At 54.9% G+C, this 57,118-nt stretch carries 52 protein-coding genes and 1 pseudogene (2 of these 53 cut by a window edge); 22 read left to right on the top strand and 31 right to left on the bottom strand.

What is annotated here, in order from left to right; translation table 11 throughout:
* The 3 genes and pseudogenes from L2Y28_RS11290 to L2Y28_RS11280 form a co-directional block, all read right to left on the bottom strand.
* Positions 1 to 1,541: pseudogene (locus L2Y28_RS11290) on the bottom strand (nitrate reductase subunit alpha); it reaches 2,199 nt to the left of the window's first position.
* Positions 1,542 to 1,608: 67 nt separating this feature from the next.
* Entirely contained in the window at positions 1,609 to 2,994 is a 1,386-nt protein-coding gene (locus L2Y28_RS11285; RefSeq protein ID WP_022648210.1) for a NarK family nitrate/nitrite MFS transporter, read from the bottom strand.
* Positions 2,995 to 3,204: 210 nt separating this feature from the next.
* Positions 3,205 to 3,780 carry a TetR family transcriptional regulator gene (locus tag L2Y28_RS11280; protein ID WP_022648209.1) on the bottom strand — a complete coding sequence of 192 codons (576 nt, stop codon included), beginning with the start codon at positions 3,778 to 3,780 and terminating at the stop codon, positions 3,205 to 3,207.
* 116 nt (positions 3,781 to 3,896) lie between these two features.
* Between L2Y28_RS11280 and L2Y28_RS11275 the strand changes: the two genes are divergently transcribed.
* Entirely contained in the window at positions 3,897 to 5,387 is a 1,491-nt protein-coding gene (locus L2Y28_RS11275) for an MFS transporter (protein ID WP_022648208.1), read from the top strand.
* A gap of 45 nt (positions 5,388 to 5,432) precedes the next feature.
* On the opposite strand, the gene ompC is transcribed toward L2Y28_RS11275, so the two are convergent.
* A complete protein-coding gene (gene ompC, locus L2Y28_RS11270) occupies positions 5,433 to 6,506 on the bottom strand; it encodes a porin OmpC (RefSeq protein ID WP_022648207.1) in 1,074 nt (357 codons plus the stop codon).
* Positions 6,507 to 7,133: 627 nt separating this feature from the next.
* Complete coding sequence (gene yddG / locus L2Y28_RS11265) at positions 7,134 to 8,009, bottom strand: aromatic amino acid DMT transporter YddG (protein ID WP_022648206.1); 876 nt, start codon at positions 8,007 to 8,009, stop codon at positions 7,134 to 7,136.
* Positions 8,010 to 8,229: 220 nt separating this feature from the next.
* Here yddG and fdnG point away from each other — a divergent pair, with 220 nt between their 5' ends.
* From fdnG to fdnI, 3 genes are read left to right on the top strand one after another with little or no spacing between them, the layout of a single operon-like run.
* Positions 8,230 to 11,277, top strand: a complete 3,048-nt coding sequence (fdnG, locus tag L2Y28_RS11260) for a formate dehydrogenase-N subunit alpha (protein ID WP_088263182.1) — start codon at positions 8,230 to 8,232, stop codon at positions 11,275 to 11,277.
* An 11-nt stretch (positions 11,278 to 11,288) separates the two neighbouring features.
* Positions 11,289 to 12,173 (top strand): formate dehydrogenase subunit beta, encoded by an 885-nt coding sequence (gene fdxH / locus L2Y28_RS11255; protein WP_003857048.1) that lies wholly within the window; start codon positions 11,289 to 11,291, stop codon positions 12,171 to 12,173.
* Entirely contained in the window at positions 12,166 to 12,822 is a 657-nt protein-coding gene (fdnI, locus tag L2Y28_RS11250) for a formate dehydrogenase-N subunit gamma (RefSeq protein ID WP_003857050.1), read from the top strand. Before fdxH ends, fdnI begins: the two co-directional genes overlap by 8 nt.
* A 51-nt stretch (positions 12,823 to 12,873) precedes the next feature.
* Here fdnI and L2Y28_RS11245 read toward each other — a convergent pair whose 3' ends face one another.
* The 3 genes from L2Y28_RS11245 to ppk2 form a co-directional block, all read right to left on the bottom strand.
* Positions 12,874 to 13,131 carry a CcdB family protein gene (locus L2Y28_RS11245; protein WP_230259600.1) on the bottom strand — a complete coding sequence of 86 codons (258 nt, stop codon included), beginning with the start codon at positions 13,129 to 13,131 and terminating at the stop codon, positions 12,874 to 12,876.
* A 65-nt stretch (positions 13,132 to 13,196) separates the two neighbouring features.
* Entirely contained in the window at positions 13,197 to 13,490 is a 294-nt protein-coding gene (locus tag L2Y28_RS11240) for a hypothetical protein (protein WP_126514228.1), read from the bottom strand.
* On the bottom strand, positions 13,487 to 14,305 hold the full coding sequence (ppk2, locus tag L2Y28_RS11235) for a polyphosphate kinase 2 (protein WP_022648203.1): 819 nt from the start codon (positions 14,303 to 14,305) through the stop codon (positions 13,487 to 13,489). The genes L2Y28_RS11240 and ppk2 overlap by 4 nt, the downstream gene beginning before the upstream one ends.
* A 161-nt stretch (positions 14,306 to 14,466) precedes the next feature.
* Between ppk2 and araJ the strand changes: the two genes are divergently transcribed.
* The gene (araJ, locus tag L2Y28_RS11230) at positions 14,467 to 15,642 is read left to right on the top strand and encodes an MFS transporter AraJ (protein WP_022648202.1); all 1,176 of its coding nucleotides are present in this window, start codon (positions 14,467 to 14,469) and stop codon (positions 15,640 to 15,642) included.
* Positions 15,643 to 15,681: 39 nt separating this feature from the next.
* Here araJ and L2Y28_RS11225 read toward each other — a convergent pair whose 3' ends face one another.
* Complete coding sequence (locus L2Y28_RS11225) at positions 15,682 to 16,884, bottom strand: NAD(P)/FAD-dependent oxidoreductase (RefSeq protein ID WP_022648201.1); 1,203 nt, start codon at positions 16,882 to 16,884, stop codon at positions 15,682 to 15,684.
* Between the two features lie 130 nt (positions 16,885 to 17,014).
* Between L2Y28_RS11225 and L2Y28_RS11220 the strand changes: the two genes are divergently transcribed.
* On the top strand, positions 17,015 to 17,524 hold the full coding sequence (locus L2Y28_RS11220) for an Rrf2 family transcriptional regulator (protein WP_022648200.1): 510 nt from the start codon (positions 17,015 to 17,017) through the stop codon (positions 17,522 to 17,524).
* Positions 17,525 to 17,563: 39 nt separating this feature from the next.
* Here L2Y28_RS11220 and adhP read toward each other — a convergent pair whose 3' ends face one another.
* The 9 genes from adhP to L2Y28_RS11175 all read right to left on the bottom strand — a co-directional run bounded on the left by adhP (position 17,564) and on the right by L2Y28_RS11175 (position 26,228).
* On the bottom strand, positions 17,564 to 18,574 hold the full coding sequence (gene adhP / locus L2Y28_RS11215; RefSeq protein WP_022648199.1) for an alcohol dehydrogenase AdhP: 1,011 nt from the start codon (positions 18,572 to 18,574) through the stop codon (positions 17,564 to 17,566).
* A gap of 205 nt (positions 18,575 to 18,779) precedes the next feature.
* Entirely contained in the window at positions 18,780 to 20,489 is a 1,710-nt protein-coding gene (locus L2Y28_RS11210) for an ABC-F family ATP-binding cassette domain-containing protein (RefSeq protein ID WP_022648198.1), read from the bottom strand.
* A 586-nt stretch (positions 20,490 to 21,075) separates the two neighbouring features.
* The gene (locus L2Y28_RS11205; protein ID WP_022648196.1) at positions 21,076 to 21,558 is read right to left on the bottom strand and encodes a DUF2778 domain-containing protein; all 483 of its coding nucleotides are present in this window, start codon (positions 21,556 to 21,558) and stop codon (positions 21,076 to 21,078) included.
* A 50-nt stretch (positions 21,559 to 21,608) separates the two neighbouring features.
* A complete protein-coding gene (locus L2Y28_RS11200) occupies positions 21,609 to 22,040 on the bottom strand; it encodes a type VI secretion system tube protein TssD (RefSeq protein WP_022648195.1) in 432 nt (143 codons plus the stop codon).
* Between the two features lie 300 nt (positions 22,041 to 22,340).
* Positions 22,341 to 24,038, bottom strand: a complete 1,698-nt coding sequence (locus L2Y28_RS11195) for an NAD-dependent malic enzyme (RefSeq protein WP_236919593.1) — start codon at positions 24,036 to 24,038, stop codon at positions 22,341 to 22,343.
* A gap of 176 nt (positions 24,039 to 24,214) precedes the next feature.
* Positions 24,215 to 24,352: a stationary-phase-induced ribosome-associated protein gene (sra, locus tag L2Y28_RS11190; RefSeq protein ID WP_022648193.1), complete on the bottom strand. Its 138-nt coding sequence runs from the start codon at positions 24,350 to 24,352 to the stop codon at positions 24,215 to 24,217.
* 95 nt (positions 24,353 to 24,447) lie between these two features.
* A complete protein-coding gene (bdm, locus tag L2Y28_RS11185; RefSeq protein ID WP_022648192.1) occupies positions 24,448 to 24,663 on the bottom strand; it encodes a biofilm-dependent modulation protein in 216 nt (71 codons plus the stop codon).
* 140 nt (positions 24,664 to 24,803) lie between these two features.
* A complete protein-coding gene (locus L2Y28_RS11180) occupies positions 24,804 to 25,325 on the bottom strand; it encodes a VOC family protein (RefSeq protein WP_022648191.1) in 522 nt (173 codons plus the stop codon).
* Positions 25,326 to 25,376: 51 nt separating this feature from the next.
* Positions 25,377 to 26,228, bottom strand: coding sequence for a Vmh family MBL fold metallo-hydrolase (locus L2Y28_RS11175; RefSeq protein WP_022648190.1), 852 nt, complete (start codon positions 26,226 to 26,228; stop codon positions 25,377 to 25,379).
* A 111-nt stretch (positions 26,229 to 26,339) separates the two neighbouring features.
* Here L2Y28_RS11175 and L2Y28_RS11170 point away from each other — a divergent pair, with 111 nt between their 5' ends.
* A complete protein-coding gene (locus tag L2Y28_RS11170) occupies positions 26,340 to 27,227 on the top strand; it encodes a LysR family transcriptional regulator (protein ID WP_022648189.1) in 888 nt (295 codons plus the stop codon).
* A 69-nt stretch (positions 27,228 to 27,296) separates the two neighbouring features.
* Positions 27,297 to 27,725, top strand: a complete 429-nt coding sequence (locus L2Y28_RS11165; RefSeq protein WP_022648188.1) for an OsmC family protein — start codon at positions 27,297 to 27,299, stop codon at positions 27,723 to 27,725.
* Positions 27,726 to 27,755: 30 nt separating this feature from the next.
* Here L2Y28_RS11165 and L2Y28_RS11160 read toward each other — a convergent pair whose 3' ends face one another.
* Genes L2Y28_RS11160 through L2Y28_RS11130 form a run of 7 tightly spaced genes read right to left on the bottom strand, consistent with a single transcriptional unit; the run spans position 27,756 to position 34,584 of the window.
* A complete protein-coding gene (locus tag L2Y28_RS11160; RefSeq protein ID WP_022648187.1) occupies positions 27,756 to 28,682 on the bottom strand; it encodes an ABC transporter ATP-binding protein in 927 nt (308 codons plus the stop codon).
* A complete protein-coding gene (locus L2Y28_RS11155) occupies positions 28,675 to 29,661 on the bottom strand; it encodes an ABC transporter ATP-binding protein (RefSeq protein ID WP_236919592.1) in 987 nt (328 codons plus the stop codon). The genes L2Y28_RS11160 and L2Y28_RS11155 overlap by 8 nt, the downstream gene beginning before the upstream one ends.
* A complete protein-coding gene (gene ddpC / locus L2Y28_RS11150) occupies positions 29,658 to 30,554 on the bottom strand; it encodes a D,D-dipeptide ABC transporter permease (RefSeq protein ID WP_022648185.1) in 897 nt (298 codons plus the stop codon). Before ddpC ends, L2Y28_RS11155 begins: the two co-directional genes overlap by 4 nt.
* Positions 30,551 to 31,573 carry an ABC transporter permease gene (locus L2Y28_RS11145; protein WP_022648184.1) on the bottom strand — a complete coding sequence of 341 codons (1,023 nt, stop codon included), beginning with the start codon at positions 31,571 to 31,573 and terminating at the stop codon, positions 30,551 to 30,553. The genes ddpC and L2Y28_RS11145 overlap by 4 nt, the downstream gene beginning before the upstream one ends.
* A gap of 23 nt (positions 31,574 to 31,596) precedes the next feature.
* Complete coding sequence (locus tag L2Y28_RS11140) at positions 31,597 to 33,129, bottom strand: ABC transporter substrate-binding protein (protein ID WP_022648183.1); 1,533 nt, start codon at positions 33,127 to 33,129, stop codon at positions 31,597 to 31,599.
* Between the two features lie 15 nt (positions 33,130 to 33,144).
* Entirely contained in the window at positions 33,145 to 33,717 is a 573-nt protein-coding gene (gene ddpX, locus L2Y28_RS11135) for a D-alanyl-D-alanine dipeptidase (protein WP_022648182.1), read from the bottom strand.
* 12 nt (positions 33,718 to 33,729) lie between these two features.
* Positions 33,730 to 34,584, bottom strand: a complete 855-nt coding sequence (locus L2Y28_RS11130) for a MurR/RpiR family transcriptional regulator (RefSeq protein WP_022648181.1) — start codon at positions 34,582 to 34,584, stop codon at positions 33,730 to 33,732.
* A gap of 267 nt (positions 34,585 to 34,851) precedes the next feature.
* Here L2Y28_RS11130 and L2Y28_RS11125 point away from each other — a divergent pair, with 267 nt between their 5' ends.
* The 13 genes from L2Y28_RS11125 to dsbG all read left to right on the top strand — a co-directional run bounded on the left by L2Y28_RS11125 (position 34,852) and on the right by dsbG (position 50,479).
* Positions 34,852 to 36,348 carry a carboxylesterase gene (locus tag L2Y28_RS11125; protein WP_022648180.1) on the top strand — a complete coding sequence of 499 codons (1,497 nt, stop codon included), beginning with the start codon at positions 34,852 to 34,854 and terminating at the stop codon, positions 36,346 to 36,348.
* 66 nt (positions 36,349 to 36,414) lie between these two features.
* Positions 36,415 to 37,626, top strand: coding sequence for a diguanylate phosphodiesterase (locus L2Y28_RS11120; RefSeq protein WP_022648179.1), 1,212 nt, complete (start codon positions 36,415 to 36,417; stop codon positions 37,624 to 37,626).
* Positions 37,627 to 37,714: 88 nt separating this feature from the next.
* Positions 37,715 to 38,611 (top strand): aminoimidazole riboside kinase, encoded by an 897-nt coding sequence (locus L2Y28_RS11115; RefSeq protein ID WP_022648178.1) that lies wholly within the window; start codon positions 37,715 to 37,717, stop codon positions 38,609 to 38,611.
* Between the two features lie 171 nt (positions 38,612 to 38,782).
* Entirely contained in the window at positions 38,783 to 40,300 is a 1,518-nt protein-coding gene (locus tag L2Y28_RS11110) for a carbohydrate porin (protein ID WP_022648177.1), read from the top strand.
* Between the two features lie 66 nt (positions 40,301 to 40,366).
* Positions 40,367 to 41,737: a sucrose-specific PTS transporter subunit IIBC gene (locus L2Y28_RS11105; protein ID WP_022648176.1), complete on the top strand. Its 1,371-nt coding sequence runs from the start codon at positions 40,367 to 40,369 to the stop codon at positions 41,735 to 41,737.
* Positions 41,737 to 43,143, top strand: coding sequence for a sucrose-6-phosphate hydrolase (locus L2Y28_RS11100; RefSeq protein ID WP_022648175.1), 1,407 nt, complete (start codon positions 41,737 to 41,739; stop codon positions 43,141 to 43,143). Before L2Y28_RS11105 ends, L2Y28_RS11100 begins: the two co-directional genes overlap by 1 nt.
* Positions 43,144 to 43,171: 28 nt before the next feature.
* Entirely contained in the window at positions 43,172 to 44,188 is a 1,017-nt protein-coding gene (locus L2Y28_RS11095; protein WP_017693400.1) for a LacI family DNA-binding transcriptional regulator, read from the top strand.
* Between the two features lie 95 nt (positions 44,189 to 44,283).
* Entirely contained in the window at positions 44,284 to 45,834 is a 1,551-nt protein-coding gene (locus L2Y28_RS11090; protein ID WP_022648174.1) for a methyl-accepting chemotaxis protein, read from the top strand.
* Positions 45,835 to 46,424: 590 nt separating this feature from the next.
* On the top strand, positions 46,425 to 47,555 hold the full coding sequence (locus L2Y28_RS11085) for a DNA cytosine methyltransferase (protein ID WP_022648173.1): 1,131 nt from the start codon (positions 46,425 to 46,427) through the stop codon (positions 47,553 to 47,555).
* Complete coding sequence (locus tag L2Y28_RS11080) at positions 47,512 to 48,489, top strand: HNH endonuclease (protein WP_023330142.1); 978 nt, start codon at positions 47,512 to 47,514, stop codon at positions 48,487 to 48,489. The genes L2Y28_RS11085 and L2Y28_RS11080 overlap by 44 nt, the downstream gene beginning before the upstream one ends.
* A 195-nt stretch (positions 48,490 to 48,684) precedes the next feature.
* Positions 48,685 to 49,098: a hypothetical protein gene (locus L2Y28_RS11075; RefSeq protein ID WP_022648171.1), complete on the top strand. Its 414-nt coding sequence runs from the start codon at positions 48,685 to 48,687 to the stop codon at positions 49,096 to 49,098.
* Between the two features lie 5 nt (positions 49,099 to 49,103).
* Positions 49,104 to 49,661, top strand: a complete 558-nt coding sequence (locus tag L2Y28_RS11070; RefSeq protein WP_022648170.1) for an RNA polymerase sigma factor — start codon at positions 49,104 to 49,106, stop codon at positions 49,659 to 49,661.
* Positions 49,662 to 49,702: 41 nt separating this feature from the next.
* Positions 49,703 to 50,479, top strand: a complete 777-nt coding sequence (gene dsbG / locus L2Y28_RS11065) for a thiol:disulfide interchange protein DsbG (protein WP_022648169.1) — start codon at positions 49,703 to 49,705, stop codon at positions 50,477 to 50,479.
* A 38-nt stretch (positions 50,480 to 50,517) separates the two neighbouring features.
* Here the strand turns inward: dsbG and L2Y28_RS11060 are convergent, their stop codons facing one another.
* The 3 genes from L2Y28_RS11060 to L2Y28_RS11050 form a co-directional block, all read right to left on the bottom strand.
* Positions 50,518 to 51,807 (bottom strand): glycoside hydrolase family 10 protein, encoded by a 1,290-nt coding sequence (locus tag L2Y28_RS11060; RefSeq protein ID WP_022648168.1) that lies wholly within the window; start codon positions 51,805 to 51,807, stop codon positions 50,518 to 50,520.
* A 7-nt stretch (positions 51,808 to 51,814) separates the two neighbouring features.
* The gene (locus L2Y28_RS11055; RefSeq protein WP_022648167.1) at positions 51,815 to 52,102 is read right to left on the bottom strand and encodes a VF530 family DNA-binding protein; all 288 of its coding nucleotides are present in this window, start codon (positions 52,100 to 52,102) and stop codon (positions 51,815 to 51,817) included.
* Between the two features lie 129 nt (positions 52,103 to 52,231).
* Positions 52,232 to 53,713: a UbiD family decarboxylase gene (locus tag L2Y28_RS11050; protein WP_022648166.1), complete on the bottom strand. Its 1,482-nt coding sequence runs from the start codon at positions 53,711 to 53,713 to the stop codon at positions 52,232 to 52,234.
* A gap of 111 nt (positions 53,714 to 53,824) precedes the next feature.
* Here L2Y28_RS11050 and L2Y28_RS11045 point away from each other — a divergent pair, with 111 nt between their 5' ends.
* Positions 53,825 to 54,709, top strand: coding sequence for a LysR substrate-binding domain-containing protein (locus L2Y28_RS11045; RefSeq protein WP_022648165.1), 885 nt, complete (start codon positions 53,825 to 53,827; stop codon positions 54,707 to 54,709).
* On the opposite strand, the gene L2Y28_RS11040 is transcribed toward L2Y28_RS11045, so the two are convergent.
* The 3 genes from L2Y28_RS11040 to L2Y28_RS11030 form a co-directional block, all read right to left on the bottom strand.
* A complete protein-coding gene (locus tag L2Y28_RS11040; protein WP_022648164.1) occupies positions 54,700 to 55,608 on the bottom strand; it encodes a LysR family transcriptional regulator in 909 nt (302 codons plus the stop codon). The genes L2Y28_RS11045 and L2Y28_RS11040 overlap by 10 nt on opposite strands.
* 1 nt (position 55,609) lies before the next feature.
* Positions 55,610 to 56,587: an MBL fold metallo-hydrolase gene (locus L2Y28_RS11035; protein ID WP_022648163.1), complete on the bottom strand. Its 978-nt coding sequence runs from the start codon at positions 56,585 to 56,587 to the stop codon at positions 55,610 to 55,612.
* 107 nt (positions 56,588 to 56,694) lie between these two features.
* Positions 56,695 to 57,118, bottom strand: the final stretch of a protein-coding gene (locus L2Y28_RS11030; protein WP_022648162.1) for an SDR family oxidoreductase. Its footprint extends 461 nt past the window's final position; only the last 424 of its 885 coding nucleotides appear in the window; the start codon falls outside the window, past its right edge; the stop codon is at positions 56,695 to 56,697.

Genomic DNA, 57,118 nt, shown 5'->3' with positions numbered 1-57,118 from the left:
GGGGACGCCGGTAATTTGTTCGCCCCAGGCTGGGGTGTAGGCTTTGATCTCGGCGTAGTTTGCCGCCGCGTTACTGTCTTCCAGACCGCGATCGAGGCCGTAGTTTGCGAGCACCAGATCGTACACGCTGACCACGCGTCTCTGGCTGCCGTCGCCAGCGTCAGGGTTTTACTCGGTACGCGGCGAGTCAGCACCGGCTCCTGCTTCACGCTGCGGAAATGCGGGTTCTCGTTGCCCCCGAAGTAAGGGAAGGCCACGTCTGCCACACTGTCGTGGGTGATGAGCAGGGAAAGCGTCAGCTCGGTCTCCTGTCCCGCGGCCAGCGACTCCAGGTTCCATTTGCCTTTTTCGCCCCAGCGGAAACCGATAGAGCCGTTCGGCGCCACCAGATTTCCGGCGACGTCAAAGGCGATGGTTTTCCACTCCGGATTATTGGTTTCACCCAGCCCGTCGGCCAGATCCGACGCGCGCAGCATGCGGCCCGGCACCACGCGACCGTCAGCCTGTTCATCCAGCAGGACCAGCATCGGCATGTCGGTGTAGCGGCGGCAATAGTTGAGGAAGTAATCGCTCGGGTTATCAAGGTGGAACTCTTTGAGGATCACATGCCCCATCGCCATGGCGAGGGCGCTGTCGGTACCCTGTTTGGGGGCCAGCCACTGGTCGCTGAGCTTCGCCACCTCCGAGAAGTCCGGCGTAATGGCGACGGTCTTGGTGCCTTTGTAACGCACTTCGGTAAAGAAGTGGGCGTCCGGGGTACGCGTCTGCGGCACGTTCGAGCCCCAGGCAATGATATAGCTGGAGTTGTACCAGTCCGCCGATTCCGGCACGTCGGTCTGCTCGCCCCAGGTCATCGGCGATGCCGGAGGCAAATCGCAGTACCAGTCATAGAAGCTCAGGCAGGTGCCGCCGAGCAGGGAGAGATAGCGCGTACCGGCGGCATAAGAGACCATCGACATGGCCGGGATAGGGGAAAAACCGGCTACCCGATCCGGGCCGTAGTTTTTGATGGTCCAGACGTTGGCGGCAGCAATCAGCTGGTTAAGCTCTTTCCAGTTTGAGCGGATAAACCCGCCTTTACCGCGCGCCTTTCTGTAGCTTTGCGCTTTCTGTGGATCGTTCTGAATGGCATCCCAGGCCAGCACCGGATCGGTATGCTGCGCCAGCGCCTCGCGCCAGAGCTCGATCAGCCTGCGGCGTACCAGCGGGTACTTGAGACGGTTGGCGCTGTAGAGATACCAGGAGTAGCTTGCGCCACGCGGGCAGCCGCGCGGTTCGTGGTTAGGCAGGTCAGGGCGGGTACGCGGGTAGTCGGTCTGCTGGGTTTCCCATGTCACCAGGCCATTTTTGACATAAATCTTCCAGCTACAGGAGCCGGTGCAGTTAACGCCGTGGGTGGATCGCACAATCTTGTCGAACTGCCAGCGCTGACGGTAGCTGTCCTCCCAGTCGCGGTTGGTGTGGTACACCTGGCCGTGCCCATCGGCGAAACTGTCGCCTTTTGTTTTGAAGTAACGGAAGCGGTCCAACAGTTTGCTCATGACATTTCTCCTGCTTCGATAACATGGCCGGAGGGTGAGGCATCACGCTCCGGCGAAGAGGTAGTTATTATTTTTGTGAGGATTTGCGGCCGTACACCAGCCAGGTAACGAGCACGCAGACGATGTAAAACACGAGGAAGACTTTCATGGCGCCCACCGGGGAACCGGTCATCGCCAGGGAGGTGCCAAAGGCTTTGGGAATAAAGAACCCGCCCACCGCACCGATGGCAGAGATAAAGCCCAGCGCCGCAGCCGTTTCGGTCACCGCTTCATGCTGTGCCTGTTCATCGCTCCCGCCCTGTTTTTTCACGCGGTCGAGGGTGATTTGGCGAAAGATAATCGCGATCATCTGGAAGGTCGAGCCGCTACCCAGGCCTGCGGTCAGAAACAGGCCCATAAAGACCAGATAGAAGGCGATAAAGCTGCCTGAACCAGACCCGGGGAGCGTCAAGAAAATCAGGGCGCTAAAGATGGCCATAAAGACGAAGTTGATCAGCGTCACCCTTACGCCGCCCAGCCTGTCTGAAATCATCCCGCCAGCCGAACGCGCCAGGGCGCCGATCAGTGGGCCAAAGAAGGCGAGGTGGAGGATATTAACGTCCGGAAACTGGGTTTTCGACAGCATGGCAAAGCCTGCCGAGAAACCGATAAACGAGCCGAAGGTTGCCAGATAAAGCAGGCTCAGCAGCCAGAGATGAAAGCGCTTAAGCACCGGAAGCTGGCTGGCAATGGACGCTTTCGAGCTGGCGATGTCATTCATGCCAAAAAACGCCGCAATGGTGGCCAGAATCAGCAGCGGCGCCCAGATCCACGCCGCGTTCGCCAGCCACATCGTCGAGCCATCCTCCTGCGGTACGCCGTGCACGCCGAGGAAGGTAAACATCGGCAGGAAAATCACCAGCGGCGCAACCAGCTGCATCACACTCACGCCCAGGTTACCCAGCCCGCCGTTAATGCCCAGTGCGCTACCCTGTCTGGCTTTCGGGAAGAAGAAGCTGATGTTTCCCATGCTGGAAGCGAAGTTGGCACCGGCAAAACCGCACAGCAGTGCGATGATGATGAAGATCCAATAGGGCGTGGCGGTATTCTGGATGGCGATCCCAAGCCAGACACTGGGTACGACCAGGATAACGGTGCTTAACACGGTCCAGTAACGTCCGCCAAATATCGGTACCATAAAAGAGTAGGGGACACGCAATATCGCGCCGGAGAGAGAAGGTAATGCCGTTAGCATAAAAAGCTGATCGGTGCTGAAATTAAATCCGACCTTATTAAGATTTACCGCAATAGCGCTAAACAACATCCAGACACAAAATGCGAGCAGCAAACACGCCACGGAAATCCACAGGTTTCTTCGTGCGATATGTTTCCCTTTATTCTCCCAAAATTGCGCGTTTTCCGGTTTCCAGTTACTCAACAGATGCTGATTACTCTTCTCGCTTTGATGTGACATATCACCCTCTTGCTTACCGAAGTGGAGAGAAAAAAGAAGGAAAAACAGAAAGATACCTGTCAGTGGCGTATGAAATTTATAGGATGTTATGGGATACATCTGAAAGGATAGATAAAAAAGCGAATCCCTGAGTTTGGAATGGGAATCAGGGTTCGCTTTATGTGTTACTAATTGTAACTATTTGCGGAAATTAATACTCCGATGGGAGTATTAAAACAATTCGAGGGAGATAAGTTTATCCAGATGCTTATTAAATGCCGCGTCGTCCATTTCAGGCATATTTAAGACGTATATGCCATCCAGGCCACATACCAGACCAATTAAACGCCAGGCGATATTTTCCGGCTGATCAGCAAGCGTAAAGGCGTTGGCCTCCGCACCGGCGCGGATAATTGCGACCGTTTCCTGGTGCCACATCTCCATGGTCAAAACGTAGGCGCTTTTGATGTCGCTATCCCGGCTGGCGAGAATTTGCGCCTCCCGCCACAGCCGAATGTAGGGCTCAAACCCGCCGTCATCGCTGCCGAGCATGGCATGCAGGCGCTCGCGCCAGCCTGCGTTTTCGCCAACGATTTCAGCATCCAGCAAATCGCGGATCAGCCTGACAAACGCCAGCGATTTAAGCTCGCCCGCCGACGCAAAGTGGTGATGCACCTGCCCGGTGGCGACGCCCGCTTCGGTAGCGATTCGGCGCACGGTCATCGCAGCGAATCCTTCGGTCAGCGCCACGCGCATTGCGGCCTGTAGGATCTCTTCCCGCCGCTCGTCCTTGCTCAGATAACGCATAATTTCTCACTCTCAATGGCAACGAAACGAGTGTAACAAAGAGCTGGACAAGTGTTCAACTTTACGTAGGATCGCAATCTGGACATGTGTCCAGTTTTTAACTGAAAAGGAAATTTATGTTTCGTCAGTGGTTAGCGTTAGTGATTATCGTGCTGGTGTATATCCCGGTGGCGATTGACGCGACGGTGCTGCACGTGGCGGCGCCAACATTGAGCATGACGCTGGGTGCCAGCGGCAACGAATTGCTGTGGATTATTGATATTTACTCGCTGGTGATGGCGGGGATGGTGCTGCCGATGGGGGCGCTGGGCGATCGCATAGGTTTTAAGCGCCTGCTGATGATCGGCAGCGTGCTGTTTGGCCTGTCATCGTTAGCGGCGGCTTTTGCGCCGTCCGCGGGCTGGCTGATTGCCGCCCGCGCGTCGCTGGCGATTGGCGCGGCGATGATCATTCCGGCTACGCTTGCAGGGATCCGCACGCTGTTTATTGACGTGCGGCACCGTAACATCGCCCTTGGCGTCTGGGCTGCCGTTGGGTCGGGCGGCGCGGCGTTTGGCCCGCTGATTGGCGGCATGCTGCTGGAGCACTTTTACTGGGGTTCGGTCTTCCTGATTAACGTGCCGATCGTGCTGATCGTGGTTTCGCTTGCTGCGCGCTTTGTGCCTGCTCAGCAGGGTCGGCCCGAGCAGCCGCTCAATATCAGCCATGCCATTATGCTGATTGTCGCCATTTTACTGCTGGTCTACAGCGCCAAAACCGCCCTGAAAGGGGTGCTGCCGCCGTGGATGGTGGCCTCTACGCTGCTTACCGGGGCGATGATGCTGTTTATCTTCGTCCGTATCCAGCTGCGCGCGCGCGTGCCAATGATCGACATGCGTCTGTTTTGCCATCGCATTATTTTAAGCGGCGTGGTCATGGCAATGACCGCCATGATTGCGCTGGTGGGCTTTGAACTGCTGATGGCGCAGGAGTTGCAGTTCGTGCATGGTTTTACGCCGTTTGAAGCAGGGATATTTATGCTGCCGGTGATGGTGGCGAGCGGATTTAGCGGGCCGATCGCGGGTGTGCTGGTCGGGCGTCTGGGGCTGCGCATTGTCGCGGCCGGAGGCATGGGGCTAAGCGCGATCAGTTTTATCGGCCTGTCGACGCTCGATTTCAGCACCCAACAGTGGCAGGCGTGGAGCCTGATGGTGCTGCTGGGCTTCAGTGCCGCCAGCGCACTGCTGGCATCGACGTCAGCGATCATGGCTGCCGCGCCGAAAGAGAAAGCGGCCGCGGCAGGCGCGATCGAAACCATGTCCTACGAGCTGGGCGCTGGTCTCGGGATCGCCATTTTCGGTCTGTTGTTAACCCGCAGCTTTTCGGCGTCAATTGTACTGCCGCAGGGGCTGAGCGCGTCGCTGACCGATAAAGCCTCGTCGTCCATCGGTGAAGCGATGAAGGTCGCGCAGGAGCTGACGCCGTCACTGGCCGAGCCGGTGATGACGGCGGCGAAAACCGCGTTCATCACCTCGCACAGCGTGGCCCTGGGCAGTGCGGGAGCCATGCTGATGATTCTGGCGATCGGGATCTGGTTTAGTCTGGCGAAGGTCGGAGGGCAGCAGTAAAAAAAAAGGCCAGCCGCGAGGGCTGGCCTTTTGAACTAACACATCTTAGAACTGGTAGGTCAGACCTACAGCCACGATGTTGTCGGTAGCCACTTTGGCATCTTTGGTGAACTGGCTGTCATCCACGAGGTTGATTTTGTAATCAACGTAGGTGGACATGTTTTTGTTGAAGTAGTAGCTCGCGCCAACGTCAACGTATTCAACCAGGTCCTGGTCGCCATAAGAACCGATGTCTTTACCTTTGGATTTCAGGTAAGCGATGGATGGACGCAGACCGAAGTCAAACTGGTACTGAGCCACAACTTCGAAGTTCTGTGCTTTGTTGGCAACGTGACCGCTACCGAACGCCGTCATGTTGCGGGTTTCAGAGTAGGTGGTTGCCAGGTAGATGTTGTTCGCATCGTACTTCAGGCCAGCAGCCCAGACTTCTGCGTTTTCGCCACCGGCGTTCAGGTTGCTTGCAGCACGAACCTGACGGTCAGTACGGTCAGATTTCGCGTAGGTCGCACCCACACCGAAGCCGTCGAATTCATAGGTAGAAGACAGACCCCAGCCGTCACCGTTGGATTCGGTGATCTCTGAACGGTCGTTTTTACCCTGGTACTGGGCAGCCACGTTCAGGCCGTCAACCAGACCAAAGAAGTCGGTGTTACGGTAGGTGGCAACGCCAGTGGTACGACCGGTCATGAAGCCGTCAGTCTGCGTCCAGGTATCGCCACCGAACTCTGGCAGAACGTCAGTCCATGCGCCGATGTCATAAGCAACACCGTAGTTACGACCGTAGTCGAAGGAACCGAATTCATCGAATTTCAGACCAGCGAAGGCCAGACGGGTTTTGTTGCCGTCGGAACCCTGAGCTTCAGAGCGGTTGCCCTTGAACTCATATTCCCACTGGCCGTATCCGGTCAGTTGATCGTTGATCTGAGTTTCACCTTTGAAGCCCAGACGAACGTACGTTTTGTCGCCGTCGCTACCAGCATCATCAGAAAAATAGTGCAGACCAGTAACTTTGCCGTACAGATCCAGTTTGTTACCGTCTTTGTTAAAAACTTCAGCCGCGTTAACAACGCCAGCCGCCAACATGGAAGTCACTGCCACTGCAACTAATTTAAGTTTCATCTTAACTAACCCTTATAATTTTATTTAGGTATTTCCTAAGCCACCTGAGCGATTTTTAAACGAGGCTTATCGTCAATGGCAGACTATTTTTAAAATTCCGTAGACTGCTTTCAATAATAAGTTTCAAAATATTAAAGATAATTTCAATTAGTGTGATCCTGATCCGATAAATTTCCCTTAAATCGCTCAATAAGGTTAATTTATATACATAAATTGATTATTAACAAAACACGATAATAAGGCTGGAAATAGTTGCCATGCGTTTTTGTTTTTAGAGGGAGATAAAAGGGCTTGGGAGATAATGTCAAGGAATGGGGCGCGTTATTGACTTTTAAAACAGTGGGTTGTGGATTTATCCGGAAGCCAGCAACTGCTTTTTAAAAGAAACATCCAGAAATAAACTATTGCACTATGTGCTATATAGCGCGGGAATATTGGGGTTGAATTAATTACACGCGTTGTCAGTTTATGTCAATTTCCACAACGGATCTGACTTTTTATGAGTACTCTATACAGAAATAGAAATACATACGAATGTTATAAATAATATTCTTTACTGTGATCACATATTAAAATAATGTTAATTTTTACCGGGCATGATTCGTGCCCGGTAAAATTAAAATACTATTAGCGGGTGGCATACCAGCAAAGTAATGATCCGGCGCAAACCATTAATGCCCCTTGCCAGAATGAGAATGAAAGCGGAGAGCTCAGCATAATAGCCGCCAGCGCGGCAGAGAGTACCGGGGTGAAGTAGGAGACGGCCGCAAGCACAGTGACGTTACCGTGGAGGATCCCAATGTTCCAGGCGGCGTAGCCAAAGCCAAGGGCAACACCACACATCAACAGTTTCACGACTACCGGCACGCTGAATACCATTTCGGGCTGATCGCTGACGGCATATTTGACCCACAGGCTCAGGGCGGTCAGCAGGACGAAAAGAGTAATGCCATTTTGCCCTCTGGCATACCTGCTGGTGACGGTGCAGTAGGCGGCCCAGATAAAGGCACCGGCAAATGCCAGCCCGTAGCTCAGCGGGCTGGAAACGATGTTTAGCATGATGTCGTGAACGTGCAGCCCGTTTTCGCCGCCTAAGACCCAGCCCACGCCCAGCAGGGAGATTGCTAAGCCGGGGATCACCCACAGGGTGGATTTTTGTCCGTTGAACAAAATGGCGAACACAATCGTCAGGCTTGGCCAGAGATAATTGACCATGCCCACCTCAATTGCCTGCGAGCGCGTCGCGGCAAAGCCAAGCGACAGGGCAAGGCACATTTCATAGCTGACAAACAGGACGCTGCCCGCAATGAGATAGCCTTTCGAAAACCGTTTAATATCAGGGAAACCTACCGTCGCCAGACACAATAATCCGCTGACGGTGTAGATCATCGCTGCGCCCCCCACCGGGCCAAGTCCCTCACTGACGCTGCGGATGAGACCCACCATGGTGCTCCACAGCAGTATGGCCACCAGGCCAATCAGCGTTGCTCTTTTTCTGTCCATTACCCTGCCAGTCTCATAAAAATCAAAGGGTAAACTTATAGCATCTAACCCATTCACCAGGCGAATTTTCTGTTTCGCGGTTAACCCGAAAGGAGTAATAAATCATACCGGCGGTGACTATTAAGGGGGCGAAGTTCGGCGACCTTGATTTGACGCAAAAAAAACAGGGGCTTTGCTGTTAGTTTGCGGCGCGAAGTCTTATCAGATAACGAGGACAGCAATGGACGTCAGCCGCAGACAATTTTTTAAAATCTGCGCGGGCGGTATGGCCGGAACAACAGCCGCAATGCTGGGATTCGCTCCCAAAATGGCGCTGGCTCAGGCACGCAACTATAAACTGCTGCGCGCGAAAGAGATCCGTAACACCTGCACATACTGCTCCGTGGGTTGTGGGCTATTAATGTATAGCCTGGGTGATGGCGCGAAGAACGCCAAAGAAGCGATTTATCATATTGAAGGGGACCCGGACCATCCGGTGAGCCGCGGGGCGCTTTGCCCGAAAGGGGCGGGGCTGCTGGACTACGTCCACAGTGAAAACCGTCTGCGCTATCCGGAATATCGTGCGCCGGGCTCTGATAAATGGCAGCGCATCTCCTGGGACGAGGCCTTCTCACGTATTGCAAAACTGATGAAAGCGGATCGCGACGCCAACTTTATTGAAAAGAACGAGCAGGGCGTTACGGTAAACCGCTGGACCTCCACCGGGATGCTGTGTGCGTCTGCGGCAAGTAATGAGACCGGCATGCTGACGCAAAAATTTGTGCGCTCCCTCGGCATGCTGGCGGTTGATAACCAGGCGCGCGTCTGACACGGACCAACGGTAGCAAGTCTTGCTCCAACATTTGGTCGCGGTGCGATGACCAACCACTGGGTTGATATCAAAAACGCAAACGTCGTGGTGGTGATGGGCGGTAACGCCGCTGAAGCCCATCCGGTGGGATTCCGCTGGGCGATGGAAGCGAAAAACAACAACGATGCGACGCTGATTGTCGTCGATCCACGCTTTACGCGTACGGCATCGGTGGCTGATATTTATGCGCCGATCCGCTCCGGTACGGATATTACGTTCCTTTCCGGCGTGCTGTTGTACCTGATCGAAAACAATAAGATTAACGCGGAATACGTTAAGCATTACACCAATGCCGGCCTGCTGGTGCGGGAAGATTTCGCCTTCGAAGATGGCCTGTTCAGCGGCTATGACGCAGAGAAACGTCAGTACGATAAATCGTCCTGGAACTATCAGTTCGACGAAAACGGCTACGCGAAACGCGATGAGACCCTGACCGATCCGCGCTGCGTGTGGAACTTGCTGAAACAGCATGTTTCCCGTTATACGCCAGACGTGGTGGAAAACATCTGCGGTACGCCGAAAGCAGACTTCCTGAAAGTATGTGAAGTGCTGGCCTCCACCAGTGCCGCCGACAGAACAACCACCTTCCTGTACGCGCTGGGCTGGACGCAGCATACCGTGGGCGCGCAGAACATCCGTACCATGGCGATGATCCAGCTGCTGCTCGGCAACATGGGGATGGCCGGTGGCGGCGTGAACGCCCTGCGCGGACACTCCAACATTCAGGGCTTAACCGATCTCGGCCTGCTGTCGACTAGCCTGCCGGGTTACCTGACCCTGCCGTCGGAGAAGCAGACCGACTGGCAAAGCTGGCTTGACGCCAACACGCCAAAAGCGACGCGTCCGGACCAGGTGAACTACTGGAGTAACTACCCAAAGTTTGCCGTCAGTCTGATGAAATCGTTCTACGGCGATGCGGCGCAGAAAGAGAATGACTGGGGCTTTGAGTGGTTGCCGAAATGGGATCAGGCTTACGATGTCATCAAGTACTTCAACATGATGGATAAGGGCGACGTCACGGGGTATATCTGCCAGGGCTTTAACCCGGTGGCGTCATTCCCGGATAAAAACAAAGTCGTTCGCAGCCTGAGCAAGCTGAAGTACATGGTGGTTATCGATCCGCTGGTCACCGAAACGTCTACGTTCTGGCAGAACCACGGCGAGTCTAACGATGTCGATCCGGCATCCATTCAGACCGAGGTGTTCCGACTGCCATCGACCTGCTTTGCGGAAGAGGACGGTTCTATTGCCAACTCTGGCCGCTGGCTACAGTGGCACTGGAAAGGTCAGGATGCGCCGGGTGAAGCGCGTAATGACGGCGAAATTCTGGCCGGGATTTACCATCGTCTGCGCGAAATGTACCGCACCGAAGGCGGCAAAGGCGCTGAGCCGCTGCTGAAGATGAGCTGGAACTACAAGCAGCCGGATCATCCTGAGTCTGAAGAGGTGGCAAAAGAGAACAACGGCGTGGCGCTGGCCGATCTGTACGATGCCAACGGCAATCTGGTGGCGAAGAAAGGCCAGTTGCTCAATAGCTTCGCGCTGTTGCGTGACGACGGCAGCACGGCCTCGTCCTGCTGGATCTACACCGGCAGCTGGACGGAGCAGGGTAACCAGATGGCCAACCGTGATAACGCCGATCCGTCAGGCCTGGGCAACACGCTGGGCTGGGCATGGGCGTGGCCGTTGAACCGCCGCGTACTGTACAACCGTGCCTCGGCAGACGTGAACGGTAAGCCGTGGGATCCGAAACGCATGCTGATCGAGTGGAACGGCACGAAGTGGACGGGGAACGATATCCCGGACTTCAACACCGCCGCACCGGGCAGCAACACCGGGCCGTTTATCATGCAGCCGGAAGGGTTGGGACGTCTGTTTGCCATCGACAAGCTGGCGGAAGGGCCGTTCCCGGAACATTACGAGCCGATGGAAACGCCGCTCGGCACTAACCCGCTGCACCCGAACGTAGTTTCCAGCCCGGTAGTGCGTATCTATGAAGATGACGTGCTGCGTTTAGGTAAAAAGGACAAGTTCCCGTATGTCGGAACTACCTACCGCCTGACCGAGCATTTCCATACCTGGACCAAACATGCGCGGCTTAACGCCATCGCGCAGCCGGAACAGTTTGTGGAGATAAGCGAAACGCTGGCGAAGGCGAAAGGCATTGCTAATGGCGATCGCGTGACGGTGAGCAGCAAACGCGGCTTTATTCGCGCGGTAGCGGTGGTCACCCGTCGTCTGCAAAGTCTGAACGTACACGGCCAGCAAGTAGAAACCGTCGGCATCCCGCTGCATTGGGGCTTTGAAGGGGTGGCGCAGAAAGGTTACATCGCCAATACCCTGACGCCAAACGTCGGCGATTCCAACTCGCAAACGCCGGAGTATAAAGCGTTTCTGGTCAACATCGAGAAAGCGTAAGGAGCGATTAAATGGCGATGGAAACACAAGACATTATTAAACGCTCCGCGACCAACCCGATAACGCCCGCGCCTCGCGCGCGGGACTACAAGGCAGAAGTCGCCAAGCTGATCGATGTCTCCTCCTGCGTGGGCTGTAAGGCCTGCCAGGTGGCCTGCTCGGAGTGGAACGATATCCGCGACGAGGTGGGGCACTGCGTTGGCGTTTACGATAACCCGGCTGATCTGAGCGCCAAGTCCTGGACGGTGATGCGCTTTAGCGAAACCGACCAGAACGGCAAGCTGGAGTGGCTAATCCGTAAAGACGGCTGTATGCACTGTGAAGATCCGGGCTGCCTGAAGGCATGCCCGTCTGCGGGTGCAATTATTCAGTACGCCAACGGGATCGTCGACTTCCAGCAGGATAACTGTATCGGCTGCGGCTACTGCATCGCAGGCTGTCCGTTTAATATCCCGCGCCTCAATAAAGAAGATAACCGGGTCTATAAATGCACGCTGTGTGTCGATCGCGTCAGCGTCGGACAGGAGCCTGCCTGCGTGAAGACCTGTCCTACCGGGGCTATCCACTTCGGCACCAAAAAAGAGATGCTGGAAGTGGCGCAGCAGCGGGTGGATAAGCTCAAAGCGCGCGGCTATGACAAGGCCGGGATTTATAACCCGCAGGGCGTGGGCGGTACGCACGTCATGTATGTTCTGCACCACAATGACCAGCCGGAGCTGTATCACAATCTGCCGAAAGATCCGGCGATCGATACCTCAATCAACCTCTGGAAAGGGGCGCTTAAGCCGCTCTCAGCGGCGGGCTTTATCGCCACCTTTGCCGGGCTGATTTATCACTACATCGGTATCGGGCCGAATAAAGAGGTGGATGACGACGAGGAGGAGCATCATGAGTAAGTCGAAAATGATAGTGCGCACAAAATTTGTCGATCGCGCCTGTCACTGGACGGTGGTCATCTGCTTCTTCCTGGTGGCGGTATCCGGCATTTCGTTCTTCTTCCCGACGCTACAGTGGCTAACGGAAACCTTCGGGACACCGCAGATGGGGCGCATTCTGCATCCGTTCTTCGGCGTACTGATTTTCGTGGTGCTGATGTTTATGTTTGTACGTTTCGTTCATCACAACATCCCTGACAAGCAGGATATTCCGTGGCTAAAAGGGATTGTTGAGGTTCTGAAAGGCAACGAGCATAAAGTCGCGAAGGTGGGCAAATATAACGCCGGGCAGAAGATGATGTTCTGGACCATCATGAGCATGATTTTTGTGCTGCTGGTGACCGGGGTGATCATCTGGCGTCCGTATTTTGCGCACTATTTCCCGATTCAGGTAGTGCGTTATGCGCTACTGATCCACGCGACCTCGGCCATTATTCTGATCCACGCCATTCTGATCCATATGTATATGGCATTCTGGGTGAAAGGATCGATTAAAGGCATGATTGAAGGGAAGGTGAGCCGCCGCTGGGCGCAGAAGCACCATCCGCGCTGGTACCGCGACGTTGAGCGTCTTGAAGCGCAAAAAGAGAGTTCGGAAGGGTTGAAGTAAACCTCGCGCCGTCGGCATTGTCCGGCGGCGCTGCGCTTGCGCGGCTTTTAGCTACGTATTGGTAATTAACGCATCAATTCCTGCAAGAACACTGCTTCTTGCACTGCGCAGATTACATACATAATCCTTATTATTAAGTTTTTTTGTCTCCACGTGTGTGATGTTGGCTGTATTAAGAAAATATGTCTGGAATTCAAGGTTCACCAGTGGCGTTGCAGCGTTTGAATATCCTCTTAAATGATTGTGATAGCTTAACGGGACAATAAGTCTCGTTGATAAGTCGTCATAATAATCGTGCTGAATAATCATAAAATAGGGTTGATATTCACACGTTCTGTTTGATGGATTGCGGTAAACGTCAAACTGAAAACACATCAAAGCCCTCCGAAATAAGGGTCATCCGATAATAGCCCGGCTTTGGCCGTTAATTCATTCATTGCTTTAATAAATCCTTGATCCTGTTGACGCTGCCGCTTGAGCTCTCCTGCTGTAGAGAGTGGGCGAGGTCTATTCCCCGTAGGGCGCTCTGTCGTAGCACATCTTTCTGTGCGGTTCGGTTTCATGTTTTCTCCTTTGTTGGTGCGGTCATTATCAACCGCAGCCAACAAAAAACAATACTGTTTCCCCTGGTAATCTACATTATGCGAGCCGTCTTCCAGTAATATCAAAACCGCTCTGCAATATACCGGAAGGGATATTTTGTTGGCTTCACTTTGCCGATCTTGCGTTTCGGTAAATCCACCTTGTCAACGTGAATTTCTTTATAGGGGATCTGTGAAAGCAGATGCGAAATAATATTCAACCGAACCCGTTTTTTATCTTCTGAGCGCGCCACAAACCACGGCGCCCAGGCGGTGTCGGTCGCTTTAAACATCGCATCACGGGCGAGGGTATATTCATCCCACAGATTGAAAGATTTTATGTCCATTGGAGACAGCTTCCAGATCTTGCGACCATCATTAATGCGATCGCGCAGGCGGCGTTCCTGCTCTTTTGGCGTTACTTCAAGCCAGTATTTCAACAATATGATCCCGGCATCGACCATCGCTTTTTCCATTACCGGCGTTCCATCAAGAAATTTGTCGGCCTGCTCTTCGGTACAGAAACCCATTACTCTTTCCACGCCTGCGCGGTTGTACCAGCTCCGGTCAAAAATGACGATTTCACCGGCAGAGGGCAGATGGGGAACGTAACGCTGAAAATAGAGCTGACTTTTCTCTTTATCGGTGGGGGCCGGTAACGCAACAACGCGAAACACCCGGGGGCTGACGCGTTCGGTGATGGCTTTGATGGCGCCGCCTTTACCCGCGCCGTCTCGCCCTTCAAAAACAATACAGACCTTTAACCCTTTGGCGACCACCCATTGCTGGAGCTTAACCAGTTCAACATGGAGGCGGCGAAGCTCTTGCTCGTACGCTTTGGTTTTGAGCGGCGCGTTTTTAACGACATCATCAACAACACGGGTTTTCTTCTTACTGACCATGGCGGGTCTCCCTATGGGTCCGGTCGCGGGATCGAGGCCGTACTAAGCGTGTAATCGGCCTGAATGAATGGATTAATGTGTCAGAAAGCTGATTTGAACTGGTTCACCATACAAGTTTAATCAATAATGCACGCTGCGTATTTTTTAACAGTGGTCGCGGTATGAAAAAAACAATTTTTTCGTTAGCACTGGCTACCTTTGGCCTGGGGATGGCTGAATTTGGCATCATGGGCGTGCTGACAGAACTGGCTCATGATACGGGCATTTCGATTCCCTCCGCCGGAAATATGATTTCGTTTTACGCTTTTGGCGTAGTGATCGGCGCGCCGATTGTGGCGCTGTTCTCCAGTAAATTTTCGCTGAAAACAACGCTGCTGTTTCTGGTGGCGATGTGCGTCGTCGGTAACGCGCTCTTTACCTTCTCTGACACCTACATGGGGCTGGCGGCGGGGCGCTTAATCTCTGGTTTCCCGCATGGCGCGATTTTCGGTGTGGGGGCGATAATCCTGTCAAAAATTGCGCCACCGGGTAAGGTGACGGTTGCTGTAGCAGGGATGATTGCCGGGATGACCGTTGCCAATTTGCTTGGCGTCCCGCTCGGGACCTGGCTGGGACATGAATTTAACTGGCGTTACACCTTCTTTTTGATTGCCGTCTTTGATGCGCTGGTGATCCTCTCTGTTCTGCTGTGGGTGCCAGACATTCACGACACGACAACCACCCGGCTGACAGAACAATTCCACTTCCTGAAAAAACCGGAACCGTGGCTAATTTTTGCCGCAACGATGTTTGGCAATGCCGGGGTGTTTGCCTGGTTTAGCTTCGTGAAGCCGTTTATGGTCAACGTGTCAGGCTTTTCCGAGGGCGTCATGACCGCGATCATGATGCTGATGGGGCTGGGCATGGTGCTGGGTAATGTCTTCAGCGGCAAGCTGTCGTCGCGCTTTAGCCCGCTGCGCATTGCTGCCACCACCGACATGGTGATTGTGGCTTCGCTGCTGTTACTGTTCGCGTTTGGCGAGCTTAAAACAGCTTCACTGGTAATGGGATTTGTTTGCTGCGCCGGGCTGTTTGCGCTCTCTGCGCCGCTGCAAATACTGCTGCTGCAAAATGCGAAAGGCGGCGAGATGCTGGGCGCCGCAGGCGGGCAAATGGCGTTTAACCTCGGCAGCGCAATAGGCGCGTATTTCGGTGGAATGATGATTACGCTCGGCTTTAGCTGGAGCTATGTCACGCTTCCGGCAGTGATCTTATCCTTCTCAGCAATGACCTCTCTGTTGATGTACGGTTTTTTATGTGCCAAAAAGCGTCAGGCCAACGCAGGAGCGCTGGCCTGATTTCACGCTTTGCCCGCTGGTCGCGGGCACAGGAGGGGACTACACGAATTTCGCCAGCGGGTCAGCGGCGGCAAATGCGACTGCTTTGTCTGCTGCTGGCGGGTAAATCAGTTCGTTGGTGATGGCGACTTTGATCTTTTTGCCTTCCTCGCGCACGGATTTAACACGCTGTTCCCAGCCCTCGGTGTACACCGCGCCCCAGCCACCCAGATCCAGACAGGTGACGTAATTCACCTGACGGTAAGGGTACGGCTCCAGATTTAACAGGCTGGCAGCTGCGTTATGTCCGGCGAATTTCCCCAGCTGGATCGCGTGCTGGCAGGTCATCAGTGCCGTGTTGCCCGCATCGTCCGTTTTGGCGTGCGCCATATCACCCGTCGCGTAAACCTCCGGATGCGCAGGGATCTGCAACGTGTCGGTGACGATAAGGCGTCCCTGAGTGTCGCGTTCCCCGTCAATTTGCAGACTGAGGGGGTTAGCTTCTACCCCTGCCGTCCACACTACAGTCGCGCTGGCAATGCGCTCTCCGTTTTTCAGCGTCACGCCGCTGGCATCAATAGCTTCAATTTCACTGTTTAAACGCCATTCAACGTCCAGCGCGTTGCTTGCTTCTTCAATGGTGTTACGCAGCGCTTCGCTGTAACGCCCGCCAATGGTTTCACCCCTTTCAACTACGATTACTTTAGTCTTTGTATTTACACCGAAGCGGGTGCGAAGACGAGCAGGGAGTTCCGTTGCCAGCTCAATGCCGGTAAAACCGCCGCCACACACGACCACGGTATTGCGTTCTGGGGTGGAGGGGCGCGAAACCAGCGAATCAAGATGTTGCTCGAACAACCTGGCGGAGTCGAGTTGGTCGATATCAAATGCGTATTCAGTCAGACCGGCAATCGGCGGACGTTTAGTCTGGCTACCGGTTGCGAGGATCAGACGTTCCCAGTTGACTTCGGCAATGGCGCCGTTTGAATCGCGATACAAAACGGTTTTAGAAGAGGTATCAATACGTTGTGCTTCGCCCGAAATAAAGGCAATACCCAGTTCAGCAAACAGTTCGGTCAGTGGCGCGACCATCGTCGACACGTTCTCTTCATAAAAACGTGGACGAACGCGCAGTTCCGGCACCGGGGCCAGCACGGCAATGCTGAGGCTATTATTACCTTCCAGAGCAGAAAGACGCGCGGCGCTGACCGCAGCCCACATACCGGAAAACCCACTACCCACAATTAAAATCTGCTTTTTCATACTCGATCCTTTTGTTCGTCAGGCTGTGTGTCTGACATAACTGCCACTATACTTGTCGGAGTTAACTGCGACAACTTCTTTCTGAGTTAAAATTCGTTATAATGCAGCGAACAATGACCCGGAGTGAGCCATGGCGTTTTACAGTTCTGGTGTGGAATATGGCATTCATAGCCTGATGTGTATGGTGGATGCAAAAGGCAATGAGCGTGAGATGAGCGTCCGGGAGATGGCGGCCTTGCAGGGCGTACCGTACGACTATCTTGGGAAGATTTTCACTCGTTTGTCACGCGCGGGGCTGGTTATCAGCACCGAAGGCAAGGGGGGAGGATTCCGGCTGGCGCGTCCGGCAGAGCTGATCAGCGTGCTGGACGTGGCGCACGCCATCGACGGCGATAAGAATATGTTCGAATGTCGGGAAGTGCGTCAGCGCCTGGCGGTATTTGATGAAACGCCACCGGCCTGGGTCTGTGACGGACCGTGCGGGGTGCGATCGGTTATGGACAGCGCGCAGCAGCGGATGGAAGAGGAGTTAGGACGCCATACCATCCTGGATCTGGCGCGGAAGATGTATCGAAAAGCGCCGGACACGTTCCAGATCGAGGTTCAGGAGTGGATTTCCGATCGCCGTTCGTCTACGTGACAGGCCGGGCAGGGCAAACCCGCTACCCGGCCACCGCGGTTAAGAACGTAAATCAATCACCATACGGCCACGGATCTGGCCCTGTTCCATCTCTTTAAAGATGGCGTTGATATCTTCCAGTGGGCGCAGCGTGACTTTCGGAACCACCTTACCTTCAGCCGCAAACTGGAAGGCTTCGAGCAGATCCTGACGAGTACCCACCAGAGAGCCCACCACCTGAATCCCATCCAGGACCAGACGTGGAATATCCAGGCTCATCGCTTCCGGCGGCAGGCCAACAGCCACCACGCGGCCTCCGGCGCGAACTGCATCAACGGCAGAGTTGAAGGCCGCTTTCGCTACCGCCGTCACCACTGCCGCATGTGCGCCGCCGGTTTTCTCCTGAATCACTTTTGCCGCATCTTCACTGCGGGAGTTCACGGTTAAGTCTGCGCCCATGCTGGCAGCGAGCTTCAACTGCTCGTCATTCACGTCAATGGCGATAACTTTCGCATTAAAGACATTTTTGGCGTATTGCAGTGCGAGGTTGCCCAGACCGCCCAGGCCATAGATCGCAATCCACTGGCCGGGTTTGATCTCAGAGACTTTTACCGCTTTGTAGGTGGTGACACCGGCGCAGGTGATGCTGCTGGCCGCCGCAGAGTCCAGCCCCTCCGGGACTTTAACCGCGTAATCCGCGGTCACGATGCACTCTTCCGCCATGCCGCCGTCGACGGAGTAACCCGCGTTTTTTACGTCACGGCACAGAGTTTCGTTGCCGGTATTACAATATTCACAGTGGCCACAGCCTTCGAAGAACCACGCCACGCTTGCACGATCGCCAACTTTCAGTGACGTGACGCCCGGACCAATTTCTTTGACAATACCAATCCCTTCATGGCCGAGGATCACCCCGGTCTTGTCGCCAAAATCGCCATTTTTAACATGGAGATCGGTATGGCACACGCCACAGCACTCCATCTTCAGCAGCGCTTCACCATGTTTGAGCGCGCGTAAGGTTTTCTCTGTAACGTTAACCTGATGATCCTGAGTGACAACAGCAGCCTTCATGTGTTTCTCCTTTTACTAATGAGTATCTGCATAGCAGGTGTAATACCCATTAAGGATTAATACTTTGGCGCTGTATTGCAAGGCAACCGCAACATAATGTCATCAATTAATTCAGTTTCAGATTAAGAATACGGTGATCCTCTAATAATCAGTAGGGGAAAACGCTAACGTAAAAAACCCGGCGTAATGACCGCCGGGTACAGATTTATAGTTGGGCTTCTATCTCCTCAATCTCTCTTCGCCATTGCGCCTGCAACTGCGGTTTTTGGTGTTTTGGCTTGCGCGCCAAATCCTCTTCCAGCAGCGTTTCCAGGGCAACCAGGCGTTCGAGCAGATCGTCAGACGCTGAAGGTGGTGCCTTCGATGCAGTCTTCGATGCCCCAGGCACCACCGGACCGGTGCCCGCACGCAGGCGCTCAAACACCGCCTCCGCATCGTGCCATTCGCTAAGCCTGCCGTCCTCAATCAGCCAGTAGCGGTTACAGCTCTGGCTAATTAACTGACGATCGTGGCTCACCAGCAGCACTCCGCCTTCAAACTTTTGCAGTGTTTCCGCCAGCGCCTCTTTGCCTTCCATGTCCAGGTGGTTGGTTGGCTCATCCAGCATCAGAAGGCTATAGCGAGCAAGCGTCAGGCCGATGAACAGCAGGCGCGAACGTTCCCCACCGCTCAGCGTACTGACTTTTTGTCCGTGTCGCGCCCACGGGAACCCGGCACTGATGAGGGCCATTTTACGGGTCTGCGGATCTGGCGCGAAAGGCTCCAGCGCGTCAAAGATTGTTGCCTCCTCCGAAAGCTGATTCAGCGTCTGATCGTAATAGCCTGGCGACACGCGAGGATGAAGTTTCAGGCCAGTCTCTGAAGGTTCACCTGTGAAATGCCGCCAGATAAGCTTCATCAGTGATGATTTGCCGCAGCCATTACGCCCGACGATAGCCACGCGATCGCCACTTCTAAGCCGCGCAATGTCGACGTGAAACAGCTCAGACAGGCCAGGCTCAGGCGCTACGCTTAGGTTTTCCATCTCCAGTAGCCGGTCTGCCCGCAGGGCGTCACCGCGCAGGGTTAATGTCCACGGACTGCCTGCGGTGAGCTCTGTCTGACTCTCCTTAAGCCGTTCGACCTGCTTTTCCATCTGTTTGGCTTTGCGGGCCAGATCTTCGTTATCGTAGACCTTGCCCCAGGTGGCCAGCCGTCTGGCACTGGCGGTTACGCGGTCAATCTCCTTTTGCTCCGCCTTATGCCGCAGCGCATCACTTTCGTCTTTGGCTACCAGCGCCTGACGCGCGGCGGTGCAGGGAAGGGCGAAGTAGTGCAACATCTTATCGCGCAGGATCCAGCTGCCGTTGGTGACGGCATCCAATAGTTGCCTGTCGTGTGAGACCAGCACAAAGCTGCCGGACCAGTTCTGTAAAAACTGTTCCAGCCAGAGCAGGGTCGGCAAATCGAGGTGGTTACTCGGTTCGTCCAGCAGTAACAGATCCGGATCGCCGATCAGCGCCCGCGCCAGCAGAAGACGCGTGTGCTGCCCGCCGCTCAGCGTTGCCGACGTTAAGGCCATGTCCTGCGGTGTAAAGCCCATACCCGCCAGCAGCGTTTCAGCTTTCCAGTGCAGACTCTCGCGTTCAGTCGCGGGCAGTTGCGCCAGCACGGCATCCAGCATGGTCAGGGGATAAATGGCTTCTGGCAGGTGTTGCTCAACGCGCGCCATCAGACAGTATCCGGCCAATGCGACGGTTCCGGCAGCAGGGGAGTCTGTGCCGTCCAACACCTTCAGCAACGTACTTTTGCCGCAGCCGTTGTCGCCCAGCAGGCCAATACGGTCGCCTTTTTTCAGCGTAAAGGAGAGGGAGTCGAATAGCGTGCCAAACGCCGTATCAACACGTAAAGATTGTGCAGTGAGTAAAGTGCTCATTGTTGCTTACCCAAGAGTTACAGGCATGTTTATGCCTCGTCAAACATCGCTGACGATAACTCAGTAAGCCCGAGAGAAGGGATTTCAGGGGTTGGTGTCTTCGCTCAAGCGGAAGTTATCGCAGCACGATACCGATAACGCTTGAGCTGGTGCGATCACCAAATGTATGTGAAACATTGAAAATTTCACAGTACAGCATAATTGGCCTCCTTATAAGTTAAGTGATTATTAGTAACCATCACTATACAACATTTTCATAGAATGAACATACTACTGCGGCAAAAAGCGATATCTTCGGTTGCGGATACAGAACTAAGCGCGTGATGTGATAAAAGGAAGGGCAGCGTCGCTGCCCAGAATCATCTTTTTCGTATAAGCAAATACAGGGATAGCGTGATTACAGACGCAATGAATATGGCCATGCCGAAGAAAACATACAAAACAAAATCCATTATCCTTTCGTCGCCATATATTCCAAAAAGCTCCACAAAATCGTACTGCGTTTCTGGTGGAACAATCTTGTAGAGTGTGAATATTGATAGAAACACGGCTATACACCACAACAACACAAGGAATGCCGCCTTCATTAATAGACCTGCACAACGCCATGTGCAATCATGTAGTTTCCCAATTGCTGCCCTCCAGTTCGAAGTAAGGCTGATGCCAGAATCTTAAAATCGCTCTGACTATAAAGTGTAATACAACCCTTACTTATGCCAGATGGCCCGATAGGGTGTAACCGGAATTCACCTCGCCTTACGCCTTTCACAAAAGTCTCATCATTTATCAATCCGTCATCGCGATATAATGCAAACCATTCGTTCCGATTCGAACCGGTGAAAAATGCGTTAACACTATCCTTAGTTTGAGTATACCAACCCCCTAATCCACGTAAAAGTATGTAATAGCGACCAGGTGGGAGTGGGCCGATATCAGGTATATTTGCGCTTTCTGCACGGTTCGTCGCGTCACCATTCCCTGAAAATGCAGGAAAAAAGCCAACTCCGGGCACAGACAAAGTAGCGTACGTACCTCCGTTGAGGTGGAAAAAGCACTGTAGGAGATTCATGATCTGTCATTCCAGGAATCAGCAAAGATGATATTACCGTCACAGTGTCGTCATGTGATCTTCTCGTAACGGAGGGAAATATTTTCTAAATGATTATGTTTTTCCATTGCTGCATTTTTTACGTCATGCATCACCGGGCATATTGAGACCACTTTAACGTTCTCAAGGAACATGTTGAAGTATTCGACCTCTTGACCAGCATCATTGATTTTGTACCACTTAAACTCGGCACTTTTTAGCGTTTGGCCTTTTGCTACAGCCTTGTATAAGTAAGGGCTGGAACTGTCGAACTCCTTTTCAAAAACCAGAGCGCTATGCATGCGCGTACCCGTGATTTTTCCTGTCATATTATCTGTCGGTAGATGCAGTCCATGACCGAATCCTAATACTTCAATACTGCCCTCGCGATATTGCACATCAACCGCGCCTTTGATATCTGCGCCGCCGTCATCTTTCAGCCATAGATATGCTGGGATTGCCATTTCAAAACTCCTTTTTCAATAAATGAATTTAGTGATGCAAAACGTTACTAAACGCTTAAGAAAAACTATTTGTTAGGCAAGAAGTGTTATGTAAAATTTATATATTTTAAAAGGATATAGATTTTTGATTAGGTATGCATTTTTCAAATGATCGATCCTGCTGCATTTGAAAGCCAAATTATCATGAGTGACTTTCAACAAAGCATTTATAGGCAGGATTAAGGGAATTAGAGGAAAAAGGGAGAAGGGACTTCACGTTCCCTCTCCCTTGTGAAGAGAGGGAACGTTCAAAACTCCGATTTAAATCGAAGTACGACGATAGCTACGGTATTCCGGCATCCAGAAGTTATCATCAATCGCCTGCTGCAACGCATCGGCAGAGGTTTTCACCGCGACGCCTTGCTGCTGCGCCATTTTGCCTACCGCGAAGGCAATTGCGCGGGACACTTTGTGAATGTCTTTCAGCTCCGGCAGTACCAGGCCTTCACCGTTATTCACCAGCGGAGAGTGACCTGCCAGCGTTTCGCTCGCGGACATCAGCATTTCGTCGGTGATGCGGGACGCGCCGGAGGCGATAACTCCCAGACCAATACCCGGGAAGATATAGGAGTTATTGCACTGCGCGATGGGGTAGAGTTTGTCCTTCCACACCACCGGATCAAACGGACTGCCGGTTGAGACCAGTGCCTTACCTTCGGTCCATGCGATGATGTCCTGCGGCGTTGCCTCCACGCGTGAAGTCGGGTTAGATAGCGGCATCACGATAGGGCGTTCGCAGTGCTTGTGCATCTCGCGAATAATCTCTTCCGTGAAGAGGCCGGTCTGCCCGGACACGCCGATCAGAATGTCCGGCTTCACGTTGCGCACCACGTCAAGAAGCGAGAGCACTTCGTTATCCGTATCCCAGTTTTTCAGGTTTTCGCGCTTCTGCACCAGTTTGGTCTGGAACGGGAGCAGGTTTGGCATGCCGTCGGTCAGCAGGCCAAAACGGTCCACCATAAAGACGCGGGAGCGGGCCAGCTCTTCGCTTAAGCCTTCGCGCTGGGTCTGGGCAATAATTTGCTCGGCGATGCCGCAGCCCGCGGAGCCTGCACCCAGGAAGACAATTTTCTGATAGCTGAGCTGGCTGCCTGCCGCACGGCTCGCAGCAATCAGCGTACCGACGGTCACTGCCGCAGTGCCCTGAATGTCATCGTTGAACGAGCAGATCTCATCGCGGTAGCGGTTCAGCAGCGGCATGGCGTTTTTCTGTGCGAAGTCTTCGAACTGCAACAGCACGTCAGGCCAGCGGTGCTTCACGGCCTGGATGAAATCATCCACAAACTGATAGTACTCGTCGTCGGTAATGCGCGGGTGACGCCAGCCCATGTACAGCGGATCGTTCAACAGTTGCTGGTTATTGGTCCCCACGTCAAGTACCACCGGCAGGGTGTAGGCCGGGCTGATCCCGCCGCAGGCGGTATACAGCGAGAGCTTACCGATGGGGATCCCCATCCCGCCAATGCCCTGGTCACCGAGGCCCAGAATACGTTCGCCATCGGTCACCACGATTACCTTGATGTTGTGGTTAGGCACGTTTTGCAGAATGTCATCCATGTTGTGACGGTTCTGATAAGAGATGAACACACCGCGGGAACGACGGTAGATCTCTGAGAAGCGTTCACACGCCGCGCCGACGGTGGGGGTGTAAATGACGGGCATCATCTCTTCAAGATGGTTCTGCACGAGGCGGTAGAAGAGGGTTTCGTTGGTGTCCTGAATATTACGCAGGTAGATGTGTTTATCGATTTCGGTTTTAAAGCCCTGATACTGGATCCAGGCACGTTCTGCCTGTTCTTCAATGGTTTCAACCACTTCAGGCAGCAGGCCCAGCAGGTTAAAGCTGCTGCGCTCTTCCATGCTAAAGGCGCTGCCTTTGTTCAGAAGGGGGAACTCCAGTAAAACCGGACCGGCGTAAGGAATATAAAGGGAACGATGTTTTTTCAGTTTGTTGTCCATGTCACTCACTCTTTTTAAGAAGATCCGTCCCTGACACTGCTGTTTGTCATCTTTCTGGCCTGTGCTACGGGGTGCGGTCGGTTGGTATTATAAAGGAGCTGAATATTAATTACCGCAACACATAAACAAAAACACCATCGGGATTACCGATGGTGTTGTGAATATCGTGCCGGAACTTACTTGCCGGAAGGGCGTTTTCTGCCGGTAGCGTGGGTAACCTGCGTTTCGTTACCCTCCTCAATAACCACTTTACGCTGGTTAGAGAGCTTGTAGTTCAGTCCCAGTATATGGCGTGCCTGACGGTTCGATTTCATGTTAACTCCTCAATCCTGTTGATAGTTTTAAGGACAAGCTTGCTTACGCAAACGAAATGTAACCCCTTAGGTTGCAGATCCAGCTTAGCAGGTTTTTACAGAGGTGCGTTTCGCCCACTAACCACATAGTTGATGGTTTGCTGGTAGATGTCACTGAGGATGTCATTGTCCGTGGCTTCCACCCACTTGGTCAGTTCCATCAAAATGTCATCTTCAGTAACAACACCGTGCTCGGCGTGAAGACCTTGTGCGATCGCGTTAACAAGTTCCGGTTGTGCTGCTGTGGTATGTGCCGGGTAATAAGTAAACATGCTGCCTCCGTGTCGTTGTCTGTTTAATGTTACGGCGTGCAAAATCGTAATTCACATTCAGATTGGCAAATATTTTTGCCGTTGTGGTTCAGATTCGTCCTGGAATTAAAAATAACATCTCCCGTAGCACAGAAATAAACTCAGGGTTTCCAGCGGCGTAAATTTGTCGTTTTTTCATAAGGCATGGGCGTCGGCCAGGAGATCAATTCCACAATGCTGCCCCAGGGGGTTTGACCATAGCAGAAAGCATTGCCTTCACCTTGCTCATCCGGAAAGCTAAGCGGCTTCGGCGCGGTGAACATCTCGCCGCCGGCGGCGGTGAAAGCCGCGATGGCACTATCAAAATCATCAACATAAACAGCAAAATGCTGAAGTCCAAAGTCGCTGGCGCGAGCGGGCATTCCCTGTTCAGGGCCATGCATTTCGAAAAGTTCTATGCCGGGTCCGTGCGGCATAACAAGCATGCGAATGGCATGAATTTTAGTGCCGGGAAATAATTTTAAGGTGTGTTGCTGGGCGGGCTGATCGATATTATCGGTTTCTGCATCGACAGAATGATATAAAACCTGTGCGCCGAAAGCGCGTTCAAAAAATTGGGTGGCTTTTTCAATGTCGGGCACCGTAATACCGATATGGTCAATACCTCTTACTGACGATGTCATAGTAAACTCCTGCTATAAAAAATTTAAATATAGCAGGAGATAGTCAGCTTATTACCAATTCATTTCGCCGGTATTCACTTTGGCACTCAGTTCCAGCGAACTTTCTTCCGCAAGGTTCGGCCACTGTTTTTTCATCGCGTTGATGACGCCAGTTGATTCTTTATGCGTCGTGAGGGCCTGTTCAAACTGCTGTAGATAGCGACGGGTAAAGTCGATAGCGCCGGTACCCGCTGGCGGTGTCCCAAGGTAGTGGCCCGGAATAACGCGTTCGGGCTTAAGGGCAGCCATGCTATCCAGCGTCTGCTGCCACTGTTTACGGCTTTCCGGCGTTTGGGTATCCGCCGTCCAGACGTGATTGCCCCATGAGACGCCCGTGCCGCCGAGGATGGTTTTGGCGGATGGGATCCAGACGTACGCCGCATAGCTTTCAGGCTCTTCAACGCTTACTCTCTCACCGTCAATCATAAAGGTGGTTGAGGCAAGCACTTGCGGCACGTAGAGCTGCGTCGGCGCGCCATCTTTCATCTGTGGCCCCCAGAAGGCGAGCTTCGCGTCTTTTGTGGCCCTGATATGGTCCACCACCTGTTGCGTGGCGACAACTTTGGCATTAGGGAAGGCTTTCATCAGCGGTTGCAGGCCGAAATAGAAATCCGGATCGCCGGAAGTGATCACGATTTTGTTCAGCGTTTTACCGCTGTGGCGAATTTTTTCTACCAGCGCTTCGCCATCTTTCACGCTGAACTGGGCGTCAAACAGTACCGCCTCTTTCGGGCCAGATACCAGCGTGGAAGAAACGGCAAAAATGCCTTTTTCCTGCGGGTTATACGTATCAACGGTCAACGGAGCGGCAAAGACGGCCGGAGTGAAAAGGGTTGTCAACAAAGCAAGGCGGGCGATAGTCATGGTCATGTCTCTGTTCTTCAGGAAAGTCTCTATTGTACGGATCTCTTCATTTGCCAGAATTCCTGAAACAGGAGATGCTTAGTTTCATAGATCGAGCAAATGGAGGTCAAAATGGATCGCGTTATTGCCGCCCAGGTGTACAACCGCATCTGTGAACTGGGGAGTTTAAGCGCGGCGGCGCGGGCGCTGGGGATCTCCCGTCCGATGGTGAGCCGTTATCTGGAGCAGATGGAGAAGTGGGCTGGGGGGCGGCTGGTTAACCGCTCCACCCGTAAGCTGACGCTGACGGCGGCGGGGGAGAAGGTCCTGCAAAAGACGCGCACGCTATCGCAAATTTCTCAGGAAATTGAAGATCAGTCAGTGAAGGATTTACCCTCAGGCACGCTTCGTGTCGCCTGCGCGCATTTTACCGCGATGCAGATTATCGCTCCGGTGCTGCCCGATCTGTTGCAGCGTTACCCTCAACTGCGCATTGAGCTGGATGTTAACAACCATCCGGTGAGCCTGGTGGGCGAGCGAATTGACGTGGCGATCCGCATTACCGATAACCCCGAACCGGGTATGATCGCTCGCCGGTTGGGAGAGTGTCGGTCCGTGCTTTGCGCCTCGCCGCACTACCTTGCAAGCCGGGGCGTTCCAGAGGAGCTGGAAGACTTAGCCCGGCACAACTGCCTGCATTACAGCTTTTTTGCCGGTCAGTCGTGGCGTTTTTTAACGCCGGCAGGGGAGCCGGTCACGACGGCGGTCAGCGGCAATCTCAGCGCCAGCATCTCATCTCTGCTGATGGAGGCGGCGATAAATCACTGTGGTATTGCCATGCTGCCCGAGCGCGAGGCCGACGCGGCGCTACGGCAGGGAAGCCTGGTGCCGGTGCTCAGCGCCTATACGCCAAAACCGATCGGCATTTTTGGTATTTATCAGTCGCGAGACTATCAGCCTGCGGCGCAGCGTGTGTTCCTCGACGCGCTGGCAAACCACCTTGCCACGCGATCGGACTAGTCTGTCTTCCCTGCAAAATAGATTATGCGTCCTATACTTATCCCTTTGTAAGCCAAAAGGAGAGCAAGAATGACGATTCATAAGCACGGTTCAGCACACTGGTCTGGCGACATCAAACGCGGCAAAGGGACGGTATCGACCGAAAGTGGCGTCCTTAACCAGCAACCTTACGGCTTTAACACCCGCTTCGAGGGCGAGAAAGGGACTAACCCGGAAGAGCTGATTGGCGCAGCGCACGCGGCATGTTTCTCTATGGCCCTGTCGCTAATGCTGGGCGAAGCGGGTTATACCGCCGATTCCATCGATACCACGGCGGATGTCTCGCTGGATAAAACCGACAGCGGTTTTGCCATCAGCAAAGTCGCGCTGCAAAGCAAGGTGACGGTACCGGGTATCGATCCGCAGCAGTTCGACGGCATTATCCAGAAAGCCAAGGCCGGTTGCCCGGTCTCGCAGCTGTTGAAAGCGGAAGTCACGCTGGATTACAAACTGAACTGATATCGGGCCGGGCGCATGCCCGGCTCATTTTTAACGGTTACGCCAGCAGCGCACGCTTCGGCTTGCGGAAGAGTGCTGGAGCTGTTGCGGCTGTTCACACCCCTGCGTCGCCAGCGAACAGCGGTCACGGAAATAGCACCCAACGGGCAGGTGGCGATTACCCGGAAGATCGGTTTTTCGCAACGCAAGATCCTCATCCAGCGGTTCTCCGGTCCGGGGAACGGAGTCAAGTAGCAGCTGCGTATAAGGATGGCGCGGCTGACCCAGCACCTGGTTCGCCGGACCCAGTTCCACGATTTGCCCCAGATACATTACCGCCACCCGGTCGCTCATGTGCCGGACCACCGAGACGTTGTGCGAGATCAGCACGTAGGTCAGATTTCGCTGCTGTTGCAGGGCAACCAGCAAATTGAGGATCTGTGCCTGGACGGAAATATCCAGCGCGCTGGTGGGTTCATCCAGCACGATGATGTCCGGATCCGAAGAGAGCGCCCGGGCAATAGCGACGCGCTGGCGCTGTCCGCCCGAAAACGCATGCGGCAGGCGGTCAAGATATTCCGCTCGAATCCCAACCTGCTGCGCCAGCGTTTCAGCCAACTGACGACGCTCCCGTTCGCTGCGACGTTGCTGTATCCACACCGGCTCGGTGATGGTGCGCCAGACGGGTAAACGCGGATCGAGGGACGAGAGCGGGTCCTGAAATACCATCTGCATACCACCCGCTGCATTCGCGCGCTGACAGGCCCCGGTACTCGGTTTGAGCATGCCCATCAGCAGCTGCGCCAGCGTGCTCTTTCCACAGCCGGATTCCCCCACAACGCCCAGCGTTTCGCCGCGATGGATCCGGAGATCCATGCCGTTAAGGGCGTGTACCTGTTCCGTCACGCGCCCCAGCCAGTTTTTGCGCGCAGGAAAATTCACATGCACGCTATCCAGTTCCAGCAGTACCTCAGACATGGCGTCTCTCCTGTTGTGGGTACCAGCAGGCAGCCTGCTGGCCTTCTGCGCTCGTGGAAATTAAGCGCGGCGTTTCGCTGCATTTCGCCCCGGCAGCAAAACAGCGTTCGCGAAAAGCACATCCGCGCGGGAGGTGGCTGAGGTTAGGTACCGTGCCGGGAATGGCCGGGAGGATCTCGCGCGGTTCACCATTTTCCGGGGCACACCGCAGCAGGCCAATCGAATAGGGGTGCACAGGATGGTGGATCAAGGTCTGCGTGCTGCCGCTTTCGATCACGCTGCCCGCGTACATAACGTACATCCGGTCACAAAGCTGCGACACCACCGCCATATCGTGACTGATAAACAGCACCGACGTTCCGCTGGCGCGCGCTTTATGTTTCAGCAGACGCAGCACCTGAAGCTGGACGGTCACATCCAGCGCGGTAGTGGGTTCATCAGCGATGATCAGCTCCGGCTCGCAGGAGAAGGCAAGGGCGATCATTACCCGCTGGCGCATACCGCCGGAAAGCTCAAACGGATAGCGATCCATTACCTGCGCCGCATCCGGGATTTGCATCTCGCCCAGCAGGGAGATCGCCTTCTGCCGCGCGTCGCGGCGGGAAAGCGACTGATGCTGGCGGATCACCTCCACCATCTGCCTGCCAATCCGGCGCGTGGGGTTAAGCGCCGTCATCGGCTCCTGAAAAATCATCGCCACCCTGGCGCCGCGCCACTGACGAAGCTGTTTTTCCGACGCGTTCAGCACATCTTCCCCGAGCAGCGTGACACGGCCATGGTGTACATGGTAACTGCCTTCCGGCAGCAGGCGCATCGCCAGCATCGCGGTGACCGATTTTCCCGAGCCGGATTCGCCCACCACGCCGACAATTTCACCCCGGCCAATCTCCAGCGAGACGTGGTTGAGCGCGTGGACGTCACCGCGAAAAATGGGGAAGCTCAGGTGCAAATCTTCAATCGATAATACGGAATCACTCATGACTGCTTCCCTCCTGATTTGGGATCCAGCAGGTCGCGAAGACCATCGCCAAACAGATTAAAGCCAACCGCCGTGATCAGAATTGCCGCCCCCGGAAACGCGCAGTACCACCACTGGTCAAGCACGTAGTTACGCCCCACGGCCACCATTGCCCCCCATTCGGCGGTCGGCTGCTGCGCGCCTAATCCAATAAAGCCCAGCGTGGCGGCCATCAGAATGGCGCTGCCGATATCCAGCGACGCTTGTACGATCAGCGGCGGCAGGGCGTTACGCAGGATATGCCAGCTGATCAGGTGCCAGCGCGATGCGCCAAAGGTGCGGGCGGCCAGCACGTAGGTGAACTGGCGCACCACCAGCGTTTGCCCGCGTGCCAGCCGCACGTAAAACGGAATGCGTACAATCGCAATCGCCAGCATCGCGTTAAACAGGCTTGGGCCGAGCGCGGCGGCCAGGGCCATCGTCAGCACCAGCGAGGGGATGGAGAGCATAATGTCCATGATGCGCATAATGATGGCGTCGCCGCGCCCGCCAAGTACGCCGGACAAACAGCCGAGCAGCGAACCGATGCCGCCCGCAATCACCACTACCGCCAGCCCCGCAGTGATGGACTGCTGGCTGCCCACCAGCACGCGGCTGAACAGATCCCGGCCCACCTCATCGGTGCCGAACCAGTGCTGGGCTGACGGTGCCTGCAAGCGCGCGGTCAGATCCAGCGCGTTCGGATCGTGCGGGACTATCCACGGCGAGACCACCATCATCAGCAGCATCACGATCATAATGACCCCGCCGATCAGCGTGAGCGGGCTTTTGCGTAACATCCAGAACAGCTTTGCCCAGTTGATGCGCTGTTTAGCGGTGCTGACAGGGACGGGCGTTTCCTGAGTTAACATCATTCGGCACCTCCGCGCCCGATTCGCGGGTCGATCCACAGATACAGCAGATCCACCACCAGATTAACGAAGACATAGGCCAGCGATACCACGACCGCGAAGCCCATGACGGCGGGGAAGTCCAGCGCCTGAATGGAGGTCACCACCCAGGCCCCCATTCCCGGCCAGGCAAACACGGTTTCGGTAAGGACGGCCCCGTACAGCAGATCGCCCAGCGCCAGCCCGAGCACGGTAATGGAGGGGATCATGGCATTGGGTAAGGCGTAGCGCAGGACGATGTACCAGCCCGGCAACCCGCTCGCGCGGGCGGTACGAATATAATCCTCGCTCAGTTGCTCCAGCATCGCGGAACGTACCTGACGCGCCACAATACCCAGATGCACAAAGGCCAGGGTCAGGGAGGGTAAAATCAGGTGCTGCAGGGCGTTGAAAAACACCTCGCCGTTGCCTTCCAGCAGAGCGTCCAGCAGATAAAAACCGGTAACGTGGGCGGGCGGATCGAGCCAGTCGTCCAGCCTGCCGCCGCCGGGCAGAATTTGCAGTTGCCCGTAGAACAGAACGATAACTCCCAGTCCCAGCCAGAAGGCAGGCGTCGAGATGCCCGTCATCGCCATCAGTCGCACCAGGTGATCCAGCCAGCGGTTACGGTACACCGCCGATAAAATGCCCAGCGGCACGCCAATCACCAGCGCCAGCAGCAGGGAGCAAAAGGCAAGCTCCAGCGTGGCGGGGAAAAAAGCTTTCAAATCTTCCACAACGGGGCGACCGGTGCGAATAGACGTGCCCAGATCGCCATGTGCCAGCGCCTCAACGTAGCGGCCAAACTGAATATAGAGTGGTTGATCCAGCCCCAGCTGCTGGCGGATGCCCTGCACGATTTCATCGCTGGCGCGATCACCGGCCAGCAGGCGGGCCGGATCGCCGGGGATCAGGTGTGAAATAATAAAAGTAATAATACAGACACCGGCTACCACCAGGATTAATCCCCAGCAGCGCTGGCGCACAATGCTCCAGAACGTCATACACTTCCCCCCGGCGTGGGCCGTTACTTACTCATGGTGGCGATGTTAAAGACCTGCTCAAGCATCGGATTAAAGGTGAAGCCTTTGACCTCTTTGTTCATCGCCAGCTGGTAGTTCTTCTGGAACAGATAAACGTAAGCCGCCTCGTCAATCACCACTTTCTGCGCCTGCTGGTAATCTTTGGTGCGTTCCGCCTGATCGGTGGTTTTCAGTGCCGCCTGCAACAGCGCATCGACCTCTTTGTTCTCATAGAATGAGCGGTTCCCCGGCAGCCCTTTTTTGTCCGATTCGAACCAGTAGTTCATGAACATGTACGGGTCAGCGAAGTCCGGGCTCCAGTTACCAATCGCAATGTCATAATCACCTTTGCCGACGCGGTCGCGCATGGTGGCGTTCGCCAGTTTCTCGAGCTTGACGTTAATCCCCAGCTTGCCCAGGCTCGCCTGCGTGGAGAGGGCGATAGGCTCCCAGTTCGGGTCGTTATCGGAATAGAGGAAAGTCAGGCTGGCAGGTTTATCTTTGACTTTCTCCAGCGCCGCTTTGGCTTTGGCCTCGTCAAAGCTGTACTGCATGGCGTTCGCATCGAAGCCCCACATGCCCTCCGGGATCGGGCCGCGCATCTGCTTGCCGTTCCCGCTGAGAATGCCTGCCACCATCCCCTGGTAATCGGTCGCCCAGGAGACCGCGCGGCGCAAATCCACCTGATTCATTGGAGGCTTACTGTTGTTCAGATAGAGGTAGGTCACCCGCAGGGACGGGTATTCCGCCACGGCCACTTTGCCTTCCTGCTTCAGAGCAGCAAGCTGATCCACCGGCAGGGCGTCGGCGATATCCAGATCGCCACGGGAAAGTTGCAGGCGACGCGAGGCGCTTTCACCGATAATCTTCACCGAGACGCGCTTAAAGTGCGGCTTTTCACCTGGCCAGTGTGGGTTGGGCACCATCACCAGCTGTTGACCTTTCCGCCAGCTTTTCAGCATAAACGGTCCGGAACCCGCGGTGTTTTGCGCCAGGAAACCGCGTGCGTCGTCGGCGGCATTGGCCTTCAGCACCGCCGGGTTGACGATCGACGCGCCGTCATTGGCCAGCGTGAAGAGGAACGGGGCAAACGGCTGGCTGAGGGTGAATTTCACCGTATGCTCATCCACCGTGTCCACTTTCAAATCTTTCGGGAACGCTTCGGAAGGTCCCTGGTTGATTTTAAGCAGACGTTCAAACGACAGCTTGACCGCTTCGGCGGTCACCGGCGTGCCGTCGGAGAATTTTGCATTATCTGCCAGGGTGAACGTCCACACTTTCTGGTCGTCTGACGCCTTCCAGCCCGTCGACAGATCGCCTTCCACCTCCGTGGTGCCAGGCTTGTATTTCACCAGACGCTGGTACGAGGGGTAGGTCACCGTCCAGTCGTTGTTATCGATAGTGACCGCCGGATCCAGCGTTTGCGGATCGGCAGCTTTCCCTATCACCAGCATATCTTTTGGCACCGCCGCCAGCGCGGGAAGGGCGCTCAGGGCGAGCGTAGCGGCAATCAGGGTTGTAAGCAGCGTTGTTTTCATGGCCGGGCTCCAGAATTACAGTGAGTGTGTGGTCGGATAACAGGCGAACTGGTCATCTAACAGCGGATAGCTGGCGGCGTTCGGCAGCTCGAAATGCCACCACTCGCTGCTGATGCCCACAAAACCGCCGCCGTACATAACGGCGTTCAGGAGCAGACGATTTCGCTGCGCCTCGGGCGGAACGGAAGGGTGCCAGGCATGAGAACGGTCGTGCATTTCGTCAAACCCGGCGCCCATATCCAGCACGTTGTCGTGTTCATCCATCAGCGTGACGTCAATGGCAGTGCCCCGGCTGTGGTTCGAGCCAATCGCGACATCCACCACGTATTCCGGATTGGGGCAGGCATCCCAGAGTTGCGCCTGTGCCTGCTGCGGGCGATAGGCGTCGTAGACCACCAGCTTCAGACCGGCCAGCGCGGCGATACTGATCGATTTCGCCAGCGCGGTGGCGGCATCAGTGTGCAGCAGGCACGCGGCGTGCTGATAGATCGGGCGGCCGGTAATGTTATCGGCGGTCGCGTATTTCAGATCGATATGCAGCGTAGGAAAAGTTTTCGCCACATCAATCAGTTGACTCTCTTCAGGCATAGCTCCGCTCCTTTAGCGTTCAAATTGACCAAATTCTTGTTGTAGTTGTCGGTTGATTGCCAGACGTTCCGGCAGCGCTTCCCCCAGCGCCTCCACGACGCCCGACAGCAGCAGGTTGAACAGACAGCTCACCGGCGCCAGCGAGTCCCAGAAATGGCCGGTATCGGTCTTCACCTGGAGTAAATCAATCGGGTAATCCCGCGCCCACGGGCACCAGATATCGGTGATCAGCGCCATCGCCAGTCCTTTTTCGCTCGCCACGAGGCAGTACTGGCGGGCAATGGCGGAGTAGGCGCGGGTATCGGTCAGCACGATATACGGGTTAGCAAAGCCGGAGTTAAGCGACTCCACCCAGCTACCGGAGAGCCCTTCGGAATAGCTTACCCGCGGGCGCAGATACTCCAGATGGCTGAAGAACGCATTGGCGATCCCGCGCGTGGACTGGATCCCCAGCACGAAGACGGCGTCGGCATGGGAAAGTTGCTGGACCACCTGCCTGAACGTTTCGCTTTGCGCCAGCTGGTAGACATGGGCAATGGCGTCCACCTCCAGCGACAGGGAGTGCTGAAGGCGATCCGACAGCGGCTGTTGCTGTTTCCAGGAGTCCAGCCGCTCGTTAATGCCCCAGGGCTGATGGGGATCGCGCAGGCTTTTTTTGGCGTCATCAAGGTTGCGATAGCCCAGCTTGCGCAGAAAGCGTCCGACGGTGATCCCGCTGGTGGCCGTGGCCAGCGCCACGCTCTCAGCCGTTTCAAAAGGGATCTGCCCGACGTGCGCCAGCATCCAGCTTGCCACCCGCTTTTCGCTCGGGGTGAGCTGGCTAAAGGTCGCTTCGATACGGCTCAACACCTCAGGTTTGGTCGTCATACCGCCTCGCTGTTAACTGGCTGTCAAAGGCCGGGTTTCTGTTATCAGATTAACAGTGCAGGACGCGTGCCATGTTCACATTGCGGCGAAAACGCGCTGTGCAGCAAAGTTAATGCAATATTTGTTTAACAGATGCTCAACATTTGTGCAGCGTAGTTCACTTTTGGTGCAGTGTCCGGCCTGAGCGGTATCTATTTGGTGAATACGACAGCCTCTTCACATTTTTTGGTAAGATGAAAGATCTGTGGATAAGAGAGGGAGCCTTACATGGCGAATTTGCCCTGGCGGGTCAGCGTGCGCCTGATGGCTCTCGCAAAAAAAATAGCGATGGTCATCGGGATCATTGTGTTCGTTCTGCTGGCGGTGCGGGTTTATCTTTCGCAGCAGGGGCCGGCCCTGCATCACTGGCATACCTGGCGGGCTGACGAAATGTCCGTGCAGGAGATGGATAACGCGACCTTCGCAGCCTATGTCGCGCGGGAAAACGCCATCTTCACCGCTCTTGATGCTGAGGTGACGGCGAAAGTCACCCCCGCAGAGCGCACGCCGCTGAACCGCTATTACCGTCAGAGCCTGGTGTGGCCAGGACACTTTACTCCGGATGCAAACCGGTCGTTTGTGCTGATGCCTGCCGGAAAGCCGCGCGGGGCGGTAGTGTTGTTGCACGGTCTGACGGATTCGCCCTACAGCGTCAGGCGTCTGGCCGTGAATTATCAAAAGCACGGCTTTGTGGCCGTAGTGCCTCGTTTGCCCGGACACGGCACGGCGCCGGGCGCGTTGACAGACGTTGACTGGGAGGCGTGGCTGGCAGCTACGCGCCTTGCGGTTCGTGAAGCAACACGCCTGACAGGGAACGATCTCCCCCTGCACCTGGTGGGCTATTCCAACGGCGGTGCGCTGGCGATGAAATACGCCCTCGACGCCCTTGATGCGCCTGAACTGCGTAAACCTCAGCAGATCGTTTTGCTCTCACCGATGATTGGCGTCACGGCGTTTGCGCGCTTTGCCGGATTCGCCGGGCTACCGGCTATGTTACCGGCGTTTGCCAAAGCCGCGTGGCTCAACATTTCGCCGGAATATAATCCTTATAAATACAATTCGTTCCCGGTGAATGCGGCACGTCAGTCCTGGCTGCTTACCCGGGCGCTGCATGAGCAGATAAACCGCGATGTTCATGATCACAAACTAACGCAGCTTCCGCCGGTACTGGCGTTTCAGTCGGTCATGGATTCAACGGTCAGTACCCGCGCCGTAGTCAGCGGGCTGTTTGACCAGCTTCCGGCAAATGGAAGCGAACTGGTGGTATTTGACATCAATCAGGCCGGGAGTTTCCGTCCACTGTTCAGGCCATCATCCTGGACGGCGGTGGCTGACCTGCTGCCCGAGGCGAAAAGACGTTACAGTGTCACAATCGTGACCAATGCCAGCCCTGACAGGTTTGATATGGTGGCAAAGACAACGCCTGCGGGCAGCACCCGGGAAACGGTGACGCCGCTGTCGGTCTCGTATCCGCAGGAAGTTTATTCCCTGTCGCATATTGCCATTCCGTTCCCGCCTGAAGACGATCTGTATGGCCGCCATCCTGAGGTGAAAAACCGCTATGGAATCAGTCTCGGGACGATAGCCCTGTGGGGAGAAACCTCAGTTCTGAGAGTCGGTAAAGATGCGTTAATGCGCGTAACGTCGAATCCTTTCTACGACTATATGCAGACGCGGATCGACAGCCGTCTCGGGGAGAATCAACCCCGAAGTGGAATAGACTAGGCCATCCCAGGGAACTATGTTAAACAGTACCGTTCAGGCGTATACCCCATACCGGACCCCGTTTCTGTGCTGACAACTCTCATTTATCGAAGCCAGCTGAGCTTAACCTGCACCTCCGCAGCGTTAAGCGCGCTGGTTGAAAAGGCCAGGATCCGTAATACGGAGCAGGGCATCTCAGGCATTCTTCTCTCCAGTGGACGTGACGTTCTGCAAATTCTCGAAGGCACGGAACAGAACGTCGTCGCGCTTTTTAACACCATCCGTGCGGACAACCGGCATACCGGCGTGGTGGAGCTGATGCGCGATTACGGTCCGCGCCGACGTTTCGAAGACGTGGGAATGCTGCTGTTTAACATGGACGTTCAGACCCCGAAAGCGGTTCTGGCATCGGTTCTGCATTACAGCAAGCTGGAAAGCTACCTGACTTCTGAGGATCGGGTCTTCAAATTTATTCAGACCTTTATCGCCGGCAAAACCGCTATCCCACCCGCTTCGGACTATGAGCCTGATAAATGGACGCTTTCGCGAGAGCGCGCGCCGTTTGGTAAAGGGTTAGGTCTGCTGGCGGGACAGCCCTGCCAGTTTGCGCTGCAACCCATTGTCGAGCCGTCCGAAGGCAAAATCAGTTCTCTCGAAGCGCTTATACGCGGAAACGACGGCGGCAGTCCGGAGCATTTTTTCCGTAGTCTCGATCGTGAAAAGATATACGAAGTCGATCTGCATACCAAAGCCTGGACCTTTGCGCTGGCGCAAAAGCTGGGCATCGGCAGCCACAAACTGGCGGTGAACCTGCTGCCAATGTCGCTGGTTAACGTGCCGGGTGCGGTAGAGTTCCTGGTAACGCAGATCAAAAAGCACGGTCTACAGCCAGAGCAGGTGGTCATTGAAGTCACTGAGAACGAGATGATATCCGGCTTTAACCAGTTTAACAGCGCCATTAAACAGCTACGGGCGGAAGGGGTTGGGCTGGCAATAGATGATTTTGGTTCCGGCTATGCCGGTCTGTCGCTGCTCACCCGGTTCCAGCCGGATAAGCTCAAAATCGACAGGGAGATCGTCAGCGATATTCACCAGAGCGGACCCAAGCAGGCGATTGTGAAGTCGATAATCAGCTGCTGCACCGATCTGGAGATTACGCTGGTCGCAGAAGGCATTGAGAAGGTAGAAGAGTGGTGCTGGCTTGAATCCGCCGGTATTCGCCGCTTCCAGGGCTTTTTGTTCGCCCGCCCGCAGCTCAATGGCGTGGGTGATATCCACTGGCCCCAACGGGTAGGTTAAGCAAATTTTCCCTCGCCATATTTCCCCGACACCCTGCCTGTGCTTAAATAGCTAAACCGGTTTAACATGATTTAGCTAAGAAGGTGATATGGAGACGATCTGGGTACTTGGCGATGCAGTGGTGGATCTGTTGCCCGACGGAGAGGGCAAACTGCTGCAATGTCCTGGCGGCGCACCGGCCAACGTTGCGGTAGGGGTAGCGCGTCTGGGAGGCAGAAGCGCCTTTATAGGCCGGGTGGGCGACGACCCCTTCGGGCGTTTTATGCAAAAAACGCTTGCGGATGAGCAGGTTAATACAGAATGGCTGCGCCTGGACCCGCAGCATCGCACCTCCACGGTGGTGGTGGATCTCGATAACGACGGGGAACGTTCATTTACCTTTATGGTTCGCCCGAGTGCTGATCTGTTCCTCGACTCTGCCGATCTCCCGCCATTCCGCGCCGGGGAGTGGCTGCACGTCTGCTCTATCGCGCTTAGCGCCGAACCCAGCCGTTCCGCGACGTTTCAGGCGATGGCCGCTATCAGACTGGCGGGGGGATTCGTCAGCTTTGACCCCAATATCCGCGCCGATCTCTGGCACGATGAAGTCGAGCTGCGCCAGTGTCTTGAGCGGGCATTAGCCTGTGCAGATGTGGTGAAAATCTCGGTGGAAGAGCTGGCGTTCTTGACCGGAAATGCGCAGGTCCATGAGGGGCTGGCGGCGCTGATGCGCACCTGTCCGGCCAGGCTGGTGCTGGTGACGCAGGGAAAAGAGGGCGTGACCGCCTGGCAGGGAGGCGCGTTGACGCACTATCCTGCATCACCCGTAGAATGCATTGATACCACCGGCGCGGGGGATGCTTTCGTCGCCGGGCTGCTGTTCGGTCTGGCACGTCATGGCCAGGCCCGTCTCTCAGAGGTCATCACGTTAGCGCAGCGCTGTGGGGCGCTGGCGACAACCGCAAAAGGGGCAATGACCGCGCTGCCTTATCATCACGAACTGTAATTCACCTCTCCAGGCCTCCGGTCGGCGGCCTGAATTGTCGCCTCGATCACACTTACTAAAACGGTTTAGCAAAAAACGTTGCCGATTCAAAATTCAACGGTTTAGTATCATCAGCCTAAACCGGTTTAGCAATTTAGCACTTTCACCGATAGTTATTAGGGATGCGACAAAATGTATAAAAAACGCAGACTTGCCGTAATGATAGGCATGCTGGCCGGGAGTACCTCTGTTTTTGCCCAGACGGATATGACACGTATCGAAGCGCGCCTGGCGGCGCTGGAGCAGCGTTTGCAGGAGGCGGAAACCCGCGCGCAGGTTGCTGAAAAGCGCGCCACGGCAGCGGAACAGAAAACACAGCAGCTGGTGGCTGCGCAGCAGGAAGCGAAAACCTCCACACAGGCGGTGGCGCAACGTACCACTGCGCTGGAAGAGAAAGCCGATCGGACAGGCGGTTTTGAATTTCACGGTTACGCCCGTTCCGGCCTGCTGATGAACGACGCGGCCTCCAGCAGCAAAAGCGGCCCTTATCTGACGCCCGCCGGGGAAACGGGTGGGGCCATCGGGCGACTGGGGAACGAAGCAGATACCTACGTTGAGCTAAATGTTGAGCACAAACAGACGCTGGAGAATGGCGCGACGACGCGCTTTAAGGCGATGCTGGCCGACGGTCAGAAAACCTATAACGACTGGTCGGCAGACAGCAGCGACCTGAACATTCGTCAGGCCTTTGCCGAGCTGGGCAATTTGCCGGACTTTACCGGCGCGCTGAAGGGCAGCACCTTCTGGGCGGGTAAGCGTTTTGACCGCGACAACTTCGACATTCACTGGCTGGATTCCGACGTGGTATTTCTCGCCGGGACCGGCGGCGGCGTCTACGACGTGAAGTGGAACGATACGCTGCACAGTAACTTCTCCCTTTATGGCCGTAACTTCGGCAGCGAAGAGGAGATCGACAACAACGTTCAGAACTACATCCTCAGCATGAATCACTTCGCCGGGCCGGTGCAGATGATGGTCAGCGGCTTACGGGCAAAAGATAATGACGACCGTAAGGACAGCAACGGCGATCCGATAAAAACCGACGCGGCCAATAACGGGGTGCATGCGCTGGTTGGTCTGCATAACGAGAGCTTCTACGGCCTGCGGGAAGGTTCTGCCAAAACGGCGCTGCTTTACGGCCACGGTCTGGGCGCCGAGGTGAAAAGCATTGGTTCAGACGGCGCGCTGCTGTCAGAAGCCGATACCTGGCGTTTTGCAAGTTACGGTGTCACGCCGCTGGGCGGTGGCTGGCACATTGCGCCCGCCGTGCTGGCGCAAAGCAGTAAGGACCGCTACGTGAAGGGCGACAGCTATGAGTGGGTCACGCTCAATACGCGTCTGATCAAAGAGGTGACCCAGAATTTCGCCCTCGCGTTCGAGGGCAGCTATCAATACATGGATTTAAACCCGGAAGGCTACAAGGATCGCAATGCGGTTAACGGTAGCTTCTACAAGCTGACCTTCGCCCCGACGTTAAAGGCGGGCAAGATTGGCGATTTCTTCAGCCGTCCGGAGCTGCGCCTGTTCGCCACCTGGATGGACTGGAGCAGCAAGCTGGATAACTACGCCAGCGATGACGCCTTTGGCAGCAGCGGCTTCAACGCGGGTGGGGAATGGAACTTTGGGGTGCAGATGGAAACCTGGTTTTAACCCTTCACGCTCCCGCATTGCGGGGGCGTTTCGAACATCATAAAAAGAGGTCAGGAAGAGGTATCTATGGATTTTAATCATATTGCGTGCGAGCTGATTCCGCTGCTCGGTGGCAAAGAGAACATTGCCAGCGCGGCACATTGCGCTACGCGCCTTCGTCTGGTGCTGGTCGATGATGCGCTTGCCGACCAGCAGGCTATCGGCAAGGTTGAAGGCGTGAAAGGCTGTTTTCGAAATGCCGGGCAGATGCAGGTGATCTTCGGCACCGGGGTGGTGAATAAGGTTTACACCGCGTTTATTCAGGTGGCAGGGATTAGCGAGTCCAGTAAATCGGAAGCGGCGGATATTGCAGCCCGCAAGCTGAACCCGTTTCAGCGCATCGCGCGTCTGCTCTCCAACATCTTCGTGCCGATTATTCCGGCGATCGTGGCCTCGGGTCTGCTGATGGGCCTGCTCGGGATGGTTAAAACCTACGGCTGGGTTAAACCGGATAACGCGCTCTATATCATGCTGGATATGTGCAGCTCGGCGGCGTTTATTATTCTGCCGATCCTGATTGGCTTCACCGCCGCGCGGGAGTTTGGCGGCAACCCGTATCTGGGCGCAACGCTCGGCGGCATCCTGACTCATCCGGCGCTGACCAACGCCTGGGGCGTAGCGTCCGGCTTCCACACCATGAACTTCTTCGGTCTTGAAATCGCCATGATTGGCTATCAGGGAACCGTCTTCCCGGTACTGCTGGCGGTGTGGTTTATGAGCATTGTGGAAAAACAGCTTCGCCGGGCGATCCCGGATGCGTTAGATCTGATCCTGACGCCGTTCCTGACCGTCATTATCTCCGGCTTTATCGCGCTGTTGATTATTGGCCCGGCGGGACGCGCGCTGGGCGACGGGATCTCCTTTATTCTTAGCACCCTGATTGCCCACGCGGGCTGGCTGGCCGGGCTGTTGTTTGGTGGGCTCTATTCGGTGATTGTCATTACCGGCATTCACCACAGCTTCCACGCTATTGAGGCCGGACTGCTGGGTAACCCGTCGATTGGCGTGAACTTCCTGCTGCCGATCTGGGCGATGGCGAACGTGGCGCAGGGCGGGGCATGTCTGGCGGTGTGGTTCAAAACCCGTGATGCCAAAATCAAAGCCATTACCTTACCGTCGGCGTTTTCCGCGATGCTGGGCATCACCGAAGCGGCAATTTTTGGCATCAACCTGCGTTTCGTGAAGCCGTTTATTGCGGCGCTGATCGGTGGTGCGGCGGGCGGTGCCTGGGTGGTGTCGGTGCATGTCTACATGACCGCCGTTGGCCTGACGGCGCTTCCCGGTATGGCGATCGTTCAGGCCAGCTCGCTGCTCAACTATATTATCGGCATGGTGATTGCCTTTGGCGTGGCGTTCACCGTTTCTCTGCTGCTGAAATATAAGACGGACTCTGAATAATGACCTTACCTTCCCGCTGGCCTGCCGTGTTGCAGGCCGTTATGCAAGGCCAGCCGCGTGCGCAAGCGGACAGCCACTATCCGCAGTGGCATCCTGCGCCGGTGACGGGGCTGATGAACGATCCGAACGGCTTTATCTGGTTTGCCGGACGTTACCATCTGTTTTATCAGTGGAACCCGCTGGGCTGCGATCATCGCTACAAGTGCTGGGGACACTGGAGCTCAGCAGATCTGGTGCACTGGCAGCACGAGCCAATGGCGCTGATGCCTGACGAAGAGTATGACCGCAATGGCTGTTACTCCGGCAGCGCCGTGGATAACAACGGCGTGCTGACCCTGTGCTATACCGGCAACGTTAAGTTTGACGATGGCGGCCGCACCGCCTGGCAGTGTCTGGCGGTGCAAAATGACGACGGCACGTTTGCCAAACTGGGACCGGTGTTGCCCCTGCCGGACGGGTATACCGGGCACGTCCGCGACCCGAAAGTGTGGCGCCATGACGGGCAGTGGTACATGGTGCTCGGGGCGCAGGATCAGCATAAGCGCGGCAAGGTGCTGCTGTTTACGTCAGCCGATTTGCACACCTGGGCGTCCTGCGGCGAAATCGCCGGTCACGGCGTCAATGGACTCACGGACGCGGGCTATATGTGGGAGTGCCCGGATCTGTTTGCGCTTGATGGCACACACGTCTTGATCTGCTGCCCACAGGGGCTGGCGCGCGAACCGCATCGCTATCTCAACACCTATCCGGCCGTCTGGATGAGTGGGGCATTTGATTATCAAACGCCTGCATTTGCTCACGACGAATTGCATGAGCTTGATGCCGGTTTCGAATTTTACGCGCCGCAAACCACGGTGGCAGAAGACGGCCGCCGCATCCTCATCGGCTGGATGGGCGTGCCGGACGGCGAAGAGATGCTCCAGCCTACACGGGTGCACGGCTGGATCCACCAGATGACCTGTCCGCGCGAGCTGCGCTACCGCGACGGTAAGCTCTGGCAAACGCCGGTCCGTGAGCTGGAAACGCTGCGCGAGGATGAACATCACTGGCAGGGACGCGCCAGCGATGCCCCGGTGCTGGAGGGAACCCGTCTTGAGTTCGAACTGAGCGCCTCGCGCGTTAATGTGGATTTTGCCGGCGCGTTGCGGCTGATTATGGATGATGCGGGGATCCATCTGGAACGCGCCAGCCTGGAAACCGGAGAGACGTTGACCCGCTACTGGCAGGGCTCTGTTCATCATTTACGCGTGCTGTGTGACCGTTCCAGCGTCGAAATTTTCATCAATCACGGTGAAGGCATCATGAGCAGCCGCTATTTTCCTGACCATCCGGCCCAGGTTCGCTTCGAAGGTGCGTCCGACATCACATTACGCTACTGGTCGCTGCGCAGCTGCATGATAGAATAGGGGTTTTGGCAGCCGGATCTAAGTCGTTGTGAGAAAAACAAAACGCGTCACCATTAAAGATATCGCGGAGCTGGCGGGGGTATCAAAAGCCACCGCCAGTCTGGTTCTGAACGGCCGCAGCAAAGAGCTTCGGGTGGCGGAGGAGACACGCGAGCGTGTGCTGGCGATTGCCAAAGAACATCATTATCAGCCCAGTATTCACGCCCGTTCGCTGCGGGACAACCGCAGCCACACCATTGGTCTGGTGGTGCCGGAAATCACCAACTACGGGTTTGCCGTTTTTTCTCATGAGCTGGAGACCCTCTGCCGCGAGGCGGGTGTTCAGCTGCTGATCTCCTGTAGCGATGAAAATCCGGGCCAGGAGACGGTGGTGGTCAATAACATGGTGGCCCGCCAGGTGGACGGGCTGATTGTCGCCTCCAGCATGCTCAACGACGCGGATTATCAAAAGCTGAGCGAGCAGTTGCCCGTTGTGCTCTTTGACCGTCATATGAACGACAGTTCTCTGCCGCTGGTCCTCACCGATTCAATTACCCCGACCGCCACGCTGGTGGCCGACATTGCGCGCCAGCATCCGGATGAGTTCTACTTCCTCGGCGGCCAGCCGCGGCTTTCCCCAACGCGTGACCGTCTGGAAGGGTTTAAGCAGGGGCTGCGTGACGCTGGCGTCGAGCTACGTCCGGAGTGGATTATTCATGGTAATTACCATCCCAGCTCCGGCTACGAAATGTTTGCCGAACTTTGCGCGCGCCTGGGCCGCCCGCCAAAAGCCCTTTTTACCGCCGCCTGCGGTCTGCTGGAAGGGGTGTTGCGCTATATGGGGCAACATAATCTGCTGCAAAGCGATATGCGTCTGGCCAGCTTTGATGATCACTATCTCTATGATTCTCTGACCATTCCTGTCGATACCGTTCGTCAGGATAACCGTCAGCTCGCCTGGCACTGCTTTGATCTGATTGGCAAACTGATTGAAGGGGAAACGCCGGAGCCAATCCAGCGTAAACTGGATGCCACACTGCAACGGCGATACAAGGCCGTGGAGTGACAGGGTAACGTCTGACGGATATATCAATAACTTTAATTAATTAAAGATCGGATTCAGCCGATAACCAAAGGGAAATTATATCCCTGAGGTGTGTTATGTCGTTGAAAAAATCATCCCTGATTATCCTGTTTTCCCTGCTTTTCTTCTTTGTGGCCAGCACCATCACCAGCGTTGGGCTCATCATTAAAAGTAATACTTCGCTGGATAATGTGAACAAAGAAATTCAGGTGGTCCTGTCCATTATTGATCCCATTAACCATAGCCGAACCCTGCGCGTCAGGGTTATGGAGTATGTAAAAATGGTGGAAGCGGGGGACGCCACCGACTCGTCTGCGAAACTGGCCTCGGTTAAAGAGGCGCTGACCAAAGCCGATAGTGCATTTTCGGCGTTTATGGCCTCGCCGCGTTTACAGGACGAAGCCCCGCTGGTCACTGCCTACCAGCAAGCGTGGCAAAACTACCGTAACCAGGGACTGGCACCGCTGATTGTCGCTGCCGCCGCTCACGATGTGTCGCGGTTCAACGCTCTTATTCCCGTGGTGTCTCAACTCGATCGCCAATATGAAATTGTGCTCGATCAGGTTCTCTCCGTTCACCAGAAGTACGCCAAAACGCTGAACGAGGATGCGAGCCATAATTTTGTGTCGGGTCTGGTTATTATCGCCTGCATTGCGGTGCTGTTCGTGGTGGTGATCCTCGTCGTCAGCCTGCTGATGAAACGCGTGGTCTTTGCGCCAGTGAACCTGGCGCGCGAGCACTGTCGACAGATTGCGGCCGGGAAGCTGGACGTACCGGTACCCATCAAGCGTGATTCCGGGAATGAAATCGATCACCTGATGTCCTCGATGGAGCAGATGCGCCAGGCGCTGCTCTCCACCATTTCTCAGGTGCGCGATGCCAGCCACACCGTAACGCATGCGGCGCAGGAAATTGCCTCCGGCAATATCGACCTGGCCTCCCGTACCGAGCAACAGGCTTCTGCCCTGACCCAGACGGCCGCCAGCATGGAAGAGCTGAGCGCGACGGTGGCGAATAATACCGATAACGTGTTCCAGGCCGGTAAGCTGGTGCAGGATGCCGTGAAAAATGCCCATACCGGTGAAGCGGTAACCCGTGAAGTTATCGAAACGATGAATACTATCGCGTCCAACTCGAAGCGTATTGAGGACATCACCAGTGTCATCAACAGTATTGCTTTCCAGACTAATATTCTGGCGCTGAACGCGGCCGTTGAAGCAGCGCGTGCCGGTACGCAGGGGCGAGGATTTGCCGTGGTGGCAAGTGAAGTGCGCACCCTGGCCCAGAAAAGCGCGGTGGCGGCGAAGGATATCGAAAGCCTCATCGCCCAGTCTGTTTCCAGCGTGAAAAACGGTGCGGAACTGGTGAATCGTTCGGGAGAGGTGATTGATTCTATTATCAGCTCTGTGAATAAAGTGCATACGCTGATGGAACAGATTTCGGTTGCCTCAGAAGAGCAGAGCCGTGGAATTGGTCAGGTTGGGCAGGCCGTAACGGAGATGGACGGTGTGACCCAGCAGAACGCGGCGCTGGTGCAGCAATCCGCCGCAGCCGCGGCCTCGCTGGAGGAGCAGGCGCAGCAGCTGTCGCAGAGTATTTCGAGCTTTAGTTTACCTGCTACGGCGTGATGTTCATAGAGGCTCCCTAGGGAGCCTTTTTAATGTCTGGCGTAACTGGAAACCCGCGCCAGACAAGGCTTCATGTATTATTACTGGCAGTAAAAGCCATATTAAGCGACTTGTGTGGGCGCACTGTGGACACTCTTACCAGCATTAGCACCCTTCAACGGGTTAAGAGAAATCGCATCCTGCATGTATTGAGGAGCGAAGTGTGCAAAGACCATCGCTTGTGCAATTTTCGTATGATCTAAGATCTTCTGCATTTTGATGATGTTGCCTACGTCAATCATAAAGTGCGGGCGAAAGGGTGATGTACGATAAATCGGGCTTTATCACTTTTCATTAAATTCATTGAAATAAGCGAGAATAATATGAACATATCATAAATGCATGATTAATGAGGGTACATCTTCCAGTTGTGAATGGGCTCGCCCAAAAGTTGAGAAATAACCTTAGGCTCTGGACTAGCCGTCTCGTGTTCTCATTAGTGCCATGCTGGGCGAATGTGAGGATGTAATCGTATACTGTACATAAAAACAGCCATATCTTATGATACACTCGAAGAAAGTAAACCATGGCAAAATTGGGAATGTGTTTTAATGAGTATAATCAATAAATTAAAGGTCATCGATTTGTTTTGTGGTGCTGGTGGGCTGTCCTGCGGCTTCATGAAAGATGCAAATGGCACTCATTTCGAAAGCATTCTAGCAATTGATAATGACAAAGCTGCGATAAAGACTTATAACGCAAACTTTGGTAATCATGGGATTGTTGCGAACATAGACGAGTGGATCGCTGACAACCCGATCCCAATGGCCGACATCGTCATCGGTGGGCCTCCATGCCAGGGGTTCAGCTTGTTAAATAAAAACCGCGAAGGCGACCATCGTCGTGCACTATGGGAGCCTTATATGGATATCATTGAAAGGTCATCAGCTTCAGTATTTGTCATGGAAAACGTACCAGGGTTACTATCGAGCGATGAGTTCGCTGATATCTGGGCTCGAGCAGAGAGCATAGGGTTTGTTTTGCTGAATCCTTGCGTGCTTAATACTGCTGATTATGGCGTTCCCCAGACCCGTAAGCGTGCTATTGCCATTGGGATCAAGAAACAACGATTTAATCTCGGCACAATTCCTACGTTCCCACCTTCACCGTCTCATCAAAATCCGGAAAAACCGGGTGTTCTCCCTGCCTGGTTAACGGTAAAAGATTTCATCAGTGATCTTCCTAAGCCAGTAGGCACAGAAATTCGGGATGTGAAACCTCCATTAGATCTTCATTTTGGTAGAAATCCGACCGCGCTATCGCAAGAGCGCTACCGTGCCGTTCCGGTAGGAGGTAACAGATTTGACTTACAAAAAAACAGGCCTGATATTACCCCCGCATGCTGGATAAAGAAAACATCTGGCGGTACAGACCTATTTGGCCGTCTGTGGTGGGATCGTCCTTCTGTAACTATTCGAACAGAATTTTTTAAGCCGGAAAAAGGACGCTATCTCCACCCAGAAGAACACCGTCCAATCACGCACCGTGAAGCTGCGCGTTTAATGAGTTTTCCGGATAGTTTTGTATTTGAGGGCACGAAAACAGAAATTGCTCGCCAGATTGGTAATGCTGTTCCACCTGTTTTTGCTCAAAAAATTGCATCATATGTTATCAATCTAATGGAATGCAGAATCAAAGATGGCGAGAAGATCGAAGAAGAGCGAACCGGAAACGCTGCGTAAGCAACTTTTAGCACTAATTGCTAATTTTGAGCATAAGTTGCTAGAGAACTCCCTAAGAGAACAGGTGCTTACACTCGTTCCAGCAAACCACTTGTTACGCGATTTAGGCAGTTCTCTATTGAATGAGGAAAATTGCAATTCTGCACGAGATCGCATCTTGGCATATTTGCTGAAATACCCTAAAACCATCATTCACGGTGATGAATTAATGGTTGTCGCAGGTATAAGTGAATATGCTCGCAGAATCCGTGAGTTGCGAGTTCAGTTTGGCTGGTCAGTTTTAAGTGGAACGACAGTTAAAGAGATGATCGAACAGGAGGAAATCACCATAGAAGAACTCCAGATCACATCTACAAAGTGCCTCAAAACCGACGTTTATGCTTTGATGGCAACGGATCAGGATAGAGAGGCTGCGCTTCGTTGGAATGAAGCAAACGTTCTTCGCCGCAGCAAAATCTCAACGAAAGATAAAATTCTTTCCTATCTTCGAAAAAATGTAGGCCGTCCTGTTACCGGTGAAGAGCTGCGTTACCTTGCAAATGATAGTAAAGAATGGGCTCGCAGAACCCGTGAATTAAGAACAGAAGATGGTTGGCCTATTGCTACTAAAAACTCTGGTCGTCCAGAGTTAGAGGTTGGAGCTTATCTACTCGAAGAGGACCGGCAGGCGGAAGTTCATGATCGTAAAATTCCTGATCCCGTTCGTGCAAGTGTTCTAGAGAGAGATAACCATTCATGTAGGAACTGCCATTGGTCGCATAGCAAAAAAACGGCTAATGACCCCAGGACGTTCCTTGAGTTGCATCATATAGAACACCATGCCCATGGTGGTGAGAACACACTTACTAACCTGATAACTCTATGTAATGTCTGTCACGACGAAGTCCACAGGAAAAAGATTCCGATAGAAGAATTAATTAAATTACTTCAATAATCGTTAAAATGGCCGCTTTCGCGGCCTTTTTCTTCCTGTTAAAACGATGCAGCCGCTGCACAATCTCCTTCAGCCATTACTGTTATCCGTACAAAGCCGCTATCACATAAATTTTATCTTTCCCCGGCAATATTTCTGTTCCTCATCCGTCTACCTCATCAGAGACCATAATCATTCAACATAAACGAGGTACACATGAGAAATTTTGATATGCACGGAAAAGGTCACGGGCGTGGTTTGGGCCGCCATCGTATGTACAAGGGCATCGTGATAGGCGCAGTCCTGTTCGTGGTGCTTGGCCTGCTGGTCATGTCCCTGTGGAACGCGTTACTCCCGGCCATCCTGGGGGTTAAAGCTATTGGCTTCTGGCAGGCGCTGGGGATCCTGCTGCTGAGCCGCATTCTTTTCGGTGGGCTGGGTTTTCGTCCAGGCAGGTTCGGTGCACACCGTCGTATGCACGCACAATGGATGAATATGACCCCCGAACAACGTGAGGCCTTCATTCAGCAGCGTCGGGCAGGATTTGGGCGTCATGGTCATTGCCGGTGGCACGATGACCGGGATGAGAAGCGAGATGATAACGCTGCGAAAGCGCCGGAAGTCGAGTGAGCGATATGAAAGCCGGTGAGGCGGGGGAATCATTACTGATCTCGGCACTCAATGCCTGCCGCGCACGGCTAAAAGCCTTCATTCGCGGACGGACTGCGGTTCGTGATGATGTCGATGATATTCTTCAGGAAGTGACCTGGCAGTTGATGAAAGTGGAACAACCGGTGGAGAACGTCGCCGCCTGGCTGTTTCGCGCCGCGCGAAATGAGATGATCGACCGGGCGCGAAAAAAGCATGAGGTTTCACTGCCGGGGTACCTGACGGCAGATGACGAGGACTTTCCGGAGCAGGAGATTGCAGAAACGTTATTCGGCGTACCGCAAACGCCGGAGGAGGAGTATCTCAACATGCTGCTGTGGGAAGAGTTGGGGCAAGCCCTGTCGGAACTGCCGCCACCACAGCGCGAGGTGTTTGAAAAAACGGAATTTGAGGGATACACCATGAAGGCGCTGGCGGAGGAAACGGGCGACAGCGTGCAGGCGTTATTATCCCGCAAACACAAAGCCGTGCGATTTTTGCGTAGTCGCCTCAAGGATATTTATGAAGCGTTGACAGGGCAATAAAGTTCGACCACTCTGAAAAACAATATCTTAGAGGGGTCGTTATGCTTCAACTGTTAGCAAAGAAAAAGATGCTGTTACTCTCTGCTCTGCTGTTTTCAGGGCTGGTCAGGGCAGAGGAGTCGCTTCCGGATGTGGTAAAGCACTTCAGTGAGCAGCAGGATATCAAAATCATTAAGAAAATTGATGCCCCCGGCGGCGCGCCAGCGTGGCTGGGGCAGTATCAGGACATGGGCGTGACGCTCTTTCTGACCCCTGACGGAAAGCATGTGGTGTCTGGCTATCTGTATGATGAGAAGGGAACCAACCTCAGCGAGGCCTTTTTCCAGAAAGAGATCTACGCCCCGATGGGCCGCGAGATGTGGAAAAAGCTCAATGCGGCGCATCCGCTGAAAGAGGGCGCGGAGAGCGCCCCGCGCAAAGTCTTTGTTTTTGCCGACCCGTTCTGCCCGTACTGCAAGCAGTTCTGGGCTGAAGCGCAGCCGTGGGTGAAGGCCGGCAAGGTCCAGCTCAACACGCTGCTGGTTGCGTTTCTTAACCCGAACAGCGGGCGTAACGCCTCTGCGATCCTGAATGCCAAAGATCCGGTGTCGGCCTGGAAAGAGTACGAGCTGTCCGGCGGTAAAAAGCTGCCTAAACCTGAAGGGGCGGCTTCACGGGAAACCGTTGAGATCCTGCAAAATCACCAGACGCTTATGGACAGTCTCGGCGCAAATGCCACACCGGCTATTTATTACCTGAATGAGCAAAACGAACTGCAGCAGGTCGTGGGCATGCCAGACGCAAAACAGCTTGAGGCGATGTTCGGGCCGAAGCCGTAAAAAAAAGGCAGAAACAGGACGTTTCTGCCTTTTGTCAGTCAACTACCCCAGCGCCCCCGGAGGTAATTTACGGCTTCCTGCGTCTGCGGCTGGTTAAGATAGTCTTCACGGAACAGGATGGTGCCTTTTACGTCTGGCAGTGAATCGTTGAGGTCGAGCTGTTTTTTCAGCTCCGGTACGCCGCCGTTCACCGTCCAGTCCGGTTCGTTTCTGGAAGGTGCGCCCACTTTGTAGAACGCGATCCCGATATACAGGCGGGTATGGGTCGGTTTCACCACGTCAGCCCACCATTTTGTCAGCACATCGTATCGTGCCGCGTCGCGGGCGAAGGGCCAGTAGATCTGCGGCGCAATGTAATCCAGTAAACCCTGCTGTACCCACTTACGCGTGTCAGCGTAGGATTCATCGTAGGCTGCGGCACCGCGCGTGTCCGATCCTGCCGGGTCGAATGAGCGGTTGCGCCATACACCCGCCGGGCTGACGCCAAATTCAACCTCAGGCTTTGCCTGCTTGATCGCCCTTGATACCTGCACAATCAGCTGCTGCGTATTGTGCCGACGCCAGTCAGCTTTCGACGCAAATCCCTCGCCGTAGCGCCTGAAGGTCCAGGCATCGTTCAGGGTTGAGCCCGGCGTCTCGGTGTAAAAATAGTCATCGAACTGAACGCCGTCGACAGGGTAGCGATTCACCACTTCCATCACCACCTGGGTTATCCAGTCCCGCACCTCGGGAATGCCCGGGTCGAGAACAAAACGATCCCCCGAGGTGCGGATCCACTCTGGATGCTGGACGTAGACGCTGGAGGGATGAAGCGACGAGGTACGGTTAAGCGCGGCGATGGTCGACGGCTTCGTGTTGGTGGAGACGCGGTAAGGGTTGAACCAGGCGTGAACCTTCATCCCGCGCTTGTGCGCTTCATCCAGCATAAACTGGAGCGGATCGTAACCGGGGTCTTCCCCAATAGTCCCGGTCAGGGTATCTGACCACGGCAGTATTTCAGAGGCCCACAGCGCCGTACTGTCCGGTTTTACCTGAAAGAAGACGGTGTTGATCCCAAGCTTTTTCAGCTTATCGAGCTTGTCCGTCAGCGCCTTCTGTTGCTGGGCGATACGCTGGTCCGCGCTGCGGCCATTCACTGATGACACGGGGGGCCAGTCAAGACGGGAGACGGTCGCCAGCCAGATCCCGCGCATGGGTTCGTTAGTCTGCTGTACAGGTTTCGCCTGCGGCAGCGGGGTAACGAGTGATTTGGGTGGTTTGGAAGTGCAACTTACCAGTAAAAGCGCGCAGCCAAGCAGCGCGCCAGTCCGTTTTACGTGTCGCATCATTTGCGTGTTAGCTCCTGGGTGTCCGGCCATCCGTCCAGGGATTAAACGCCGGTTCGTCCTGTTCCTCGTTACCGTCATCGTGAAGGGAGTCGAGGTAGAGGGCTTCAACTTCCGCCCGCGCCCATGGGGTGCGGCGCAGGAACTTCAGACTCGATTTAACACTCGGGTCCTTGCGAAAACAGTTGATTTTGATTCGGTTGCCAAGTTCATTCCAGCCATATCGCGCAACCAGCGCGTTAACCTGCATTTCAAGCGTTACGCCATGCAAAGGATCGTTGGAAATAGGTGCTGTCATAGGCGTCCGGTAGTCTCATTTTTTATGGGGATGTGATAAACGCTCAAAGGTTACAAGAAAGCAGGGGACGCGGCAATTTCAGCGTGAGGTTCTTCACCCGTAAAGGGTGAAGAGGATTTCCGGTTAATACTATTTTTTAAACAGTTCAGGTGCCCACGGCGTCGGGTCTACCTCCATAAAGGGTGCACGCTCAAAGCGGGACTTCAGCGCCCAGGGCACCGTACAGTCGAAAATCGTTTTGCAGGTGATCCCGTTGCCACGAATTGAGGGACTGTAGTCCGGCGCCTGAGACGGATCGAGCTGGTGACCGCGGATCCCCGGCAGATGGGTGATGCTGACATCGCCCTGCATACGGGTCGTCATCGCCCACAAAATGTCGTCGCTGTCGAAAATATCCACGTCTTCGTCGACGAGAATAATATTTTTAAGCTCGGAATAGGTGGCTAACGCGATGAGGGCCGCCTGACCCTGACGCCCTTCGTCAGAAGGCTGCCGTTTTTTAACCTGCAATACCCCAAGGAATTTGCCCCCGCCAGCGGTATGCGCATAGACGTTTTGCAGGAAACCGGGGATGGCTTCTTCCACCGCATTCCGGATGCTGGCCTCCGTTGGCAAACCGGCCAGCGTGGTGTGCTCTTCGCCCGGCCCTACCAGGGTTTGCAGGATCGCCTGATGACGCATCGTGACGGCCTTCACTTTGATTACCGGTAAGGAGGGGTTAGCCTCCCCACAGTAGCCAGGAAATTCCGGCATCGCGTGCCCGGTGTGGGTATGCTGATCTTCTTCTACGCGCACGCCCGGCAGCAGTTCGCCTTCGATGATTATTTCCGCACGCGCAATCGCTTTTTCCTGTACGGCCACACCCTGCACCAGCTCGACGGGGGCCTGACGTAACGCGCCGGCGACACCCAGCTCGTTGTAGCCGAAGGGCGTGGTAGGGGCTTCGAAACAGGCGCCAATATAGATAGCGGGATCGAGACCCATATTGATCGTGACCGGCAAGGGTTTGCCCGCCTCTTCGGCTTTCTTACGGAACACTTCAATATGGCGGCCCGCGGCAAGGAACATGGAGAGCTCATCGCGCTCCTGAACGCAAAGACGGTGAATAGTGACATCGGTCAGCGAGGCGTCTTCCGGATCGCTTGCCAGCACCAGCCCCAGACAGAAGAACGGACCGGCATCTATCGGCGTGTTGGTCGGTGCCGGAAGCAATTTACGCAGATCGAAGTCCGGATCGTCGGCATAAAACACCTGCTCCTGACACGGCGCCTGGGCCGCCGGGACGACAACGGGAGCAATCGGGTTTTTCACCGCCTGGCCGACATGTTTTGCCAGTTCAGAGGGCTCGCAGCCCAACAGGAGCGCCGCCCGCTCGCGGCTGGCGTGCATACCGACCGAAATACGGGAGTCGGGATACCCCTTAATAGCGTTAAACATCATGGCCGGGCCGATGCGCGTCGGACGTTTTACCGTGCCGCCAGCACCAATATGCCGGTACACACCCGCCAGCTCCGCGTCAGGATCGACCGGATGGTTGGTTTCAAGGTATTGACCTTCATGGCGTTTGAGCAGTTCGATAGCACTTCTGAGATCGTTGATGTGGTTTTCCATATTTTCCCCCTCGGATGATTGCATCCATTCTTAACCGGACGAAGAAGGCTATCAATTGCATCATTTGTGCTATTTTAATATGAATTTTATTATCAATAATGAAGGCACAGTATGCAGTTTCGACTGATGCGCAATTTTATCGTGGTGGCGGAAGAGCTTCACATGCATCGTGCGGCGGAGCGCCTTAACATGGCGCAGCCCGCGCTGAGTCAGCAGATCAAAACCCTCGAAGAGCGCCTGGGGGTCACGCTTTTCAGCCGGGCGAATCGTCGCCTGACACTCACGCCAGCCGGTGAGGCGTTTCTCAGTAAAGCCAGAGTGGCGATTTTTATGACCGATCAGGCGATTCTGGATGCCAGACAGACGGCCAGAGGGGAACAGGGCGTGCTGAATCTCGGATGCGTTTCAAGCGCGATATTCGACAGTAAGCTGCCCGACGCGCTGCGGCTTTTACATGAGAAATGGCCAGCCATCAGCCTTTCCATGATGACGGGAAACGTGCAAACCCTTTATACCGGCGTGCAAAGCAACCAGCTGGATGTGGCCATTATTCGTGCCCCGTTACCGCTGCTGCCTGACGATCTTCAAAGTCGTCCTTTCACAACGGAAAAAGCCGTGCTGGCCTTACCTCGTCAACACAGTCTGGCGGGCTCCGCCGCGCTGACGCTTGCGTCGGTGAAAGAGGAGAAGTGGATTGCCCTGCGCGACCCGGAGGGGATGGGGCTGGAGCAATATTTCTATGATGCCTGCCACAGCGCTGGCATACAGCCTGACGTTGTGCAAAATGCCACCGATGTCCCCACGGTGATAAGCCTCGTCTCGGCAGGGTTTGGCATCGCCATGCTGCCAGCTTCAGCGAAGGCGATATGCGTACAAAACGTCGTCTTTGTGGATATTCTTGACCGACTCCGGGAGAGCGAGCTGACGCTGGTTTGCCACCGGATTATTCGCTCTGAGGTCCTGAAAAAATTGCTGAGTATCCTCGATCATACCTGACGTCCGGCGGCCTGAAGAAGCTGTTCTCGCAGCCAGCGATTAGCCGGATCCTGACTGTTTTTCGGATGCCAGTACATACCGATGACGATCGGCGGGAGATCCAGCGGCGGCGGAAAAATATCAAGCGTTTGCGTAAAGCGTAGCAACATGCGCCTGGGTAGGGTGCAGAGTAAATCGGTACCGGCAACAATTGCAGGCGCCATCGCATAGCTTTGCGTCGACATCACCACGTTACGCTGGTGGCCAAGCCCCGCCAGATGCTGATCGACAAAGCCCGCGAACGGGTCGCCCTCGGATGAAACCACCAGGTGTGAAAGACTACAATAGCTTTCCAGATCCACCGGCCCCGTACCGCGCGGATGGCCTTTCCGCTGGGCTGTGGCATATTCATCGTCAAACAGCTTGCGTCTGACCCATGCATCGTGCGCCCCCGCGTTAACGCCGATATAAATATCCACATCGCCATTTTCCATCTGCGCTGACAGCAGCTGGGTTTCCGGGAGCGCAAAACGCAGGCGGATACCTGGTGCCGCACTGCTAATCTGATTCTGCAACTCTGCCCCCAGCATTAGCGCCGGGTTTTCGTGCAGGGCAATAACAAAGGTGCGGTTGCTGTTCTGCGCGTTGAACGTGGTGGGTTCAAGCATCGCCGCTATGCCCTGCAAAACCGTCGCGACCTGCGGCCTTAACACTTCGGCGCGCGGCGTCGGTAACACCCCACGTCCGTGTGGGGAAGGGACAAACAGCGGCTCACCAAACAACACGCGCAGGCGTGCCAGGCGGGCAGACATTGCTGGCTGGCTGATGCCCAGCCGCGCGGCCGCATGGGTGATATTCTGGTCCCTGAGTAACGCATCCAGCGTCAGGATCAGGTCCATATCCATATCGGAGGGGGACATCTTATTTTGCGTCACGGTTGGTATAGGTCACCGGGACCCACGCGTAGCCTTCCCGCTCACCTTTCGTCACATAGCCGATCCCGGGGAAAGGCAGATGTGGCGCCGCAATCAGATCTTTGTTTTTCACAAACTCAGCGAAAGCTGCGTTGCGCACCCGGGCGGCGCCGTCCTGATCCTCATCGTAAGCAATCGTCACGTTGGGCTGCGGGAACTGAACCGCGGCGACGTGGATGATGTCGCCGACAAAGGTAATTTTTTCACCTTTGCTCTCCAGCGTGTAAAACGCGGAACCTGGGGTATGGCCCGGGTGAACCGTACCGCTGATGCCCGGCAGAAGCTGTTCGGTGCCTGAGAAAGTCTTCACTTTTCCGGCATCCAGATAAGGCTTTAATGTCTTGTGCGCGACATCGAAGTAGTTCTGGTCATAGCCAGACTTTTTCTGGTTCTCGTCGTTAAAGAAGAAATCGATATCCGGTTTGCCGACATAGACCTGCGCGCGGGTAAACACGCGCTGACCGTCTTTGACCAGGCCACCAGCGTGATCTGAGTGCGCATGGGTGATTAGAACATCGGTAATATCTTCGGGTTTGATGCCCTGGGTCGCCAGGCTTTCAATTAGCCGCCCGCCTTTGCCGGGGCCAAAGAGCTGACCGGAACCGGTATCCACCAGGATTTTGTGACCGGGCAAGGCGATATAAAACGCGTTAATCGATGCTTCCACCGGATTGGCCTGGAAGTTTTTGGCCAGTAACGCATCGGTATTTTCCGCCGTCGTCCGGCGCAGTAAGGCGTGCAGATCCTGCGGCACGCTGCCGTCCGTAAAGGCGGTGATAATCGTGTCGCCAACCTGAACGCTGTAGCCGCCAGCCTGCTGTTTCACCACATGCTGCGGAACGCTGGCCACCGCGTGGATCGCTGGAAAGAATAAAACTGAACCGGTCAACAGGGTTGATATCGCAAGTTTTTTCACAGTAAACATGATGGGCTCCTCAATAGTAAGTTCATCATAGTTCAACTGCGATTTTTGAGAACAGCAGGGGAGTGAATGTGACCTATCCATGAAATGGATAGGTCTGAGAGGATGCTTTACAGCACGCCGGTACCGCCATCAGAGCACCACACTTGCCCGGAAGCGTATGAGCAGGAATCGGAGGCAAACAGCACATACAGCGGTGCGATTTCAACCGGCTGGCCCGGTCGGCCCAGGGGCGTATCTTCCCCGAACTTCTGAACTTTGGACTGCGGCTGACCGCCGCTGGACTGAAGAGGCGTCCAGTATGGACCTGGCGCGACGGCATTTACCCGAATACCACGCGGTCCCAGCTGCTGGGCCAGAGACTTGGTAAAGGCCACGTTACAGGCTTTGGTCTGCGCATAGTCCACCAGGATCGCGCTCGGTTTAAACGCCTGAACGGAAGTGGTGTTGATGATCACGGCACCTTCCTGCAAATGGCGCAGCGCAGCTTTGGTGATCCAGAAGGGGGCATAGACGTTGGTCTTAAACGTCGCG

The sequence above is a fragment of the Enterobacter sp. JH25 genome, assembly GCF_021725435.1.
Classification (GTDB): domain Bacteria; phylum Pseudomonadota; class Gammaproteobacteria; order Enterobacterales; family Enterobacteriaceae; genus Enterobacter; species Enterobacter intestinihominis.
Note: the sequence above shows the minus strand (reverse complement) of the source record. Positions and strands in the feature narration are given on the sequence as shown.

Bases quoted from the DNA above. Each gene is read 5' to 3' on its own strand.
- L2Y28_RS11090 (WP_022648174.1), top strand. From the start codon at position 44,284: ATGTCGTTGAAAAAATCATCCCTGATTATCCTGTTTTCCCTGCTTTTC.
- sra (WP_022648193.1), bottom strand. From the start codon at position 24,352: ATGAAATCGAACCGTCAGGCACGCCATATACTGGGACTGAACTACAAG.
- dsbG (WP_022648169.1), top strand. From the start codon at position 49,703: ATGCTTCAACTGTTAGCAAAGAAAAAGATGCTGTTACTCTCTGCTCTG.
- L2Y28_RS11210 (WP_022648198.1), bottom strand. From the start codon at position 20,489: ATGAGCACTTTACTCACTGCACAATCTTTACGTGTTGATACGGCGTTT.
- L2Y28_RS11100 (WP_022648175.1), top strand. From the start codon at position 41,737: ATGACCTTACCTTCCCGCTGGCCTGCCGTGTTGCAGGCCGTTATGCAA.
- L2Y28_RS11200 (WP_022648195.1), bottom strand. From the start codon at position 22,040: ATGGCAATCCCAGCATATCTATGGCTGAAAGATGACGGCGGCGCAGAT.
- L2Y28_RS11170 (WP_022648189.1), top strand. From the start codon at position 26,340: ATGGATCGCGTTATTGCCGCCCAGGTGTACAACCGCATCTGTGAACTG.
- ompC (WP_022648207.1), bottom strand. From the start codon at position 6,506: ATGAAACTTAAATTAGTTGCAGTGGCAGTGACTTCCATGTTGGCGGCT.
- L2Y28_RS11285 (WP_022648210.1), bottom strand. From the start codon at position 2,994: ATGTCACATCAAAGCGAGAAGAGTAATCAGCATCTGTTGAGTAACTGG.
- L2Y28_RS11055 (WP_022648167.1), bottom strand. From the start codon at position 52,102: ATGACAGCACCTATTTCCAACGATCCTTTGCATGGCGTAACGCTTGAA.
- fdnI (WP_003857050.1), top strand. From the start codon at position 12,166: ATGAGTAAGTCGAAAATGATAGTGCGCACAAAATTTGTCGATCGCGCC.
- L2Y28_RS11175 (WP_022648190.1), bottom strand. From the start codon at position 26,228: ATGACTATCGCCCGCCTTGCTTTGTTGACAACCCTTTTCACTCCGGCC.
- L2Y28_RS11180 (WP_022648191.1), bottom strand. From the start codon at position 25,325: ATGACATCGTCAGTAAGAGGTATTGACCATATCGGTATTACGGTGCCC.
- adhP (WP_022648199.1), bottom strand. From the start codon at position 18,574: ATGAAGGCTGCTGTTGTCACTCAGGATCATCAGGTTAACGTTACAGAG.
- L2Y28_RS11060 (WP_022648168.1), bottom strand. From the start codon at position 51,807: ATGATGCGACACGTAAAACGGACTGGCGCGCTGCTTGGCTGCGCGCTT.
- L2Y28_RS11130 (WP_022648181.1), bottom strand. From the start codon at position 34,584: ATGACGACCAAACCTGAGGTGTTGAGCCGTATCGAAGCGACCTTTAGC.
- ppk2 (WP_022648203.1), bottom strand. From the start codon at position 14,305: ATGGTCAGTAAGAAGAAAACCCGTGTTGTTGATGATGTCGTTAAAAAC.
- L2Y28_RS11125 (WP_022648180.1), top strand. From the start codon at position 34,852: ATGGCGAATTTGCCCTGGCGGGTCAGCGTGCGCCTGATGGCTCTCGCA.
- L2Y28_RS11045 (WP_022648165.1), top strand. From the start codon at position 53,825: ATGCAGTTTCGACTGATGCGCAATTTTATCGTGGTGGCGGAAGAGCTT.
- L2Y28_RS11040 (WP_022648164.1), bottom strand. From the start codon at position 55,608: ATGTCCCCCTCCGATATGGATATGGACCTGATCCTGACGCTGGATGCG.
- araJ (WP_022648202.1), top strand. From the start codon at position 14,467: ATGAAAAAAACAATTTTTTCGTTAGCACTGGCTACCTTTGGCCTGGGG.
- L2Y28_RS11220 (WP_022648200.1), top strand. From the start codon at position 17,015: ATGGCGTTTTACAGTTCTGGTGTGGAATATGGCATTCATAGCCTGATG.
- L2Y28_RS11050 (WP_022648166.1), bottom strand. From the start codon at position 53,713: ATGGAAAACCACATCAACGATCTCAGAAGTGCTATCGAACTGCTCAAA.
- ddpX (WP_022648182.1), bottom strand. From the start codon at position 33,717: ATGCCTGAAGAGAGTCAACTGATTGATGTGGCGAAAACTTTTCCTACG.
- L2Y28_RS11035 (WP_022648163.1), bottom strand. From the start codon at position 56,587: ATGTTTACTGTGAAAAAACTTGCGATATCAACCCTGTTGACCGGTTCA.
- L2Y28_RS11110 (WP_022648177.1), top strand. From the start codon at position 38,783: ATGTATAAAAAACGCAGACTTGCCGTAATGATAGGCATGCTGGCCGGG.
- L2Y28_RS11140 (WP_022648183.1), bottom strand. From the start codon at position 33,129: ATGAAAACAACGCTGCTTACAACCCTGATTGCCGCTACGCTCGCCCTG.
- L2Y28_RS11145 (WP_022648184.1), bottom strand. From the start codon at position 31,573: ATGACGTTCTGGAGCATTGTGCGCCAGCGCTGCTGGGGATTAATCCTG.
- L2Y28_RS11165 (WP_022648188.1), top strand. From the start codon at position 27,297: ATGACGATTCATAAGCACGGTTCAGCACACTGGTCTGGCGACATCAAA.
- L2Y28_RS11075 (WP_022648171.1), top strand. From the start codon at position 48,685: ATGAGAAATTTTGATATGCACGGAAAAGGTCACGGGCGTGGTTTGGGC.
- L2Y28_RS11225 (WP_022648201.1), bottom strand. From the start codon at position 16,884: ATGAAAAAGCAGATTTTAATTGTGGGTAGTGGGTTTTCCGGTATGTGG.
- L2Y28_RS11280 (WP_022648209.1), bottom strand. From the start codon at position 3,780: ATGCGTTATCTGAGCAAGGACGAGCGGCGGGAAGAGATCCTACAGGCC.
- L2Y28_RS11080 (WP_023330142.1), top strand. From the start codon at position 47,512: ATGGCGAGAAGATCGAAGAAGAGCGAACCGGAAACGCTGCGTAAGCAA.
- L2Y28_RS11160 (WP_022648187.1), bottom strand. From the start codon at position 28,682: ATGTCTGAGGTACTGCTGGAACTGGATAGCGTGCATGTGAATTTTCCT.
- fdxH (WP_003857048.1), top strand. From the start codon at position 11,289: ATGGCGATGGAAACACAAGACATTATTAAACGCTCCGCGACCAACCCG.
- L2Y28_RS11070 (WP_022648170.1), top strand. From the start codon at position 49,104: ATGAAAGCCGGTGAGGCGGGGGAATCATTACTGATCTCGGCACTCAAT.
- L2Y28_RS11105 (WP_022648176.1), top strand. From the start codon at position 40,367: ATGGATTTTAATCATATTGCGTGCGAGCTGATTCCGCTGCTCGGTGGC.
- ddpC (WP_022648185.1), bottom strand. From the start codon at position 30,554: ATGATGTTAACTCAGGAAACGCCCGTCCCTGTCAGCACCGCTAAACAG.
- L2Y28_RS11245 (WP_230259600.1), bottom strand. From the start codon at position 13,131: ATGATTATTCAGCACGATTATTATGACGACTTATCAACGAGACTTATT.
- L2Y28_RS11195 (WP_236919593.1), bottom strand. From the start codon at position 24,038: ATGGACAACAAACTGAAAAAACATCGTTCCCTTTATATTCCTTACGCC.
- L2Y28_RS11155 (WP_236919592.1), bottom strand. From the start codon at position 29,661: ATGAGTGATTCCGTATTATCGATTGAAGATTTGCACCTGAGCTTCCCC.
- L2Y28_RS11085 (WP_022648173.1), top strand. From the start codon at position 46,425: ATGAGTATAATCAATAAATTAAAGGTCATCGATTTGTTTTGTGGTGCT.
- L2Y28_RS11275 (WP_022648208.1), top strand. From the start codon at position 3,897: ATGTTTCGTCAGTGGTTAGCGTTAGTGATTATCGTGCTGGTGTATATC.
- bdm (WP_022648192.1), bottom strand. From the start codon at position 24,663: ATGTTTACTTATTACCCGGCACATACCACAGCAGCACAACCGGAACTT.
- yddG (WP_022648206.1), bottom strand. From the start codon at position 8,009: ATGGACAGAAAAAGAGCAACGCTGATTGGCCTGGTGGCCATACTGCTG.
- L2Y28_RS11205 (WP_022648196.1), bottom strand. From the start codon at position 21,558: ATGAATCTCCTACAGTGCTTTTTCCACCTCAACGGAGGTACGTACGCT.
- L2Y28_RS11115 (WP_022648178.1), top strand. From the start codon at position 37,715: ATGGAGACGATCTGGGTACTTGGCGATGCAGTGGTGGATCTGTTGCCC.